General features: G+C 70.1%; 53 protein-coding genes, 7 tRNA genes and 1 pseudogene (1 of these 61 cut by a window edge). 15 read left to right on the forward strand and 46 right to left on the reverse strand.

Annotated features, from left to right (window positions below; all coding sequences use genetic code 11):
• Nucleotides 1-101 precede the first annotated feature (101 nt).
• The 5 genes from G6048_RS05430 to pgsA all read right to left on the reverse strand — a co-directional run bounded on the left by G6048_RS05430 (nt 102) and on the right by pgsA (nt 3946).
• Entirely contained in the window at nt 102-644 is a 543-nt protein-coding gene (locus tag G6048_RS05430; RefSeq protein WP_165338295.1) for a LemA family protein, read from the reverse strand.
• A gap of 70 nt (nt 645-714) precedes the next feature.
• Nucleotides 715-1002 (reverse strand): hypothetical protein, encoded by a 288-nt coding sequence (locus G6048_RS05435; RefSeq protein WP_165338296.1) that lies wholly within the window; start codon nt 1000-1002, stop codon nt 715-717.
• Between the two features lie 36 nt (nt 1003-1038).
• A complete protein-coding gene (locus G6048_RS05440) occupies nt 1039-2199 on the reverse strand; it encodes a glycosyltransferase family 4 protein (RefSeq protein ID WP_165338297.1) in 1161 nt (386 codons plus the stop codon).
• Nucleotides 2196-3119 (reverse strand): phosphatidylinositol mannoside acyltransferase, encoded by a 924-nt coding sequence (locus G6048_RS05445; RefSeq protein ID WP_165338298.1) that lies wholly within the window; start codon nt 3117-3119, stop codon nt 2196-2198. The genes G6048_RS05440 and G6048_RS05445 overlap by 4 nt, the downstream gene beginning before the upstream one ends.
• A complete protein-coding gene (pgsA, locus tag G6048_RS05450) occupies nt 3116-3946 on the reverse strand; it encodes a phosphatidylinositol phosphate synthase (protein WP_235989498.1) in 831 nt (276 codons plus the stop codon). Before pgsA ends, G6048_RS05445 begins: the two co-directional genes overlap by 4 nt.
• Nucleotides 3947-4141: 195 nt before the next feature.
• Here pgsA and G6048_RS05455 point away from each other — a divergent pair, with 195 nt between their 5' ends.
• Both G6048_RS05455 and G6048_RS05460 read left to right on the forward strand, forming a co-directional pair.
• A complete protein-coding gene (locus G6048_RS05455) occupies nt 4142-6340 on the forward strand; it encodes an elongation factor G-like protein EF-G2 (protein ID WP_165338299.1) in 2199 nt (732 codons plus the stop codon).
• Between the two features lie 170 nt (nt 6341-6510).
• Nucleotides 6511-8172 carry a cytochrome d ubiquinol oxidase subunit II gene (locus G6048_RS05460; protein ID WP_165338300.1) on the forward strand — a complete coding sequence of 554 codons (1662 nt, stop codon included), beginning with the start codon at nt 6511-6513 and terminating at the stop codon, nt 8170-8172.
• Nucleotides 8173-8237: 65 nt separating this feature from the next.
• Here the strand turns inward: G6048_RS05460 and G6048_RS05465 are convergent, their stop codons facing one another.
• From G6048_RS05465 to G6048_RS05480, 4 genes are all read right to left on the reverse strand, one after another.
• Complete coding sequence (locus G6048_RS05465) at nt 8238-8801, reverse strand: HIT family protein (RefSeq protein WP_165338301.1); 564 nt, start codon at nt 8799-8801, stop codon at nt 8238-8240.
• A gap of 76 nt (nt 8802-8877) precedes the next feature.
• Nucleotides 8878-10854: a threonine--tRNA ligase gene (gene thrS / locus G6048_RS05470; protein ID WP_165338302.1), complete on the reverse strand. Its 1977-nt coding sequence runs from the start codon at nt 10852-10854 to the stop codon at nt 8878-8880.
• 120 nt (nt 10855-10974) lie between these two features.
• Nucleotides 10975-12207, reverse strand: a complete 1233-nt coding sequence (locus G6048_RS05475; RefSeq protein ID WP_165338303.1) for a hypothetical protein — start codon at nt 12205-12207, stop codon at nt 10975-10977.
• Nucleotides 12204-12770 (reverse strand): DUF4365 domain-containing protein, encoded by a 567-nt coding sequence (locus G6048_RS05480; protein ID WP_165338304.1) that lies wholly within the window; start codon nt 12768-12770, stop codon nt 12204-12206. Before G6048_RS05480 ends, G6048_RS05475 begins: the two co-directional genes overlap by 4 nt.
• Before the next feature lie 178 nt (nt 12771-12948).
• Here G6048_RS05480 and G6048_RS05485 point away from each other — a divergent pair, with 178 nt between their 5' ends.
• A complete protein-coding gene (locus tag G6048_RS05485) occupies nt 12949-13674 on the forward strand; it encodes a 3'-5' exonuclease (RefSeq protein WP_165338305.1) in 726 nt (241 codons plus the stop codon).
• An 89-nt stretch (nt 13675-13763) separates the two neighbouring features.
• On the opposite strand, the gene G6048_RS05490 is transcribed toward G6048_RS05485, so the two are convergent.
• The 9 genes from G6048_RS05490 to G6048_RS05530 form a co-directional block, all read right to left on the reverse strand.
• Nucleotides 13764-13835 (reverse strand) — tRNA-Val (locus G6048_RS05490).
• 39 nt (nt 13836-13874) lie between these two features.
• On the reverse strand, nt 13875-14333 hold the full coding sequence (locus tag G6048_RS05495) for an SRPBCC family protein (RefSeq protein ID WP_165338306.1): 459 nt from the start codon (nt 14331-14333) through the stop codon (nt 13875-13877).
• Between the two features lie 102 nt (nt 14334-14435).
• Nucleotides 14436-17186, reverse strand: coding sequence for an exo-rhamnogalacturonan lyase family protein (locus tag G6048_RS05500; protein WP_165338307.1), 2751 nt, complete (start codon nt 17184-17186; stop codon nt 14436-14438).
• Between the two features lie 92 nt (nt 17187-17278).
• Complete coding sequence (locus tag G6048_RS05505) at nt 17279-17878, reverse strand: hypothetical protein (protein WP_165338308.1); 600 nt, start codon at nt 17876-17878, stop codon at nt 17279-17281.
• A gap of 10 nt (nt 17879-17888) precedes the next feature.
• Nucleotides 17889-18788 carry a carbohydrate ABC transporter permease gene (locus G6048_RS05510; RefSeq protein ID WP_165338309.1) on the reverse strand — a complete coding sequence of 300 codons (900 nt, stop codon included), beginning with the start codon at nt 18786-18788 and terminating at the stop codon, nt 17889-17891.
• Nucleotides 18785-19786 (reverse strand): carbohydrate ABC transporter permease, encoded by a 1002-nt coding sequence (locus G6048_RS05515; RefSeq protein ID WP_165338310.1) that lies wholly within the window; start codon nt 19784-19786, stop codon nt 18785-18787. Before G6048_RS05515 ends, G6048_RS05510 begins: the two co-directional genes overlap by 4 nt.
• On the reverse strand, nt 19786-21075 hold the full coding sequence (locus G6048_RS05520; RefSeq protein WP_165338311.1) for an ABC transporter substrate-binding protein: 1290 nt from the start codon (nt 21073-21075) through the stop codon (nt 19786-19788). The genes G6048_RS05515 and G6048_RS05520 overlap by 1 nt, the downstream gene beginning before the upstream one ends.
• Before the next feature lie 916 nt (nt 21076-21991).
• Nucleotides 21992-22063, reverse strand: a tRNA-Val gene (locus G6048_RS05525).
• Between the two features lie 68 nt (nt 22064-22131).
• Entirely contained in the window at nt 22132-22566 is a 435-nt protein-coding gene (locus G6048_RS05530) for a TIGR02611 family protein (protein WP_165338312.1), read from the reverse strand.
• Nucleotides 22567-22757: 191 nt separating this feature from the next.
• Here G6048_RS05530 and G6048_RS05535 point away from each other — a divergent pair, with 191 nt between their 5' ends.
• A complete protein-coding gene (locus G6048_RS05535) occupies nt 22758-23171 on the forward strand; it encodes an SsgA family sporulation/cell division regulator (protein WP_003959770.1) in 414 nt (137 codons plus the stop codon).
• Nucleotides 23172-23541: 370 nt separating this feature from the next.
• Complete coding sequence (locus tag G6048_RS05540; RefSeq protein WP_165338313.1) at nt 23542-24099, forward strand: CGNR zinc finger domain-containing protein; 558 nt, start codon at nt 23542-23544, stop codon at nt 24097-24099.
• Nucleotides 24100-24140: 41 nt separating this feature from the next.
• On the opposite strand, the gene G6048_RS05545 is transcribed toward G6048_RS05540, so the two are convergent.
• Together G6048_RS05545 and G6048_RS05550 are read right to left on the reverse strand one after the other, a co-directional pair.
• Nucleotides 24141-24293 carry a hypothetical protein gene (locus G6048_RS05545; protein WP_010988207.1) on the reverse strand — a complete coding sequence of 51 codons (153 nt, stop codon included), beginning with the start codon at nt 24291-24293 and terminating at the stop codon, nt 24141-24143.
• Between the two features lie 245 nt (nt 24294-24538).
• Nucleotides 24539-24994, reverse strand: a complete 456-nt coding sequence (locus G6048_RS05550; RefSeq protein WP_165338369.1) for a hypothetical protein — start codon at nt 24992-24994, stop codon at nt 24539-24541.
• Between the two features lie 219 nt (nt 24995-25213).
• On the opposite strand from G6048_RS05550, the gene G6048_RS05555 reads away from it, so the two are divergent.
• Nucleotides 25214-25738, forward strand: coding sequence for a DsbA family protein (locus tag G6048_RS05555; protein ID WP_206341213.1), 525 nt, complete (start codon nt 25214-25216; stop codon nt 25736-25738).
• A 28-nt stretch (nt 25739-25766) separates the two neighbouring features.
• On the opposite strand, the gene G6048_RS05560 is transcribed toward G6048_RS05555, so the two are convergent.
• The 3 genes from G6048_RS05560 to G6048_RS05570 all read right to left on the reverse strand — a co-directional run bounded on the left by G6048_RS05560 (nt 25767) and on the right by G6048_RS05570 (nt 28459).
• Nucleotides 25767-26516 (reverse strand): GNAT family N-acetyltransferase, encoded by a 750-nt coding sequence (locus G6048_RS05560; RefSeq protein WP_165338315.1) that lies wholly within the window; start codon nt 26514-26516, stop codon nt 25767-25769.
• 63 nt (nt 26517-26579) lie between these two features.
• Nucleotides 26580-27401, reverse strand: coding sequence for an aminotransferase class IV (locus G6048_RS05565; RefSeq protein ID WP_165338316.1), 822 nt, complete (start codon nt 27399-27401; stop codon nt 26580-26582).
• Nucleotides 27398-28459 (reverse strand): chorismate-binding protein, encoded by a 1062-nt coding sequence (locus G6048_RS05570; protein ID WP_165338317.1) that lies wholly within the window; start codon nt 28457-28459, stop codon nt 27398-27400. The genes G6048_RS05565 and G6048_RS05570 overlap by 4 nt, the downstream gene beginning before the upstream one ends.
• Nucleotides 28460-28615: 156 nt before the next feature.
• Between G6048_RS05570 and G6048_RS05575 the strand changes: the two genes are divergently transcribed.
• From G6048_RS05575 to G6048_RS05595, 5 genes are all read left to right on the forward strand, one after another.
• Nucleotides 28616-28688: transfer RNA gene (locus G6048_RS05575), tRNA-Gly, on the forward strand.
• Between the two features lie 37 nt (nt 28689-28725).
• Nucleotides 28726-28799, forward strand: a tRNA-Cys gene (locus G6048_RS05580).
• Between the two features lies 1 nt (nt 28800).
• Nucleotides 28801-28872: transfer RNA gene (locus tag G6048_RS05585), tRNA-Val, on the forward strand.
• Between the two features lie 22 nt (nt 28873-28894).
• Nucleotides 28895-28966 (forward strand) — tRNA-Val (locus G6048_RS05590).
• 29 nt (nt 28967-28995) lie between these two features.
• Nucleotides 28996-29070 (forward strand) — tRNA-Val (locus G6048_RS05595).
• A 65-nt stretch (nt 29071-29135) separates the two neighbouring features.
• Here the strand turns inward: G6048_RS05595 and G6048_RS05600 are convergent.
• From G6048_RS05600 to G6048_RS05615, 4 genes are all read right to left on the reverse strand, one after another.
• Nucleotides 29136-29432 carry a TFIIB-type zinc ribbon-containing protein gene (locus G6048_RS05600; protein WP_165338318.1) on the reverse strand — a complete coding sequence of 99 codons (297 nt, stop codon included), beginning with the start codon at nt 29430-29432 and terminating at the stop codon, nt 29136-29138.
• Between the two features lie 74 nt (nt 29433-29506).
• Nucleotides 29507-30454, reverse strand: coding sequence for a phosphotransferase (locus tag G6048_RS05605; RefSeq protein ID WP_165338319.1), 948 nt, complete (start codon nt 30452-30454; stop codon nt 29507-29509).
• A gap of 288 nt (nt 30455-30742) precedes the next feature.
• Nucleotides 30743-30952, reverse strand: a complete 210-nt coding sequence (locus tag G6048_RS05610) for a hypothetical protein (RefSeq protein ID WP_165338320.1) — start codon at nt 30950-30952, stop codon at nt 30743-30745.
• 244 nt (nt 30953-31196) lie between these two features.
• Entirely contained in the window at nt 31197-31472 is a 276-nt protein-coding gene (locus G6048_RS05615) for a hypothetical protein (protein ID WP_033324869.1), read from the reverse strand.
• A gap of 196 nt (nt 31473-31668) precedes the next feature.
• On the opposite strand from G6048_RS05615, the gene G6048_RS05620 reads away from it, so the two are divergent.
• Nucleotides 31669-32988, forward strand: a complete 1320-nt coding sequence (locus tag G6048_RS05620; protein WP_165338370.1) for a serine/threonine-protein kinase — start codon at nt 31669-31671, stop codon at nt 32986-32988.
• On the opposite strand, the gene G6048_RS05625 is transcribed toward G6048_RS05620, so the two are convergent.
• The 5 genes from G6048_RS05625 to G6048_RS05645 form a co-directional block, all read right to left on the reverse strand.
• Nucleotides 32979-33797 (reverse strand): TrmH family RNA methyltransferase, encoded by an 819-nt coding sequence (locus G6048_RS05625; protein ID WP_165338321.1) that lies wholly within the window; start codon nt 33795-33797, stop codon nt 32979-32981. The genes G6048_RS05620 and G6048_RS05625 overlap by 10 nt on opposite strands.
• Nucleotides 33798-33861: 64 nt before the next feature.
• Nucleotides 33862-35094: a uroporphyrinogen-III C-methyltransferase gene (cobA, locus tag G6048_RS05630; RefSeq protein WP_165338371.1), complete on the reverse strand. Its 1233-nt coding sequence runs from the start codon at nt 35092-35094 to the stop codon at nt 33862-33864.
• A gap of 231 nt (nt 35095-35325) precedes the next feature.
• Nucleotides 35326-38973 carry a nicotinate-nucleotide--dimethylbenzimidazole phosphoribosyltransferase gene (gene cobT, locus G6048_RS05635; RefSeq protein WP_165338322.1) on the reverse strand — a complete coding sequence of 1216 codons (3648 nt, stop codon included), beginning with the start codon at nt 38971-38973 and terminating at the stop codon, nt 35326-35328.
• 332 nt (nt 38974-39305) lie between these two features.
• Entirely contained in the window at nt 39306-40517 is a 1212-nt protein-coding gene (cbiE, locus tag G6048_RS05640; RefSeq protein ID WP_165338323.1) for a precorrin-6y C5,15-methyltransferase (decarboxylating) subunit CbiE, read from the reverse strand.
• A gap of 121 nt (nt 40518-40638) precedes the next feature.
• A complete protein-coding gene (locus G6048_RS05645) occupies nt 40639-41274 on the reverse strand; it encodes a GNAT family N-acetyltransferase (RefSeq protein WP_165338324.1) in 636 nt (211 codons plus the stop codon).
• A 257-nt stretch (nt 41275-41531) separates the two neighbouring features.
• Between G6048_RS05645 and G6048_RS05650 the strand changes: the two genes are divergently transcribed.
• Nucleotides 41532-41891, forward strand: a complete 360-nt coding sequence (locus tag G6048_RS05650) for a hypothetical protein (protein ID WP_165338325.1) — start codon at nt 41532-41534, stop codon at nt 41889-41891.
• On the forward strand, nt 41872-42330 hold the full coding sequence (locus G6048_RS05655; RefSeq protein ID WP_206341214.1) for a hypothetical protein: 459 nt from the start codon (nt 41872-41874) through the stop codon (nt 42328-42330). The genes G6048_RS05650 and G6048_RS05655 overlap by 20 nt, the downstream gene beginning before the upstream one ends.
• Here the strand turns inward: G6048_RS05655 and G6048_RS05660 are convergent.
• The 3 genes from G6048_RS05660 to G6048_RS05670 all read right to left on the reverse strand — a co-directional run bounded on the left by G6048_RS05660 (nt 42327) and on the right by G6048_RS05670 (nt 44683).
• Nucleotides 42327-42830, reverse strand: a complete 504-nt coding sequence (locus G6048_RS05660) for a GNAT family N-acetyltransferase (protein ID WP_165338326.1) — start codon at nt 42828-42830, stop codon at nt 42327-42329. The genes G6048_RS05655 and G6048_RS05660 overlap by 4 nt on opposite strands.
• A 58-nt stretch (nt 42831-42888) precedes the next feature.
• Nucleotides 42889-43425, reverse strand: a complete 537-nt coding sequence (locus G6048_RS05665) for a sigma-70 family RNA polymerase sigma factor (protein WP_235989495.1) — start codon at nt 43423-43425, stop codon at nt 42889-42891.
• A 100-nt stretch (nt 43426-43525) separates the two neighbouring features.
• A complete protein-coding gene (locus G6048_RS05670; protein ID WP_165338327.1) occupies nt 43526-44683 on the reverse strand; it encodes a glycerophosphodiester phosphodiesterase in 1158 nt (385 codons plus the stop codon).
• A gap of 311 nt (nt 44684-44994) precedes the next feature.
• Here G6048_RS05670 and G6048_RS05675 point away from each other — a divergent pair, with 311 nt between their 5' ends.
• A complete protein-coding gene (locus G6048_RS05675; RefSeq protein WP_165338328.1) occupies nt 44995-45684 on the forward strand; it encodes a lysophospholipid acyltransferase family protein in 690 nt (229 codons plus the stop codon).
• 16 nt (nt 45685-45700) lie between these two features.
• On the opposite strand, the gene G6048_RS05680 is transcribed toward G6048_RS05675, so the two are convergent.
• The 11 genes and pseudogenes from G6048_RS05680 to G6048_RS05730 form a co-directional block, all read right to left on the reverse strand.
• Nucleotides 45701-46960, reverse strand: coding sequence for a sensor histidine kinase (locus tag G6048_RS05680; RefSeq protein ID WP_165338329.1), 1260 nt, complete (start codon nt 46958-46960; stop codon nt 45701-45703).
• Nucleotides 46957-47646 (reverse strand): response regulator transcription factor, encoded by a 690-nt coding sequence (locus tag G6048_RS05685; protein WP_206341215.1) that lies wholly within the window; start codon nt 47644-47646, stop codon nt 46957-46959. The genes G6048_RS05680 and G6048_RS05685 overlap by 4 nt, the downstream gene beginning before the upstream one ends.
• A 19-nt stretch (nt 47647-47665) precedes the next feature.
• Nucleotides 47666-48817: a S1C family serine protease gene (locus G6048_RS05690; protein ID WP_328825680.1), complete on the reverse strand. Its 1152-nt coding sequence runs from the start codon at nt 48815-48817 to the stop codon at nt 47666-47668.
• Between the two features lie 277 nt (nt 48818-49094).
• The gene (locus G6048_RS05695) at nt 49095-50045 is read right to left on the reverse strand and encodes a VWA domain-containing protein (protein ID WP_165338330.1); all 951 of its coding nucleotides are present in this window, start codon (nt 50043-50045) and stop codon (nt 49095-49097) included.
• A gap of 58 nt (nt 50046-50103) precedes the next feature.
• Entirely contained in the window at nt 50104-51027 is a 924-nt protein-coding gene (locus G6048_RS05700) for a DUF58 domain-containing protein (RefSeq protein ID WP_165338331.1), read from the reverse strand.
• Complete coding sequence (locus tag G6048_RS05705; protein WP_165338332.1) at nt 51024-52115, reverse strand: AAA family ATPase; 1092 nt, start codon at nt 52113-52115, stop codon at nt 51024-51026. The genes G6048_RS05700 and G6048_RS05705 overlap by 4 nt, the downstream gene beginning before the upstream one ends.
• 7 nt (nt 52116-52122) lie before the next feature.
• Nucleotides 52123-52374: a hypothetical protein gene (locus tag G6048_RS05710; RefSeq protein WP_165338333.1), complete on the reverse strand. Its 252-nt coding sequence runs from the start codon at nt 52372-52374 to the stop codon at nt 52123-52125.
• A gap of 133 nt (nt 52375-52507) precedes the next feature.
• Nucleotides 52508-54046 (reverse strand): MFS transporter, encoded by a 1539-nt coding sequence (locus tag G6048_RS05715; RefSeq protein ID WP_165338334.1) that lies wholly within the window; start codon nt 54044-54046, stop codon nt 52508-52510.
• Entirely contained in the window at nt 54043-54591 is a 549-nt protein-coding gene (locus tag G6048_RS05720; protein WP_235989497.1) for a TetR/AcrR family transcriptional regulator, read from the reverse strand. The genes G6048_RS05715 and G6048_RS05720 overlap by 4 nt, the downstream gene beginning before the upstream one ends.
• 91 nt (nt 54592-54682) lie before the next feature.
• Nucleotides 54683-55654 carry an aldo/keto reductase gene (locus G6048_RS05725; protein ID WP_165338336.1) on the reverse strand — a complete coding sequence of 324 codons (972 nt, stop codon included), beginning with the start codon at nt 55652-55654 and terminating at the stop codon, nt 54683-54685.
• Between the two features lie 70 nt (nt 55655-55724).
• Nucleotides 55725-56101 (reverse strand): annotated as a pseudogene (locus tag G6048_RS05730) (RNA-guided endonuclease TnpB family protein); its annotated part runs 229 nt beyond the window's last position; the annotation flags it as partial.

The following is a 56101-nucleotide window of genomic DNA, read 5'->3' on the forward strand; positions in this document are numbered from 1 at the left end:
TCCCATACCGGGGCCAGCCCCCAGTGGGGTCCGGGGCTGGCCCCGGTATGGGACGGGTAAGGGCGGCGGGGGCGAACCCCAGGTCCCCAGCCCGCCCGCGCCTAGCCCGAGCGATCGGCCAAGGCCGTCGGCGGCTCGTCGTCCATTTCGAAGGCCAGCGGGAACGGCGCGTGCCCGGCCAGCCGGAACCAGCGGACCTTGCGATGGCGGCGCAGGGCGCGAGCGGCGCGTACGGCGTCGTTGTGGAAGCGGCGGGCCATCGGCACACGCCGTACCGCCTGGGCGAGTTCGACGGCGGCCGCCTCACCGCCGGGGGCCTCGCGTACCGCCTCGACCTGCTGTGCCTCCCCGAAGACGGCCCGCAGGGCCTGGCTGAGGTCGCTCTCGGCGACCTCCCGTTGCTCCTCCTCGGCCTGCCGCGCCGCGTGCGCCGCTTCGTAGAGCACGATCGAGGCGGCCGGATCGAGCACTCCGGAGGTGGCCAGTTCCTGTGCGACCGACGCACGCCTCAGGAGTTGCGCGTCGAGAGCGGCGCGCGCGGCGTCGATCCGGGCGTGCAGCCGGTCGAGTCGGCCCGCGGTCCAGCTCAAGTAGAGGCCGATCGCCACAAGGGCGACCACGATCCAGATCAGGGTGGAGGTCACGGGCGCACAGGCTACCCGTGCGTGACGAGGCCTCCGGCGCGGCCCGGGGCCGCACGCCGATCACCCTGGATCAGTCGAGTGCGGCGCCCGCCCCGACCACCGTGAAGCGCATGGTGATCGTGTCCTGGGGCACGGCCTCCACGAGGCAGCCCAGCCTCTCCCCGATCATCTCCGCCACCGCGTACAGCCGGATGCGCTCCTCCGGGGTGTGAGCCGGATACGTCGCCCATCCCTGACGGGCCACCTGCGCGCCGATCTCGGTGGCGAACACCGACCGGGCCCGCTGCTCCTCCTCGGCCGTCAGAGGCGTCCTGACGCCCTCCTGCGGCACCTCCCGCACGTTGCGCAGTTCCCGCACCAGACGCCCCTCTCAGTCCCGTCCTCAGGCCCGTTCTCAGTCCCGTGCCAGCCCGAACCGCGCCCGCAGCCCGCTGCGTTCATCGGCGGCGACCGCGGCGGCCCCGTCCGTGACCGTCTCGTACACGGAGAGGATGTCCGCCCCGACCGTCGACCAGTCGAAGCGCCGCACATGCGCGCTGCCCCGTTTACGCAGCTCCGCGCGGCGGCCGGAGTCGGCGAGCAGCCGTACCGCGGAGGCCGCCAGCGCGTCGGCGTCCTCGTTGGCGAACAGTTCGCCCGCCGCGCCCTGGTCGAGGACCTGCGCGAAGGCGTCGAGGTCGGAGGCGAGAACGGGCGCGCCCGCCGACATGGCCTCCACGAGGATGATCCCGAAGCTCTCCCCGCCGGTGTTGGGGGCGACGTACAGGTCGACGCTGCGCAGGAACCGCGCCTTGTCCTCGTCGCTGATCATGCCGAGGAACTCGACGCGCGCACGCAGCTCCTTGGGCAGCGACTCGACGGCCTCCTTCTCGTCACCGCGACCGGCCACCAGGAGACGCGTCCCCGGCCGTTCGGCGAGGATCTTCGGAAGGGCCTTCATGAGGACCGGCAGGCCCTTGCGGGGCTCGTCGATGCGGCCGATGAAGCCGATCGTCTCCCCCTGCCACTCGGCCTTGGGCTCGGCCTTCTTGAAGAAACCGACGTCGACGCCGTTCGGGATGACGACCGCGTCGCCGCCCAGGTGCTCGACGAGCGTGCGCCGCGCATACTCGCTCACGGCGATTCGCGCGCTGATCTTCTCGAGGGCCGCCTGGAGGATCGAGTACGCGGCGACCATCGCCCGGGAGCGCGGGTTGGACGTGTGGAAGGTCGCGACGATGGGACCCTGCGCTGCCCAGCAGGCCAGGAGGCCGAGTGACGGCGAGGCCGGCTCATGGATGTGGATCACGTCGAACGTGCCGTCGTGCAGCCAGCGCCTGACCCTCGCCGCCGACAGGAAGCCGAAGTTGAGCCGGGCCACCGACCCGTTGTACGGCACCGGAACCGCGCGGCCCGCCGACACGACGTACGGCGGCAGTGGGGTCTCGTCGTCCGCGGGGGCGAGTACGGACACCTCGTGCCCGAGGCGGATGAGGTGCTCGGCCAGATCGCGGATGTGGAACTGGACGCCGCCGGGGACGTCCCAGGAGTACGGGCAGACGATGCCGATCCTCACGGGCGCTCCCCGTCGGACGGCTCGGGGCGGGGTTCCAGGTCAGCGAGCCACAAGCGCTGGAGCATGTGCCAGTCCTCCGGATGGTCGGCGATACCCGTGGCGAAGGCGTCTGCCAGCGCCTGCGTCATGACAGACGTCTTCTCGGCCCGGGTACCTGTCTCGGGGACATCAACCGGAGGATGCACTCGGCCCTTCATCACGGGCGAGTCGTCGAACCAGAGCGTCACAGGCAGCAGCAGGGCGCCGGTCTGCTGGGCGAGCAGCGCCGGGCCGGCCGGCATCCGCGTCGTCTCGCCGAAGAACTTCACCTCTACTCCGGAGGCGGACAGATCACGGTCCGCGACCAGGCAGACCAGGCCGCCGTCGCGCAGCCGGCGTGCCAGTGTGCCGAACACGGACGCGTCGTGGGCGAGCACCTCCATGCCGAGGCCCTCGCGATAGGCGACGAAACGGTCGTACAGGGTCTCCGGTTTGAGCCGCTCGGCGACCGTGGTGAAAGGAGTCTCCAGTTTGGTGGTGACCCAGGCGCCGGCGAGGTCCCAGTTGCCCAGGTGCGGCAATGCGAGGACGACGCCCTTGCCGGCTGCGAGCCCGTCGGTCAGGTAGTGCAGGTCCTGGGCGGCGAAGCCGCTCGCGATGCGTTCCCGGCTCCAGGCGGGCAGCCTGAAGGACTCCATCCAGTAGCGCAGATACGAGCGCATGCCCGCCCTGGAGAGCTCGCCGAGCCGCTGGGGGGTCGCGTCGGGCACCACGCGCGCGTAGTTGGATTCCAGACGGCGTACACCCTTGCCGCGCCGCTTCCAAGCGATGTCGGCGATGGTCCTGCCGAGCCGTACGGCGACGGGCTCGGGGAGCTTCTTGACGGTGCTCCAGCCCAGGGCGTACGCGCCGTCCGTCAGCCGTCCGCGTACGCCGCTCACGACGTTGCCTCGCTGCTCTGTGAGCTGGTCTTCGAGCTGCTGCGCGAGCTGCCCTGTGGGGCGCTCTCCGAACCCTGTTCCCGGCCCTGCTCCGGGCCGTTGTCCTGGCCGTCCTGCTGGCCGGCTTCCTGCCCGTTGACGGCATCCGCCTCCGCCGACTCCCTGCGCACCGTGACGACCCGCTGGATCAGCGTGACGACACTGCCGGCGGCGACGATCCACAGGGCGATGGGCAGCAGCACATGGATGCCGGGTACCCCGAAGGTCTCGAAGCCCGCAAGACCGGCCGCGACGAGCGAGATCACCAGGCGCTCGGCCCGCTCGACGAGGCCGTTGACGGCGACGGGCAGGCCGATCGATTCGCCACGGGCCTTCGTGTACGAGACCACCTGGCCGCTGGCCAGGCAGAAGATCGAGACTGCGCACAGGACGTTGTCGTCGCCGCTGCCCGCGTACCAGAGCGCGAAGCCACCGAAGATCGCGCTGTCCGCGACCCGGTCGAGGGTCGAGTCCAGGAAGGCGCCCCAGCGGCTGGAGCGGCCCATCTGGCGGGCCATGTTGCCGTCGACGAGGTCCGAGAAGACGAACAGCGTGATGACGATCGTGCCCCAGAAGAACTCCCCCCTGGGGAAGAAGACCAGCGCGCCCGCGACCACTCCCGCCGTGCCGAGGAGCGTGACCGTGTCGGGGCTGACGCCGCGGCGGATCAGAAACGCGGCGAACGGTGTGAGAACACGCGTGAAGAAAGCACGCGCGTACTTGTTCAGCATGGCCTTCCCGAGGGTCGGTGTGGCCGCGCGGCCCCTGCTGGCCACCGGCTGGCCCATCGTAGCCACGCGCGCGTGTGGGCGACGGTCGGGCACCCGTGGCGCACGATCGCGTCTGTTGTATGGACGCGCCGTAACCTGAGTGGAAAGCTCGAAAGGACCGCGGGCGTCACCGGAGCCGCCACACCGCACGCGGCACGCGGGTCCGCATGTCCGCGCCCACACATGACCTCACCGTGCACGGGAGGCAAGGCCATGGGCGACAAGGCGAACGCACACCCCGGAGCCGCCGGCAGGGCTACGGCGGCCGACCACCCCGCGTCCGTACGGAATGTGGTGCTGGTCGGCCACTCCGGATCGGGCAAGACCACACTGGTAGAAGCTCTCGCCCTCACAGCAGGGGCGGTGAACAGGGCGGGCCGCGTGGAGGACGGCGGCACCGTCTCCGACTACGACGAGATCGAGCACCGGCAGCAACGGTCGGTACAGCTCTCCCTGGTTCCCGTCGAATGGGGCGGGTGCAAGATCAATGTTCTGGACACTCCCGGATACGCCGACTTCGTCGGGGAGTTGAGGGCCGGTCTGCGAGCGGCGGACGCGGCCCTTTTCGTCGTCTCGGCCTCGGACGGGGTGGACGGCTCGACCCGCATGGTGTGGGAGGAGTGCGCGGCGGTCGGTATGCCGCGGGCCATCGTGATCACCCACCTCGAAGCGGCCAGAGCCGATTTCGACGAGATGACGCGGACCTGCGCGGAGGCCTTCGGCGCCGACGACCCGGACGCCGTACTGCCCCTGTATCTGCCGCTCCACGGAGCGCCCGGCCCCGACGGGCATGCGCCCGTGACCGGCCTCATCGGGCTGCTCTCGCAGAAGCTGTTCGACTACTCCTCCGGAGAGCGCAAGGAGTCCGAACCGGGCCCCGACCAGCTGCCGCTCCTCGAGGAGGCCCGCAACCGGCTGATCGAGGGCATCATCTCCGAGAGCGAGGACGAGACCCTCATGGACCGCTATCTCGGCGGCGAGGAGATCGACTTCAAGACGCTCGTCCAGGACCTGGAGCGGGCCGTGGCGCGCGGAGTCTTCTTCCCGGTGCTGGCCGCCGCGCCCGCCGCCGACGGCGCCCGTCAGGGCCTGGGCACGGTCGAGCTGCTGGAGCTCATCACCGGCGGCTTCCCGACGCCACTGGAGCCCGAGGCACCCACGGTCACCACTCCGGACGGCAAACCGCGCGAGATCAAGGCCTGCGACCCGGACGGGCCGCTGGTCGCCGAGGTCGTGAAGACGGCGAGCGACCCCTATGTGGGCCGGATCTCCCTCGTACGAGTCTTCTCGGGCACCCTGCGGCCCGACCAGACGGTGCACGTCTCCGGGCACGGGCTCGCTGATCGCGGGCACGAGGACCACGACGTCGACGAACGCGTCGGCGCCCTGTCCGCGCCGTTCGGCAAACAGCAGCGCACCCTCTCGCACGCCATCGCGGGCGATATGGCGTGTGTGGCCAAGCTGAACCGCGCCGAGACCGGCGACACGCTCTCGGCCAAGGACGACCCGCTGCTCATGAAGCCGTGGGAGATGCCCGACCCGCTGCTGCCGCTGGCGATCCACGCGCACAGCAAGGCGGACGAGGACAAGCTCTCGCAGGGCCTGAGCCGGCTGGTCGCCGAGGACCCCACGATGCGCCTGGAACAGAACCAGGACACCCACCAAGTGGTCCTGTGGTGCCTCGGCGAGGCCCACGCGGACGTCGCCCTGGAACGGCTGCGCAGCCGGTACGGCGTCCAGGTCGATGTCGTAGCGCACAAGGTCTCCCTACGGGAGACGTTCGCCGCCAAGTCGGCCGGGCGCGGCCGGCATGTGAAGCAGTCCGGCGGACACGGGCAGTACGCGATCTGCGAGATCGAGGTCGAACCGCTGCCCGGCGGCTCCGGCATCGAGTTCGTCGACAAGGTCGTCGGGGGCGCGGTGCCGAGGCAGTTCATCCCGTCCGTCGAGAAGGGCGTACGCGCCCAGGCCGATAAGGGTGTGGCCGCGGGCTATCCGCTCATCGACGTACGGGTCACGCTGCTCGACGGCAAGGCGCACTCGGTGGACTCCTCCGACGCCGCGTTCCAGACCGCCGGCGCGCTCGCCCTGCGCGAGGCCGCCGCCGACGCGAAGATCCATCTCCTGGAGCCGGTCGCCGAGGTGTCTGTCCTGGTCGGCGACGACTACGTGGGCGCCGTGATGAGCGATCTTTCGGGGCGGCGCGGCCGCGTCGTCGGCACCGAGCAGGCGGGCGGCGGGCGGACGCTCGTTCGAGCCGAGGTCCCCGAGATCGAGATCGACCGGTACGCGGTCGACCTGCGCTCCCTCTCGCACGGCACCGCGCGGTTCAGCCGGCGTTACGCGCGCCACGAGCCGATGCCGGCGCACATTGCGGAGAAGATCCGCGAACAGGCCCAGGACTCCCCCTAGTTGATCTCCCGTAGGGTCGGCGGACAGCTTGGGCTGTCCGCCGACGATTGTCAGTGCCGGGGGCTACTCTGAGAACCTGATCAAGACTATTGACCTGTTCAACAGGTGTGCGGAGTACGGAAGTCGGGAAAAGCCGCAGCAGCGGAGCATGGCGGCGATGGGGGCGGTCAGTGGCGGACGAGGGATTCGATTTCAGGCCCGGGGCACAGATCCCGCTTCAGGGTGCCGCGGGACAGACGGCGGCGACGTTCGCCCTGGCCTCGGCGGCGTACCGCGACGACCCCGTCGACAAGATCCTCGAAGCCAACAGCGAATGGCACAAGTCGACCGTCAAGCCGGGCCGCAAGTGGGCGACGATCTGCAAGCCGAACCTGGGCGAGGCGTTCGCCCGTGCCGTGCAGCTGAGGATGCTGGGCGGTGCGCGCAAGCCGCTCATCCAGTCGTTCGGCACGGAGCCGCAGGTCGTCGTCGAGCACTGCCTGGCGGCGAACCGCATCCGCAAGGAGCGGGACAGCTGGCTCACCGCCGTGATGGTGCTGACCGGCCTGATCTTCCTGCCCGGTCTGGTCGTCTGGCTGCTGGTCTTCCAGATCCGCCGGACGATCGACAAAACCACCGACAAGCGTGCCTCCGCCCTCGCCACCGCCCTCCTGATCGGCGTGGCCGCCCTCGCCGTGATCTTCCTGATCCGGATGCCGTTCACCGGCTTCTGGGCCTGGTACGCGCGCGCGGCGGTCGTCGCCCCCGTCCTCGGCTGGTTCTGGGCGAGGCAGATCTGCGAGCGTACGGCGCAGGACATGCGCGAGCGCTGGGCCAGTCTGCTGGCCGGCGGCGGCGTCGGCGCCAAGATCCCCGAGGCCGTGCCCGGCAGCCCCGGTGAGACCGCCGCCGAGCGGCTGCGCCAAGGGCTGGCCCGGCTCACCGCCGAGCAGCAGTCCAACTCCGTGTTCTACGCGGGCCCCAAGGGCATACTCGGCATGGGTACGCGCTGGGGCAGCTGGCATCTCGCCGAGGATCTGGTACCGAAAGACGCCGACAAGGAGATCCACCCCTTCCGCAGCTGGGACGTCATACGCTCGATCCACGACCAACTGCGCATGCTGGAGCGCGGGCCGCTCAACACCGGCGGTTTTCCCAAGCCTTCGATACGGCACTGGGTGGTCACGCCGATCGGTGAGGGCGCCAAGGAGGTGTCCCGGCCGGGGGGTACGGACGTGGACGCGTATCAGATCAAGAACCACGCCATCCAGGACATCTGCAACAAGCAGCAGTTCGGCAGCGGTGACCGGCACTACCTCGGGGTCCAATGGACGCTCTGGGACGGCCAGTTGATCATCACGATGCTGATCACCGTGACCGTGCTGCACGAGACCTTGCGGATCGAGGTCACCGGTCATGCCCTGGGGCCCGTGCACTCCCTGTTCACCTCGAAGCCCGAGGCCAAGACGAAGGAGGTCGCCAAGACGGTCAAGTTCTGGGAGACGACGGAGCGGAAGCTGCCGCTGGTCGCGACCGACGAGGTGGTACGGCTCGCAGTGCGCGCCCCCTTCACCTGGTATCCGCCGATCCTGGACTGGCTGGGCGGCAAGCTGGTCCTCCCCGAGCCCTTCGGCCTGCGCCACGCCTGGGCGGCCAAGCCATGGCGCCACCGCTTCATGGCCGACGACGCCCTGCGCGCCGCGACGCCGATCCTCCGCGTGGTCCACGCCGCGGCCATCCGCGTCCTGGACGAGAACGGCGTGAACACCGAAAAGTTCGGCACCCGCTCGGCCTTCCTGAGCACCCAGGTCCAGGACGCGGCGCCCAGCAAAGCAGACGTCTACGACGCGTAGGCCTCCGGCGGTTCAGCGGGAAAGGGGTGCCCGGAGGCAAGGGAGCCCTATAACCCTGGGCGCGGTCAGGCCGCCGCGGGCCACGCCTCCGCGAGCATCTTCCTGGTGTCCGCCAGGAGTTGAGGCAAGATCCTGGTGTGCCCGACAACGGGCATGAAGTTCGTGTCGCCACCCCACCGAGGCACAACATGCTGGTGGAGATGCGCGGCGATCCCCGCACCCGCCACCCCACCCTGGTTCATACCGATATTGAACCCATGCGCCCCCGAAGCGGAGCGCAACGCAGTCATCGCCTGCTTCGTCAGCTCCGCAAGCTCCGCGGTCTCCTCAGCGGTCAGCTCGGTGTAGTCCGCGACGTGACGATAGGGCACGACCATCAGGTGGCCACCGTTGTACGGGTACAGGTTGAGCACCGCGTAGACCTGCTCACCCCGCTTGATGACGAGCCCGTCCTCGTCGGACTTGGCCGGGATCGAGCAGAACGGGCAGCCGTCGTCGGCACCAGGGCCGCTGGGCTTGTTCTCACCCTGGATGTACGCCATCCGATGGGGCGTCCACAAGCGCTGGAACGCGTCCTGCGTCCCCACCCCGATCTGCTGCTCCGGCTCACTGGTCATGTGGTGCAGCATATGGCTTCACACACCATGCACGGCAAAGGCCCCCGGGAATCCCGGGGGCCCGAAACCCCGCGTCGGTGGGGCGCAATCACACCTGCACTCGGCGCTCCACAACATCAACAAGCTTCGCGAGCGCTTCGTCCCGCGGAATGCCGTTCTCCTGCGAGCCGTCGCGATAGCGGAACGACACAGTGTCCGCGTTCATGTCATCGTCACCCACGATGATCATGAACGGAACCTTCTGCTTCTGTGCCGTCCTGATCTTCTTCTGCATGCGATCCGAGGACGAGTCGACCTCGACCCGCAGCCCCTTCTGCTTAGCCTCGGCGGCGAACTTCTCCAGGTACTCGACGTGCGCGTCACCCACCGGGATACCGACCGCCTGCACCGGAGCCAGCCACGCCGGGAACGCACCGGCGTAGTGCTCCAGCAGCACCGCGAAGAACCGCTCGATCGAGCCGAACAACGCACGGTGGATCATGACCGGACGCTGCTTGGAACCGTCGGGCGAGGTGTACTCCAGCTCGAAGCGCTCCGGCAGGTTGAAGTCGAGCTGGATCGTCGACATCTGCCAGGTCCGGCCGATGGCATCGCGCGCCTGGACGGAGATCTTCGGCCCGTAGAAGGCGGCGCCACCCGGGTCCGGGACCAGCGGCAGTCCCTGCTTCTCAGCCACCTCCCGCAGCGTCTCGGTCGCCTCCTCCCAGGCTTCGTCCGAGCCGACGAACTTCTCAGGATCCTTGGTCGACAGCTCCAGGTAGAAGTCGGTCAGACCGTAGTCCCGCAGCAGCTCGAGGACGAAGGTGAGCAGCTTGTCGAGCTCCTCGGACATCTGCTCGCGCGTGCAGTAGATGTGCGCGTCGTCCTGGGTGAAGCCACGTGCCCGGGTCAGACCGTGCACGACGCCCGACTTCTCGTACCGGTACACCGTCCCGAACTCGAAGAGCCTGAGCGGCAGTTCACGATACGACCGCCCGCGCGCGTCGAAGATCAGGTTGTGCATCGGGCAGTTCATGGGCTTGAGGTAGTAGTCCACGCCCTCGTCGAGCTGCATGGGCGGGTACATACCGTCCGCGTACCAGTCCAGGTGCCCCGAGGTCTCGAAGAGCTTCCCCTTCGTCGCGTGCGGGGTGTAGACGAACTCGTAGCCCGCCTCCTCGTGGCGGCGCCGCGAGTAGTCCTCCATCACCCGACGGATGATGCCGCCCTTGGGGTGGAACACGGCGAGGCCGGAGCCGATCTGCTCGGGGATCGAGAAAAGGTCCAGCTCGGAGCCCAGCTTCCGGTGATCACGCTTCTCGGCCTCGGCGAGGAACTCGAGGTGCGCCTTCAGCTCGTCCTTGGACGGCCAGGCGGTGCCGTAGATGCGCTGGAGCATCGGGTTTTTCTCGCTGCCACGCCAGTACGCGGCGGCGTTGCGCATCAGCTTGAACGCCGGAATGTTCCGCGTGGTCGGCAGGTGCGGACCCCGGCAGAGGTCCTTCCAGCACAGGTCGCCGGTCTTGGCGTCGATGTTGTCGTAGATGGTCAGCTCACCCGCGCCCACCTCGACGTCCGCGCCGTCGTCCGAAGACGCCGAACCCTTCAGCCCGATGAGCTCCAGCTTGTACGGCTCCGAAGCCAGCTCCGTACGCGCTGCCTCATCCGTCACCACACGCCGCGAGAAACGCTGACCGCGCTTCTGGATCTCCTGCATCTTCTTCTCGATGGCCTTGAGATCCTCGGGCGTGAACGGCTTCTCGACGTCGAAGTCGTAGTAGAAGCCGTCCTTGACCGGCGGGCCGATGCCCAGCTTGGCCTCGGGGAAGAGCTCCTGCACGGCCTGCGCCATGACGTGCGCGGTGGAGTGGCGCAGGATGTTGAGCCCGTCCTCGGAGGAGATCTCGACGCCCTCGACGGCCTCGCCGTCCCGCACCTCGTACGCGAGGTCCTTCAGCTCGCCCTCCACCCGCGCGGCGATGATCGTGCGCTCCCCGGCGAAGAGTTCGGCGGCCGTAGTGCCCGTCGTCACCACGCGCTCTTCCCGCTCGGAATCGCGTTGGATGATCACACGGACGTCTGACACCGGTCTCTCCTGACTGAAGGGGGCGTGCGCGTCTTGTCCTGCGTACGCAATAGAAGGGATCGTACCGAGCCCGGGGCACCCCTCGCGAAAAGGTCGCCCCTCCCCCGGTCTCCGTCCCGCTCAGTCCCCGCCGCACGTCTCCTCGAAGAAGGCCGTGATCTCCGCGGTCTCCTGCAGCGACTTCATCAGCTGGTCCCGTTCAGCCTCGTCCACCTGCACGGGCGCGATCCCGGAAGCGCCGGTCAGCCGCCGGAAGCCGCCCCGGCTCTCCAGCCGCCCGTGCACCCGTACCGGCAGCCCCAGCAGATGGGCATGGCCCGCGATCCGGTACGCCTCCTCGTCGAGCGTCATCCGTACGTGCGGTATCTCGGCGCCCGCGATGACCCGCAGCCGAACCGTGCCGTCACCGCGCGGCGCCGACCTGCGCATCCGTACCACCGTGCCCGTGATCCGCACCGCCACGGACGGCTCCTCGCGCAGATAGCGGGCGCCGGCCTCGCGCAGGACGGGCAGGTCGCCGGGTGAGAACTCGACGGGCTCGGCGGGTGTCGCGCAGCCCTCGGGGACTCCGGCGGCGGGCGCCCATTCGACGGCGATCCTGGCGCCCTCGGTGCCCTTCACGAGGGTCACGAGGGCTTCCGTGAGCTCATGGCTGACGCCCGCCTCGACGGCGCTGTCGAAGGCGTCCATGCCGCCGGTGGCGCGTTGGTAGTCGATGGCCTCGCGGGCCGCGTACACCGCCTGGTGGAGCCGGACGGCGAGCGGCCTGCCCGTGGCGACCGGCACTAAGGCAGTCAGTTGCCGGCCGTCGGGCCCGGCCGAGACGAGCACGTTCCCCAGGGACGCGGCGGCGGGCCTGCGGTGGCGGGCGCCGTAGTAGCCCGCACGCGCGCATACGGCGAGGGCGCCCGCGAGGAGCATCTGGCGTGCTGCCAGGCGCAGTTGCTCCTCGACGGTCCAGGGCGTGGCGCCGACGGGTCCGGTGGGCACATCGCGTTGCCAGCGGATCTCGTCGCTGGGCACGGCGAGGCCGATCAGGACGTCGCGAGCGGAGGGCGAGCCGCTGCGTGACAGCGCGAGGAGGGCCTCGCCGAGGAGGTCGTCGCTGTCGGGGAAGGCCCGGTTCTCCGGCACGAGCAGGCTGGTGCCGGCCCCGCCGGGCCCGGGCGGGGTCCAGCGGCCGTACCGTCCGGCGGCTCCGCCGCGGCGCTGCCAGCCGTGCCGGTGCAGCAGCGCGCTGAGGACGGCGGGGTCGACCTGGTCGGGCCTGGGCGGCCGGTCCCACTGGCCGGGCGGTTCGACCGGGTGGGGCCTGGCTGGTCGTGCCGGTTCGTCGGTCGGGCGGTGCGTCACGGTCTGCCTCCCGTTCCGACTCGCGTCATGATCTCGCAGAGCGCCCGGTCATCGAAGATGCGCGAGGTCGGTATCCGCACGGTGGTCCTGCGCCGGCCGGTGATCCGGTGTCCGGCGAGATTGGTCCAGTAGCAGCAGTGCCGCAGATCGAGCCGGTCGTGGCTGGCGCGCAGCCAGTCGTCCTGGGCTCTGGGCACCAGCATCACGACCAGTATTTTGTGCACCGAGACCGGGCTGCGGGCGAGCTTCTCCAGGTGGGCGTTGTCGAGCGTGAAGGAGAAGGCCGGGCCCGGGGGGTTCGGCGGGATCTGGTACGTGCACTTGAGCTGCACCTTGATGGTGACTTCGTCGTCGACCGTGTGCCCGGGCGCGCTGTGGCTGACGTGCCAGTCGATGCCGTTGTCCGGAAAGGGCTGGGACAGGGAACAGCCCGCGGCCGCCGCGACCGCGTGCAGATAGCCGACCTGCAGTGTCTCCATGCAGGCGGTGGTGGCGAGTGTGCCGCGATGCGGTGGTGTCCGCTGAGGCAGCAGCCCGCCCTGTTCGGGCTGCGCGATGGCCATCTCCAACAGCCTTCCGAAACCGGTGAATACCCGCGACGGGCCGCTGAACTGCAAAGACCCGTATCTCTGTTGTCTCCTTCCGGCGTACGGCGCAAACAGCCCGGGTATCACCGAATCGGACAGGGGAGGGCGTGGACGGTCCGTCAACTGCCGAGGGTGAACGAGGAGTTGCGCGCGTATGACGTGCTGGTACGAGGGACCACTGGCCGCGTTCGACACCGAGACGACGGGTGTGAACGTGGAGACCGACCGGATCGTGTCGGCCGCCGTCGTCGTCCAGGACGCTCCCGGAGGCCGGCCGCGGGTGAGCCGCTGGCTGGTCAATCCGGGCGTTCCGGTGCCCGAAGGGGCAACGGCGGTCCACGGTCTGACAGAGGATCACCTGCAGCGCAACGGCCGCTGGCCGTCGCCGGTGATGGACGAGATAGTGAGGGAGCTGGCAGAGCAGAGCGCGGCGGGTCGCCCGCTCGTGGTGATGAACGCGCCGTTCGATCTGACGCTGCTCGACCGGGAGTTGCGCCGGCATCGGGCGTCGTCGCTGGACCACTGGTTCGAAACCGTGCCGCTGCGCGTGCTCGATCCCCGGGTCCTCGACAAACACCTGGACCGCTACCGCAAGGGCCGCCGTACGCTGACGGACCTGTGCGCGCACTACGGCGTGGAGCTGGCGGACGCCCATGACGCGGCGGCCGACGCACTGGCCGCGATGGATGTCGTACGGGCGGTGGGGCGCCGTTTCGCGGCCCGCCTGGAGCGGCTCTCGCCGGCCGAACTGCACACGCTGCAGGCGGTGTGGCACGCGGCGCAGGCCCGCGGCCTGGAGGCGTGGTTCGCGCGCAGCGGCACGGAGGAGGCGGTCGACCCGGCGTGGCCGCTGCGTCCGGAGCTCCCGGCGGCGGCGTAAGCGCTGGAAACTGGCCTGACGCAGGTCCGGGCACAAGGCCCTGACATGCGAAAAACCGGTCCGTCTGTGACGGACCGGCTGTCTCCGGGTGGGCGATACTGGGTTCGAACCAGTGACCTCTTCGGTGTGAACGAAGCGCTCTCCCACTGAGCTAATCGCCCGGGAACGCACTGAACCATACAGGTCGAGCGGGGTTCCCATCAAACGGGTTCATGGTGCGCGCGCAGGTACGCGGCCAGCCCGCGCCGCCCCGCCCGCATCATCAGCGCGTGGTTGGCGCGGAACGCCGGCCGCCCCGGCACGGCGAGGCGCCGCAGCAGGGGCTTGGTCACATGGACCTCCTGGTCGTAGCGGGCGCGCGTGCCTGAGCCCTCGGACGTGAGCGTCCAGCGTGCCCAGCCGTCCACGTCGCCCGTCATCGCGATCTCCAGGACCCCGGCTGCCCGGTCGCGGCGCACCTCCCGCGCCGTGAACACCAGGTCGTACGGGAGCAGCGAGCGGATCCGGATGATCCCGCTGCGGTCGTCGATCCGCGTCACCTCACGCACCTGCGGCCACCACCGGTCGTAGTTCTCAGCATCGGCCAGCACTTCATAGACGTCGTCGGCCGGGGCGGCGAGTACCCAAAGGCTGCGGAAGCGGTAGTACGTCCAGTCCATGGCCCGAGTCTGCCCACGAACCCGGTGGTTGCCTCCCGCACTCGCCGGTCGTTGCGCGCGGCGAGTGCGGGAGGGGCTGGGGGTGGTGGTGCTAGGCGACGGTCATGACGGGATCTTGTCGCCGACGAGGGCCAGGTTCTGGATCGCCGCCAGCCCGTACAGCGCCGTCGCGTTGGTGGACACCCACGCCGCCTCGCTGCCGGGCACGAGGGCCGTCGGGCCCTCGATCTTCTTGGTGGACCAGTCGGTGGACTCCTTGTAGTCCCACGTGTCACGGCTGTTGTAGAACTGCTGCCACGCGCGCGCGGCCAGCTTGTCGTCCTTCAACTGCACGGCGGCGTACGCGTCCTGCCGCGCATGGCCCTGGAAGAGCAGCAGGGAGCCGAAGTCGGAGCCGTAACGGGCCTTCTGCTCGGCCTTCGTCGCGTTGAAGTAGCGGCAGTAATCGAGCCACGCCTCCTTGAACTTCGGCATGTCGATCTGGTCGATGAGCTCGGCGTTCAGCTCGACCAGGCCGAACATCGCCGACAGGTGCGAGACGCTGACCTTGGCCTCCTTGTCGATGGCGAACTTCCCGGTGTCCAGGTCGTACAGCGCGTTGCCCTGGACGAAGCCATTGGGCTGGGCGGCGATGGTCTCCATCGTGGACAGGACGCGCGCCTTGGCCTTCTCCCACTTGGGGCCGCGCCGCTCCCACTCGGTGAGCCATGCGGAGACCAGGCCGCTCCAGTCCGTACCGAAGCCGATGGACAGGGCGTTCCTGTCCGGCTCGTACGGCTCGGTGCGGATCTTGCGGATGGGGTCGAGGACGAGGAAGGTCTCGTCGGAGTCGACGTTGGCGTGCATGAGGTCGCCGACGCGTTCGTCCGCGGTGAGGAAGTAGTAGTAGCGGCGGTAGGTGGTGTTGGCGATGCGCTGCTGCTTGGCGCTGTCCGCGTAGTGCTGGACGCCGTGGCGGGTGCCGAGGCCCGCCCACTCGCCTAGGTGGTAGACGTCGACCTCGCCGGTGTGGCGGGTCATCGCCTCGGCGAAGCGGAAGATGTCGGCGCGGCCGGAGCGCATGTACGCGAACCAGAGCCACAGGTCGGGCGAGAGCTCGGAGTTGTCCCAGGCGTAGCCGCCTACGTCGTAAGACCACTGGTGGCGGCTCGGGTCGTAGCTGTGCATGATGTCGCCGTAGTCCCAGAAGCCGTACCAACGGCGCATCTCCACCTGGTCCTTGTAGTAGGTGAAGAGGAAGTCGAGGTGGTCCTCGATCTTCGCCTTGGCGGCGATGGATCGGTCCGGCTCGGCGAACAGCTTGCCGAAGACGCCTGCCTTGATGAGCTGCTTGGGCGGGGCGGCGAGTTGCGGGGGCGTCCGTACCGCCTCCACCTGCTTGGCCATCGCCTCGGCACTCGGGGTGGACTCGTGGGCCCAGAAAAGGAGTTCGCTGGTGCGGGCGATGCCGTAGGGGGTGCCGAAGCCGGGCTCGTAGTCCTCGTAGGTGATGTTGAGGCCTTCGAGCTGTTCGGGGTACGTGTCCTGGCCCATGCCGTCGTGGTAGAAGCGCAGGTCCATGGGCTGCGCCTCGGGCGACCAGAGCCAGAGGGTGACCTCGGCCTCGTCGGTCTGGGCGTTGCGGACGTCGAGCTGGGCGGGGAACTTCTCCCAGAAGTCCCGCAGCCCGAAGGCGAATCCACCGCTCGCGCCGCCGACATACCCGAAGCCGCTCGCCCGACGGCCGCCGCCCGCGGGGATCCAGCCGTGGCCCTTCTTGGTGCGCTTGCGGACGCCGAAGCCGTCGGCCGAGAGCTGCGAGAGGGTGTAGTCGCCCCACTCGGGGATGTACTGGAGGCGCGTGGTCACCCGCTGGTCCCACGTCGACGGGTCGGGCAGCTTCTTGCCCTCGAACTGGGCCGTCCGCACGGCCGCCCCCGGGTCGCGCCGCAGCCCGGTGATGCCCTTGACCGCCTCGCGCAGCAGACCGGTGCCCTCGCCGCCGATGCGGATGTGCCGGTCGTACGCGGCGTCCCGCATCGGCACCTTGAAGCGCACACCGATGCCGCGGATGAAGTCGCCGCTCGCCTTGCCGGGTTCCTGCTTCCCGTCGAACGTGATCGTGTGCACCATGCGGAACGACTCGGCGCCCGCGTAGAAGTAGAGCCGGACCGAGAACGGCAGCCAACTCCGGCCGCCCTTACGGTGCTTACCGTCGATGCGGACTACGGCACGTACCGGCCCGTCCTGCTCGACCTCCACCTCGCCGATGACGCTCTCGAACCGCTCGTACTTCTCCGCGCCCTGGTCGCCGTCCTCGATCTCGGGCTGGCGCAGCAGTACGAGCCGGCCGTCCTTGGCGATCTCGGTGGAGCCGCGGGTGACGGACTTGACGAGCGTGGAGCCGCTCTTGCCGATCTTCGCGGTGATGACGCCGGTCGATATGTCGATGGTGCCGCCGCTCTTGTCGACGGTGACCTTCTTCTCGGGGGCCGCGGCCGCACCGGCGGCGAGCGTCAGCTTCCCGGCGCCGACTCCGGCCCCGACCGCATGCGCGGTCCACTTCAGCGAGCCGTCCGGCCAGTAGCCGATGGGCCAGGACTGGACCGGCACCTCCTTGCCGTCGGCGTCCTTCAGCGCGAACGTCTGGTCCTTCTCGTACGCGCCCTTCGGCCAGGGCACGCCCACGGTGGAGCCGGGAGCGGCGCCGAGGCCGCCCTTCTCCAGCCAGTCCAGGGTCACCGGGTCGGCGTCGCCCGGCTCGGCTCTAGGTGCGGCGTGCGCGCCCTGGGTGCCCAAGGCCCAGCTGAACTGAGCGGCGGCACCGGCGACTGCGGCGGCCTTGAGGAGGGACCTGCGGGGGATGGAAGCCATGAGATGCAGCCTTTCCTTTCCGTGCGGGGAAGTCAGGGGCATGACAGAGGGAGGTACGACGCCGGCGCCGACCTTGCTTGAGGTGCGGCCGGTCAGCGGCGCCGGTCGCGCGCCTCCACGGCGAGGGCCGCCGCCGCGACGGCCCCCAGGACGGGGATCGCCAGCGGCGCGACGAACCAGGCGGAGTAGGCCACCATGACCAGTCCGCCGACGAGCAGAAAGGACCCGGCAGGGTCGAGTACAGTGCGGCGTCCGGCGGCCCCGAGCAGCGCCCGCCACGACGCCCCGGGCTCCCAGGCGGCCGCCGCCCGCATCCCGGCGACGACCAGTCCGAACAGGGCGAACAGCCCGACGGCGCCGACGAACGGCCCGCCGGGGATCCCGGCCCGTACGGCCTGCACATCCACCCAGACCGCGAAGGCCGCGACCCAGCCGGCGACGCCGACGAGCCACCCGCGGCGCACGGCCGCCCGGAAGTCGGCGACGAACTCCCGCCAGCCGCCGCCCTGATGCTCCGTACGCCGTCGCAGATGCCGCGCTCCGGCAGCGAACGCGGCAGGGTAGGTGACCAGGGGCAGCGAGGCCACCGCGATCCATACGCCCGTCAGCAGACACTCGGCGAAGAGCGCGAACCGCTCGGCGAAGACGGACTCCCGTGGCGCACCGCGTGTCTTGGCAGATGCCTGGCTCATCCTGCGCACCTCAGCCCTTCAGACCCGACGTCGCCATGCCGTCGATCAAGTAGCGCTGGAAGGCCATGAAGAACGCGAGCACCGGCAGCAGGGCGACCAGCGACATGGCGATCATGCCGCCGTAGTTCGCAAGGCCTTCCTGGTCGACGAACATCTTCAGGCCGAGCGAGACCGTGTACTTGTCGGGCTCGTTGAGGTAGATCAGCGGACCCATGAAGTCGTTCCAGGAGTTGATGAAAGTGAAGATCGCGCTGGTGATCAGTGCCGGGCGGCACAGCGGGAGCACGATCGACCAGTAGATGCGCAGGTGGCCGCAGCCGTCGAGGCGGGCCGCCTCGTCGAGTTCCTTGGGCAGGTTGCGCATGAACTGCACCATCAGGAAGACGAAGAACGCCTCGATGGCGAGGTACTTGCCGAGCAGGAGCGGGGTGTATGTGTTGATCATGTTCATGTTGCGGAACAGCACGTACTGCGGGATGAGCAGCACGTGGTACGGCAGCAGGAGCGTGCCGATCATCAGCGTGAACATCAGGTTGCGGCCCGCGAACTTGATCTTCGCGAAGGCGTACGCCGTCAGCGAGCACGAGATCACGATCCCGATCACCGAACCGACCGCGAGGAAAAGCGAGTTGAGGAAGAACGTGGAGATCGAGATGTCCGCGATGCCCTCGGTGAGGCCGGTGTAATTGGAGATGATCGGGGAGCCGGGGAAAAGGTCCAGGCTGCCGACGATGTCTTCGCTCTTCTTGAAGGATCCGCCGATGACCCAGATCACCGGGTAGAGGATGACCGCGAGGATCGCCAGGGACCCGATGTGCCAGGCGAGGGAACCGGGAAGCCTGCGCCGGAAGTTGCCCGCCTTCGTCGACTGCCCCTGAGTCGGCGTGATCTCTGTGACCTGCGCGCTCATGAGGCGCCCTCCTCGTAGTGCACCCAGCGCTTCTGGGACCAGAACAGCACCGCCGTCACCAGGGCGACCGCGACCAGCAGCATCCAGGCCATGGCGGAGGCCAGGCCCATCCGGCTGTTCTCGAAGCCCTGGACGTAGAGGTAGCAGGTGTAGACCATCGAACCGTCCGCGGGACCACAGGCGTTGCCTCCGGCTCCGCCGCCGACGATGTACGCCGAGCTGAAGATCTGGAAGGAGTGGATGGTCTCCAGAAGGACGTTGAAGAAGAGGACCGGGGAAATCATCGGCAGCGTGATGTTCCAGAACCGCCGCAGCTTGCCCGCTCCGTCGACCTCGGCCGCTTCGTACAACTCCTGTGGGACCTGCTTGAGGCCGGCCAGGAAGATGACCATGGGGGCGCCGAACTGCCACACGGTGAGCGCCACCAGACTGTAGATGATCAGGTCTGGGTCGCCGGTCCAGCCGCCGACGTTCACGCCGAAGATCTTCTGCGTACGGTCGACGATCGCGTCGTCCGAGAAGATCGCCTTCCAGACGATGGCGATGGAGACACTCGCCCCGATCAACGACGGCGCGTAGAACGCGGCCCGGTAGAAGGCCTGTCCGCGCCGCTTCTGGGCCAGGAGCAGGGCCACACCGAGGGCGAGGAGCAGCTTGAGCGGCGTACCGACGATGACGTACCAGATCGTCACCTGCACCGAGTGACGCCAGCGCGGGTCGCCGAACATCTCGGAGAAGTTGTCGAGGCCGATCCACTTCGGCGAGTCGAACAGGTTGTAGTCGGTGAACGCGAAATAGAGCGAGGCGACCATCGGGCCCGCTGTGAGCAGCAGGAATCCGGCGATCCAGGGGGACATGAAGAGATAGCCGGCCAGGTTCTCCCGGCGGCCCCGCCGTTTGAGTTCGGTGGGGCGCGGGGATTTCACCGGACCGTGCCGCGGCTCGGAGTCCTTGGACAGGCCCTCCATCGCAGGGGCGTGTGTCACGGTGGTTCCCATCAGCTGCTGAGAGCCGTCTTCGACTCGGTGAAGAACTGCTTGACGGCGTCGTCCACCGACCGCTTGCCCAGGCCGAGTTCCTCACCGAGGCGCAGGAATGCTGCCTCGCAGACGTCCGCGCCGCTCGGGTGCGGGGTGATGGGCTCCAGGACGCCCGCCTCGACGAGGGATTCCTCGTAGGCGGCTATCTCCTTGTTGACCGGGTCGGTCGGCTTGAAGGCGTCGTACTGGGCCTGCGTCGCGGGCACACCGCGGTCGTAGCCCATGATCTTGGCGACCTCCGGGTCGTGCACCATGAAGTCGATGAACTGGGCGACTTCCTTGGGGTGCTGGGTGCGCTTGGAGGCGCTGAGCATGAGAGAGCCGAGGTACTGGCCGGTCTTCTTGCCGTCCGTGGTCGGGATGGGCGCCAGGCCGTATTCGCTCTTGCCCTCGGAGGTGTAGCGGACGGTGAAGTTGTCCCAGGTGAACTCACCGCCCGAGAGCTCGGCGGCGACCGCCGACTTGGGCTTGATCTGGGCGATCTTCTTCTGGTTGGCGTAGATGCCGTCGTCGACTGCCTTCTTGGCCTTGGTCCACCATTCCTTCAGGTCAGCTTCCGTGAACCCGAGCCCATCCTCCGTGAAGAACGCCTTCCCGTTCTGGCGGAGGTAGAGGTCATAGAGGTACATGACGTTGTACGGGCCGGTGTCACCGGCACGCCCCGCCTTGTCGCGGATCTTCTTCATCGCCGCGTCGAAGTCATCCCAGGTCCAGCCCTGCTCCGGCGTCACGCCGGCCTTGGTGTAGACGGGCTTGTCGATGACCAGGGCCATCGAGTTGGAGCCGACCGGAACACCGAGCAGCTTGCCGTCGATCTCGCCGAATTTCTCCAGGCCGGCGCGGAAACCGTCCATGGAGAGGTTGCCCGCCTTGACCTGCTCGCTGAGATCGAGCAGCACATTCTTCGCGTCGTATTTGCGCAGGAATCCGATGGCGTTCTGGAAGACATCGGGCGGATTTCCGCCGGAAGCCTGGGTATTGAACTTCTTCCAGAAGTCCGGGTAAACCTGGAAGTCCGTTTTCACCTTGATCTTCGGGTACTTCTTTTCGAAGAGCTTGACGGTCTCGTTGATCCGCTTGGCTCGGTCTTCAGCGCCCCACCACGCGTAACGGATCGTCACCGTCCCGTCTCCGGAGCCGCTGCCGCCCCCACAGGCCGTCGCCGTGGCCCCCAGCCCCAGCGCGGCCAGCGAGGCTCCCCCCGCCTTAAGGATCGTTCGCCTCTCAACATTTCTGTCCTGCTGCATGATCGAGCCTCCCCGCGACGATGCGTCCGCCCCATGAATCGTTTCAAGTAAGCGCTTGCCGCCACAAGTTACGGAGGCCCTCCGGGCGCGTCAATGACCCGGACAGGAATTGATGTGACCGGGGGCGCTCGCGTGACTGCGTGAACGGGGCTGAGGGAGCAGGGGCGTTGGGCGACGGTGCAGGTGGGGTGGGTGGAGTCGACCGGTCGAACGGCGGGCGACTTGCGGAAGTTGGGGTCCATGGGGAGGGATGTTCTGGGCGCGGTCGGCGAGTTGACGGGTCGTCGAGAAGGGGCGAGGAGGATGCCGGGGCAGGCGGCCGCGCGTGGGCGAGCAGGCACTCGGTGCACTGGCGGACGGGTCTGCGCAGCCGCATTGGGCCGGCTGTCCGTGGGACGGGGAGCCCGTACGCCACGGCCGGGGCCGATGCGTCGGTCCGGGCCGCACAGCAGGCCCTGGCGGCGACGAGGGCCAACGCGAGCCACATCGTGGGCTCCGGGCGATGGAGCCCACGGCGCACGCCCAAGTGCTGCTCGGGCGGATCAAGGGCGGGAGCCGTAGGGCCTGGTCAGGGGCTTGCGGGACGGCGTGACCGGGGATCGTTCGCCGAGTTCGCCGCCACATCGCCGCCTCGGGCGACGTCAGGACCGTACGAGCTGGGCTGTGACTGCTGAGCACTCCGCTGGAAATGCCACTCGCAGCCGCGGGTCCGTATGGATGCCGGTCACTCCCCCAGGCTCGGCTTCGCTAAAGCGGGTGACCCCATGAGCGGGGTCCCTCCCGGCATCCGGAAGAACGTACGCAGCTGCGCGAGCCCCCGCCGCGTCCTGCGCTGCCCAGCGCGGCGAAGCGGCGCAAAAACGGCGAGGGCGACCCGGTCCGCGCCTTCCGCAGACATGGGTCGCCCTCGCATTCGTGGGCGATACTGGGATCGAACCAGTGACCTCTTCGGTGTGAACGAAGCGCTCTCCCGCTGAGCTAATCGCCCGGACGTAGGAAAACATTACCCCATGTCAAGGGGTGCTTCCGACCGCCCGACGAGCACGCGGAGCGCCGCTACTCCTTGATCTTCCACGGCATCGCGAAGCCGAACCGATAGAGGTAGATCCCGGCCAGCACTCCGACGATGACCAGACCGATCGTCGTCAGGATGATGTTGCGTCTGCGCACCTTGGGATCGAGCGCACGCTGTGTCGCTTCGGTGACCTTGCGCTTCGTCCAGCGGAGCACCAGCTGCGCCCACACGAACTCGGTGGCCCAGATCGCCATGCCGGCGAAGATCACCAGCCAGCCCGGCCCGGGCAGCGGCAGCATGATCACGCCGGCCACCACGACCGCGAGGCCCACCACGAACACGCCCACCTGCCAGCTCAGGTGCAGCATGCGTCGCGCCTTGATGAATTCCGGCGCACGGGAACCAAGCGCCGGCTCGCCCTTCGTCTCATCGGCCGCCACGACGGCCTCCCCCGTTTCGTCACTCCCCGTATTCATACGGCCAAACCCTACCGGACAGAATCCAGTCACTGGAATGGTCGTAGTCGACGAACGCGCACTCGGCCGGATGAGCTACCTAAAGACACCCAAAACACTCAGAGGGGTTTACAACGGCACCGTAGGTGGCATGTCGATTTCGCCGACGTGCGAATCCCCGAGCGCACACTGAGCGAAAGGCCCTGGCGCTTATGAACACCACGGTCAGCTGCGAGCTGCACCTGCGCCTCGTTGTGTCGAGCGAGTCCTCACTGCCTGTTCCCGCAGGACTGCGGTATGACACGGCCGATCCCTACGCCGTGCACGCCACCTTCCACACCGGAGCCGAGGAAACCGTCGAGTGGGTGTTCGCCCGCGATCTCCTCGCCGAGGGACTGCACCGGCCCACCGGCACGGGCGACGTCCGTGTCTGGCCGTCCCGCAGTCACGGTCAGGGCGTCGTCTGCATCGCCCTGAGCTCCCCGGAGGGCGAGGCTCTGCTCGAGGCCCCGGCGCGGGCCCTGGAGTCGTTCCTGAAGCGGACGGACGCCGCCGTCCCCCCGGGCACGGAGCACCGCCATTTCGATCTCGACACGGAGCTCTCGCACATCCTGGCCGAGAGCTAGGACGAGGTTCCGCACAAGCCGCCCGGCGCCGTCCACTCGGGGAGACGGCACGGGCCCATACAGCTCCATACGGTATACATCGACGCCGTCGCCGCGGATTCCGCGGAGGCGGCGTCTACGCACGTGCGCCGAGGCATGGGCCAGCCGTGCATACATTGCGTACTGCAAGTGCGCCTCAACGCTTGAGTGCCCCCGGGCCGCGATCAAACGTACGCTCGACACCAGACACGGCACCGACATCGCGGGTTTCCGTCGGCTCCGCCCATCCGGACGCTCGGCGTGGACGGCGCCGGATTCCCCGTCTCACGGAGCCGCTAGCATCGGCCAGCATCGGCGGGCGCCCGCCCGACCCCAGGCCAGGGAGCGAAACGTGCTGATCACCCACGACACCCGGTGCGCCCTCGACATCGTGGTCGATCTGGTGAACACCGCACCGGAGGACGACACGGCGGACGGGCTCGCGAGCGTCGCGGATCTGGACACGTTCGTACACAAGCACGACATCAGCGAAGTCGGGTCACTGTCCGAGCTGGATCTCGCGGCCGTACGGAAGATCCGCGGCCGGTTCTGCGGGATCTTCGCGGCACCCGATGCTCGGGCCTCCGCCGTGCTGATCAACGAGCTGGTCGCCGCGGCCGGCACCACGCCACGGCTCACCGATCACGACGGCTACGACTGGCATGTGCACTACTTCGCACCCGGTGCGTCCGTCGCGGATCACCTCGCCGCCGACTGCGGGATGGCGCTGGCGTTCTTCGTGGTGGCCGGTGAACAGGACAGATTGCGACGCTGCGAGGCGCCCGACTGCCGGCACGCCTTCGTGGACCTCTCCCGCAACCGCTCCCGCCGCTACTGCGACAGCCGGACCTGCGGAAACCGTCTGCATGTGGCCGCCTACCGCGCTCGGCGCAAGGAGGCGGCGGGCTGACGGAGTCCTCGGCGGGTGACGCCAGGGACTCCGCGTACGGCTCAGAGCAGCAGCAGATCGTGCAGCGAAGCCATGAGCAGCAGACAGCCGATCACCGCAAGGAAGATCATCAGCGGTGGCTGGGAAAGTGCGAAGAGACAACCTCGCCGCTCCTCTGGAGGCGCAGCGGTGTCGCTCTGTGTTGTGTCCAGCATCTCGCGGGCGATGATGACGCAGCCGAGACCCTCGACGCGATCAACACGCCCGAAAAATGGGGGAGTTAGGCGAAATCCGTGATGTGACGGTCCAGTATCTGGGATAGACCTCTCCGGCGTGTCCGGGATGGACGGCTCCGGCACGAATTCCGGAGCGGATCGCTCCCCTGACCGCCTGGCTCAACGCGGCCCGCTGCGTCGGCTCACTGTGTCGTTTCAGAGCGGCATATGCCGTGCTCACGACGTCATATGCCGTGCTTCTTCAGGATGGCTTCGATGTCGCTGAAGTCGTCCCCCGACTCGGCGGCGCGAGGCTTGGCCTTGCTCTTTGACTCGGGACGGGTCGCCGGGCTCTTCGCCGGGCCCAGCGAGGGCGCGGAGGCCGAGGGCGCCACCGCCTCGCGCTGCGCGGCCCGGGCCGCTCTGCGCTCCTTGCGGGTCCCGCCGCCGCGCCGCTCGACGGCCCGCGTGGTGGTGAACAGCAGCCACGAGGCGCCGAGCACGCCGAAGCCCGCCCAGGCCACCGGGCTGAATGCGGTGTCGGCCACCCATTCGACGGCCCCGGTCATCACCAGGCCGAGGGGCACCAACGAGTACGCGATCAGGCGAGCCGCCGCGAGGAAACGCTTGCGGTATGCGGTGACCGCGGCGATACCCAGGCCGGCCGCGGAGACGGCGGAACAGACGGTCTCGGCAATCATCCGGTCCTCCAGGGCAGGGCTCACTCGGTCATGGTCGCTTCGTCCCTTCCATCCTGCACCGCACCGTGCCCGGTATGCCATGGTCGGGGCAGACCTCAGGGACATCTCCGGGTCGGGTCCTCCTCAGGGCCCGGTCCCTCCGTACCCGCGAGAGGGCCCCGTAGAGGCTCCCCGGCAGCGGTTTGGGCTCCCTCGGCCGCGGCTGGGAGACTGGTGGGCATGAGCGACTCCTCCCCCGCGCACCCCACCGTCCCCGTCCTGGACGTCTGGTGCGAACTCCAGTGCCCCGACTGCCGTAGCGCCCTCGACGACCTGCGCGCGCTGCGCGCCCGCTACGGCGACCGGCTGGAGCTGCGGCTGCGGCACTTCCCGCTGGAGAAGCACAAGCACGCGTTCGCGGCCGCGCAGGCTGCCGAGGAGGCCGCGGAACAGGGCCAGGCCTGGCCGTACATCGAGGCGGTGCTGGGCCGGGTCGAGGAGCTGAACCGTAAGGGCGAACCCTTCCTGGTCGAGGTGGCCCGTGAACTCGGTCTGGACGCCGGGGAGTTCGACACCGCGCTGATCGACGGCCGGCACATCCTGATCGTCGACGCCGACCAGGCCGAGGGCAAGGCCATCGGCGTGACCGGCACGCCGACATACGTCATCGATGGCGAGCGCCTCGACGGCGGCAAGAGCCAGGAGGGGCTGCGCGAGCGCATCGAGGAGATCGTGGACCGGCTGCTGACCGGACAGCGGGCCTGAGCCCGAGGGCAGCTTCCCGTACGGCTCTCTACAGCAGGTCTTTGCTCAGCAGATACGTGATCGTCTCGTAGCCGAGTGACTCACAGAGCCGCTCGGCCGGGGTGTTCCCCGCGGGGACGTTGATCCGGATCCCGTTCCGTCCGGCGGCGATCGCGTGTGCCTCCGCCAGCAGCAACAACGTACGGCCGTGTCCTCTGCGCCGGTACCGTTCGTCGGTCTCCACGTCGAGGACGTACGCCGTTCCGTCGCGAGCCCCCAGCCGCAGCGTGCCCACCGGCGTCCCCTCATGTTCCAGGACGCTGAACGCCATGTCCTCGATGGCGAGCCCGGCCGGCGGTGAAGTGGCGTGCTCCTGGCCGGACTTGGCGCGCGCCTCGGCCTCCGTCATCGGCCGGCCCCGGCTGCCGGCGGGCAGTACGGGAGGAGTGCCGCCGAGCCGCTTCTCCATGGTGCGCTCGCGCGGCAGGTAACCGAGCGCCGTGGCCAGCCGCAGCGCGGCCTCGGCGGCACCGGGCACCGATACCTCGATCCGCCGGCAGCCCCAGCCGCGCGCCACCTCCTCGGCGGCGAGCGCGGCCACGGTGCCGCGCCCCCGCCGACGGTCCGGCTCGTCGATCCCCAGTTCCCGGATCTGTGCGACGGACGGCCCGGAGAGGGGGTGGGTCGCGAGGTGTATCGCACCGACGGGACGGCTGTTCACGCACACCTTGTAGTGGCGTGACAGTGCCCCGTCGGCTTCGCGCTGAAGCGGCTCGGCCGGCCGCAGGGTGGTGGTCATCAGGGATGTTGTACCCACCGTGGATTACTGGTGTCACCGAATAGGTGCGACTGCGTCTGGCCCCTACGGATCGAGGTCGTCGCCCGCCCGCTCGTCGAAGACCCGCATGGCCTTGGCCGTCACCGGCCCGGGCGCGCCCGGGAGTTCGCGCGCGTCGACCCGGTGCACGGCCTGTACGTCGCGCAGGGTCGACGTGAGGAAGATCTCCTCCGCCCGCTCCAGAACGTCCAGCGGCAGTTCGGTCTCCTTGGCGCCGGTCCACGCGACGGTGAGCGCACGCGTGATGCCCGCGAGGCAGCCGGAGGCGATCGGCGGGGTGTGGATCTCGCCGTCGAGGACCACGAAGACATTGGACCCGGTGCCCTCGCACAGCTGCCCCACGGTGTTCGCGAACAGCGCCTCGGTCGCGCCCTGTTCGCGAGCGCGGGCGAGGGCGACGACGTTCTCCGCGTACGACGTGGTCTTGAGGCCGGTGAGCGCGCCGCGCTCGTTGCGGGTCCACGGCACGGTGATCACGGCGGTGGAGTCGGCGCGCCGGCTGGTCTCGCCCAGCGCGACGACGAGGGTCGGCCCGTGTTCGCCGCGGTCGGAGCCGAGCGGCGACAGGCCTCCGGTGTACGTGATCCGCAGGCGGCCCAGCGGCATCGGGTTGGCGTCCAGGACGGCGGCACAGGCCCGGCGCACCTCGTCGAGGTCGGGCTCGGGCAGTCCGAGGCCGTGCGCCGAGCGGACCAGCCGGTCGAGGTGGCGGGTGAGCGCGAACGGCCGGCCGTCGACCGCCTTGACGGTCTCGAAGACGCCGTCGCCCACGGTCAGTCCGTGGTCGAGGACGGAGACACGGGCCGACTCGATGTCCCGCAGCCCACCGTCGAGCCAGAGCTTCACGTGAGAGTCCCTTCACTTGCGTCGTACGCCCCCGACGCTACAGCCAGCAGTCGGGCGGCTTTCAGTTCCGTCTCACGCCACTCGAGCTCGGGGTCGGACCCCCAGGTGATGCCCGCGCCGGAGCCGAAGCACAGCACCGCCGCGTCCCTTCCCTGCTCGGCGGACCGGTCCATCCAGAACGTACGGATGCCGACGGCCAGTTCCCCGGTCCCGCGGTCGGCGTCCACCCAGCCGATGCCGCCGCAGTACGGGCCGCGGGGCGCCGTCTCCAGGGCCTCGATGATCCGCAGGGCGCTGGACTTGGGGGCGCCCGTGACGGAACCGGGCGGAAACGTCGCCTCCAGCAGCTCCGGCCAGCCGGCGTCATCGCGCAGTTCGCCGCGCACGGTCGAGACGAGGTGGACGAGGCCCGGGTGCTTCTCGACGACGCACAGGTCGGGCACGGTCACCGAGCCGGTGGCGCAGACGCGCCCGATGTCGTTGCGGACCAGGTCCACGATCATCACGTTCTCGGCGTAGTCCTTCTCCAGGAGGTCAGTCTCGGTGCGTCCGGTGCCCTTGATCGGGCCCGACTCGACGATCCGCCCGTCGCGGCGCAGAAAGAGTTCGGGAGACGCGGTGGCGACTTCGACGCCGTGGTCGCGGAGGCGGATCGTTCCGGCATACGGGGCCGGGTTGCCGCGCGCGAGCAGCGCGGTGAGCGCGTCCACGTCGGCGTCCGGCGCGATGGGCGCGGACAGAACCCGGCAGAGGTTCGCCTGGTAGACCTCGCCGGCCGCTATGTGCTCGCGGATACGGCGTACGCCCGCCGTGTACGCGGCGCGGTCGAGCGACGACGTCCAGTCGTCCATCGCGGGGCCCCGCCACTCCCCCGGCACGGGCGCGGGCACCGGCTCATGGCGTACGTCCCGGAAGCGGGCGCACACCAGGCGCCCCTCGAAGTCCGCCGTGACGGCCCAGAAGCCACTCGAGTCCAGGGCCGCGGGGTCACTCGTGACGTCGCGGAGGCCGGTCGCGACGAGGCCGCCGAAACGGGCGAGAGCTGGGAGGTCGTGCACAGGTGCGAGTCTATGGCGGGCGCCGGGCGGGTGACCCGGCCGCGTCTCCCGGCGGGCGCACCGCAGCACGCTGCATAAACGCGTTTTTGTACTGGCCCGGGAATCCGCTAGAGTTCAACACGTCACCGACTCGCGCGAGCGGGGCGGGAAAGACAAGCGGACGTAGCTCAGTTGGTAGAGCGCAACCTTGCCAAGGTTGAGGTCGCCAGTTCGAACCTGGTCGTCCGCTCGCAGGAAGTGGGGGATCTTCCCGAACCCCCGCCCCTGGTGGAGTGGCCGAGAGGCGAGGCAACGGCCTGCAAAGCCGTCTACACGGGTTCAAATCCCGTCTCCACCTCCAAGGACGATTAGCTCAGCGGGAGAGCGCTTCCCTGACACGGAAGAGGTCACTGGTTCAATCCCAGTATCGTCCACTGGTCCGGTTCACCGGGTCCCGCGCGATTAGCTCAGCGGGAGAGCGCTTCCCTGACACGGAAGAGGTCACTGGTTCAATCCCAGTATCGCGCACGCACTACGCACCACCAGCAGGTCTCACTGCGCGATTAGCTCAGCGGGAGAGCGCTTCCCTGACACGGAAGAGGTCACTGGTTCAATCCCAGTATCGCGCACCAGCCGAAGCCCCCGGCCGTCTCGTACGGCCGGGGGCTTCGTCGTGCGGGGCGCTCCTCGGATGTCGTCAGGAGGAGAAGAGCATGTGGCCGAAGCTCTTCTTGTGGCGCTTGTGACCGTAGTGACCCCCATGGCCGCCGTGTGGGGCGCCCCAGGCGGGTGCGGGAGCTGACGGGTAGGCCTGCGGGGCCGCCGGAGCGGCCGGGGGCGGCGGCGCGGGCTGCTGCCACTGGGACTCCAGGCGGGTCAGCGACTCCAGCTCGCCGTAGTCGAGAAAGATCCCGCGGCAGCCGCTGCACTGCTCGATCTGGACGCCATTGCGGTTGTACGTGTGCATCGGCGCACGGCACTTCGGACACTGCATGGTCGGCTCAACTCCTCGCCGGTCGGTACTGCTTCGCCAGGACAGACACTGCCCGGCTTCGGTTCGGTTGCACCTTACGTCGGGAAACCGGGCGCCAACTCCGGCGGGTGCGCTGCCATTCGGTCACAGGCGTCGATCACGGCCAGCTGCACCTCGTCGAGCGCACGGCCGGCCGCCATCGCCTTCGCGATCGCCAGGGCGCCCGTCTGGACGGTGAGGGCGCGGGCCGGGACGTCCAGGGCCGGCCAGGGGTCGGTGTCCGCGGGGAGGGCGGGGCCCTCGGCCTTCTGGTACGCCGTCAGGAAGCGGGTCCACTCCTCGGGCGGGAGGAGCCCGCAGGCGAACCAGGCGGCGGGGCGGGCCAGATCCCACGCGGGCTCGCCCAGTCCGAGGTCGTCGATGTCGATCAGCAGCCAGGCGCCGCCCGGGTCGCGGACGAGTTGGCCCAGGTGCAGATCACCGTGGCACAGCGCCTGCGCGTGCTCCATCGGGGCCTCGTTCCTCGCCCAGGCGGGAAGGACGGACCAGGCACGCAGAACCGGTCCGGCCGCGGGATGCGGGCCCGCCGCGCGAAGCCGCGCGACGGCTCTGGCCGCCTTCGCCGGACCCCGCATCGGCGGGAGCCCGGACGGGAGTACGGCTTCGGGCGTCCGGTGGAGGCGGGCGAGGAGGGTGGCGGCTTCCTCCCAGGGGGCGGCTTCGGGAGTTTCGGGGTCCACGGGGGTGCCGTACGGCCAGAACGTGACCAGTCGGCCGTGCAGTTCGGCAGCGCTCGAGACGAGCGGCGCCAGGAGGACGCCGTCCAGGGCCGGGTGCGCGGCGACGGCCACACGTGCCGCGAGTTCGCCGACGTCGGTTCCGGGAGCGTGCGCCTTCGCCACAGTGTCCGCATGCCGCACGACGGTGCCATCGGCCCGATCGGCCAGCACAGAGGTATCCGTACCGCATGCGCAAGCCCCCGCCCCGGGGTGCACCGCGGCACGCACCTTCGCGGTAAGGCCGGGCAGCACGTCTACGGTCACTCGAATCCCCCTGAGGTCGTACGGCGCCGGCTCATCCCCGCAAGCCGGGGCGACCTTGTGAGCGTACGCAGCCAACAAACGGCCCTCGAACCGCAACCATCAATTGAGCAACCACAACGGCCCGCACCCGGTCCGCGAGAACGGTGCCGGCATAGGCACAAAAGAGCGCGCCCGCGCAGCTCCCCAGCTGCGCGGGCGTCTCTGTGCCGTCCGCCGCACCCCCGTCCCCACGGGGTTTCATGGCCGGATGTCCCCGCCCGGACCGCTCTTCCGGGCCTGGGGCGCCGCTCAGCGCCCCAGCATCACGCCCACGGACGACGCTTGTGTGACCACTGCTTCCCAGCCGCCGAAGACGACCACGAGCACGGTCGCCAGGGGGAGGACCATGGCCGTCGCCACCAAGGGGTGGCGCTGGCCGGACCGGCGGGTACCGAACGTGGCGCTGTGCGCCCTGCGTCCCCGCGTGCGGATCATCGTCCGCGATGCCGTGTCCGCCATGGTCCCTCTCCTGACCTTCTGTTGATGAAGCTCTTGCAGTTGATGAGGCTCTTGTTGCTGGTTGATCTCCTGCTGTCTGACAGCGGCGGGTGACTGACCTCGGGGGACGAGTGCTGCACCCGCCGCTTGACTTCAAATCTAGGTGGGCGGGGCCCGTGGGGCGTCATGCCGTCGTATCGATTGCCGGGCCTCCCGGAGGATGACCGATGACCTGCGGAGTACTCCCCTGGGTGGAGACGAGGTCCTAGGTCTCGGGGTCTTCCCGGAGGGGACGTCCGGTCTGCCCGGTCTGCTCCGAGCTGTCCTCCCTGGGCACGGGCTGTTCGACCAGGGCCAGCACCCTGTTCGCCATGAAGCGGGCCGTGCGGACCACCCCTCCGCTGCGGGTGACTTCGCTCACTTCCACGACTCCTCTGCGGACCGCCGTCTCCACCCGGCGCCCCGCGCGGCTCGCCACCACCTCGTATGTACGCGTCGTGTCCCCGGCGTCCACGACTATCTCCACTCGATCACCCTTCACGGGCCCAATCCCCCTTCTGCGACCGATGGTTGGGGATCCCGGCAGCCCAAAGCCGCTGATTTCGCCCGTCCCCTGACCACCTTTCAAGTCTCCCACCCGGCACTGACAATCGGCCGGGCCGCGAGGGCGCGGCCTCTGCGCACGCCCGGCCACGGAAACGTAAGCTGTGCCACGTCAAATAGACCGGGCAGCGGGGATGAACATGGCGATGATGCGCCTGAGGCGCGAGGACCCGCGTGTCGTCGGCTCGTTCAAGATCCACCGACGGCTCGGTGCGGGTGGGATGGGCGTTGTCTATCTGGGCTCCGACCGGCGTGGCCAGCGAGTCGCACTGAAGGTGATCCGGCCGGATCTGGCGGAGGACCAGGAGTTCAGGTCGCGGTTCGCGCGCGAGGTGTCGGCGGCGCGGCGGATCCGGGGCGGGTGTACGGCCCGGCTCGTCGCCGCGGATCTGGAGGCGGACCGTCCGTGGTTCGCGACGCAGTACGTCCCCGGGCCCTCGTTGCACGACAAGGTCGCCGAGGAGGGGCCGCTCACCGCGGCCGAGATCGCGGCCGTCGGCGCCGCCCTCTCCGAGGGGCTCGTCGCGGTGCACGAGGCCGGTGTCGTGCACCGGGATCTCAAGCCGTCGAACATCCTGCTCTCCCCGAAGGGGCCGCGCATCATCGACTTCGGCATCGCCTGGGCGACGGGTGCGAGCACGCTCACGCACGTCGGTACGGCGGTGGGGTCGCCCGGTTTCCTCGCGCCGGAGCAGGTGCGGGGTGCCGCCGTCACGCCGGCCACGGATGTGTTCGCGCTCGGGGCCACGCTGGCGTACGCGTCGACTTCGGACTCGCCCTTCGGGCACGGCAGTTCCGAAGTGATGCTCTACAGGGTGGTGCACGAGGAGGCGCAGCTGAAGGGCGTGCCGGACGCGCTGGCCCCTCTCGTACGGGCGTGTCTGGCGAAGGATCCGGAGGAGCGGCCCAGCACGCTTCAACTGTCGTTGCGGCTCAAGGAGATCGCGGCCCGTGAGGCTCAGGGGCTGAGCTCCGCCCGGCCGCCCGCGCCGCGTGTGAGCGAGGCCGAGCGGCCGACGGGGCGGCTCACCGAGCACCACCCGGACCCGCGCACCCAGCGGCGTACGCAGGGCGCTCCCCCGCCGCCGCGGAACGGTACGCCGTCGCGGTCCGGGGCGCGGCCGGTGCCGTCGCGGGGCAACTCGACGCGGTCCGGCTCAGGCGGTCGGCCCGTGGGTCCGCGCAGTGGGGCGGGGCGTCCGGGGCCGCGGACCACCGGGGCCGGGCGGCGGCCCGCCAATCCGCGGTTGCTGCGGCAGCGGCTCTTCGTGTTCGTCGTGGTGACACTGCTGGTGGCGCTCGGGATCGCGGCGGCGCAGGGCTGCCAGGGGCCGGAGCGCGGGCTCGGCGGTGAGCAGCGGCAACAGGAGCCCGTACAGCCGGAGTTCACCACGCCGGACGGCATGATGGCCGAGCGGTACGAGTCGACGCTCGAGATGCGGCCTCAGGGCTGAGGACGGCCCGTCGCGACCGCGTAGAAGGCCACCGCCGCCGCTGCGCCCACGTTCAGCGAGTCCACACCGTGGGCCATCGGGATGCGGACCCATTCATCCGCGGCCACCAGGGCCTGGGTGGACAGGCCGTCGCCCTCCGCGCCCAGCATCAGGGCGACCCGGTCCATCCGGTGCGGGGCCACCTCGTCGAGGCTCTTGGCCTTCTCGTCCGGAGTGAGCGCGAGGAGGGCGAAACCCGCCTCGCGGACCGTCTCCAGGCCTTTGGGCCAGGTGTCGAGACGGGCGTACGGGACGGAGAAGACCGCGCCCATGGAGACCTTCACGCTGCGGCGGTAGAGCGGGTCCGCGCAGTCCGGTGAGAGGAGGACCGCGTCCATGCCGAGGGCGGCGGCGGAGCGGAAGATCGCGCCGATGTTGGTGTGGTCGTTGACCGACTCCATGACGACCACTCTGCGCGCCGTCTGGAGCAGGTCGTCGGGGGTCGGCAGCGGCTTGCGCTGCATGGAGGCGAGGGCTCCGCGGTGTACGTGGTAGCCGGTGACCTGCTCGGCGAGTTCGGGGCTCACCGCGTACACCGGGGCGGGGAGTTCGTCGATGACGTCGCGCATGACGTCGACCCACTTGGCGGAGAGCAGCATCGAGCGCATCTCGTAACCGGCGTCCTTGGCCCGTCTGATGACCTTCTCGCCCTCGGCGATGAACAGGCCCTCGGCGGGCTCGCGCTTGCGGCGCAGCTCGACGTCGGTCAGGCCCGTGTAGTCGCGCAGGCGCGGGTCGTCGGGTTCCTCAACGGTGATGAGATCGGCCACAGAGTGATACTGCCTTGTCCCGGGTGCGGTGCCAACGGCTCGGACAGAGTTGGGTTACCACGGGTTACGCGGAGGGCTTCGGGCCTACGTTCACCACGTCGCCGATGACGATGACCGCCGGGGGCTTCACGTCCTGGGCGCGTACGGTCTCGGCCACCGTTTCGAGCGTCGCGTCGACCCGGCGCTGGGCGGCCGTCGTGCCCTCCTGGATCAGAGCGACGGGCGTGTCCGGGGACTTGCCGTGCGCGATGAGCGTCTCGGCGACCTTCGGAATCGTACTGACGCCCATGAGGATCACCAGCGTGCCGGTCAGCCGGGCCACGGACGGCCAGTCGACCAGGGAGCGCTCGTCGTCGGGCGCGATGTGACCGCTGACCACGGTGAACTCATGGGCGACGCCCCGGTGGGTGACCGGGATGCCCGCCGCGCCCGGAACCGAGATCGAGCTGGAGATGCCGGGCACGACCGTGCAGGGGATGCCGGCCTCGGCCAGCGCCTGGACCTCCTCCATTCCGCGCCCGTAGACGAAGGGGTCGCCGCCCTTGAGCCGTACGACCGACTTACCCTGCTTTGCGTGCTCGATCAGCGCGTTGTTGATGGCCTCCTGGGCCATGAAGCGCCCGTACGGCAGCTTCGCCGCGTCGATCACCTCGACGCTCGACGGGAGCTCCGCGAGCAGGTCGCGTGGGCCCAGGTGGTCGGTGATGACCACGTCGGCCTCGGCGAGAAGGCGGCGGCCGCGCACCGTGATCAGGTCCGGGTCGCCGGGGCCGCCGCCGACCAGGGCGACTCCGGGGGTGCGGGTGCGGTGGTGCGGGGCCACGAGGGTCCCGTCGTGGAGGCCCTCGACCACCGCGTCGCGGATGGCGGCGGTGTGGCGGGGGTCGCGGCCGCGGGCGTTCGTGGTGAGGACGGCTACGGTGACGCCTTCGCTGTGACCCGTCGCGGGGGTCCAGGCGGTGGCCGCGTCGGCGTCGTCGGAGCGGACGCACCAGACGCGGTTCGCCTCTGCCTCGGCTGAGGCTCTTGTGTTCGCTTCGTGGTCGCTGGTGGCGATCAGGGCGTACCAGGCCTGGGCCAGGTCGCCCTCCTCGTAAGGGCGCCGGTGCCAGGTGAGCTCGCCTGCTTCTGCCATTGCCTCTACGGAGGGGGTGGCTTCGGGGGATACGAGGTGGATGTCCGCGCCTGCTGCGATCAGGGCCGGGAGGCGGCGTTGGGCTACCTGGCCGGCGCCCAGGACTACTACTCGGCGGCCGGTGAGGCGGAGGCCTACGGGGTAGGCGGGGTGTTCGGCCATGGAGGTGCGGCCCTTCTTGCGGGACATTGCGGGTGGGGTCCTGCGGCTTTGGAGGACCCCTGACGTGCGGATTTTACGGTGCGGGTGGGTGCAGGTGCGTGGGTAGGTGCGGGTACGTTGTGGGCTGTGCCCACCCTCCCCCAGTCTCGGCTTCGCTCGACCGGGGGGACCCCCATCGCCCCAGCGGAACGACTGCCCACAGCCCGCGTGCGGGCCCACAGACGGGCGCGGCTACTTCTCCGTCACCCCTGCTGAGTCGAAGGTTGCTACCTCGTGCATTGCTCTTGCTGCGCTTTGGACCATAGGGAGGGCCAGTAGGGCTCCTGTGCCTTCGCCCAGGCGGAGGTCCAGGTCTACCAGGGGGCGTAGGCCGAGTTTGTTGAGGGCGGCTACGTGGCCCGGTTCGGCGCTGCGGTGGCCTGCGATGCAGGCTGCCAGGACCTCGGGGGCGATGGCTCGGGCCACCAGGGCGGCGGCGCCGGCGCTGACGCCATCCAGGATCACCGGCGTACGCAGGGACGCGCCGCCCAGCAACAGGCCGACCATCGCGGCGTGTTCGAGGCCGCCGAACGCGGCGAGGACGCCGATGGGGTCGGCGGGGTCCGGCTGGTGGAGTTGGATGGCTCGGCGTACGACTTCGGTCTTGCGGGCCAGCGTCTCGTCGTTGATGCCGGTGCCGCGGCCGGTGACCTCGGAGGGGTCGGCGTCCGTGAAGACCGCGATCAGGGCGGCGGACGCGGTGGTGTTCGCGATGCCCATCTCGCCCGTGACCAGGGCCTTGTTGCCCGCGGCCACCAGATCGCGGGCCGTGTCGATGCCCACCTCGATCGCCTGCTTGACCTCTTCGCGGGTCAGCGCCGGTCCGGTCGTCATGTCGGCGGTGCCGGCCCGGACCTTGCGGGGCAGCAGGCCCGGGGTCGCGGGCAGGTCGGAGGCGACGCCCACGTCGACGACGCAGACCTCGGTGCCGACCTGGCCGGCGAAGGCGTTGACCACCGCTCCCCCGCCGAGGATGTTGGCCACCATCTGGCCGGTGACCTCCTGGGGCCACGGAGTGACGCCCTGGGCGTGCACTCCGTGGTCGCCGGCGAAGATCGCGACGGCGGCGGGTTCCGGGATCGGGGGCGGGCACATCCGGGACAGGCCGCTCAGCTGAGCGGAGATGATCTCCAGCATGCCGAGGGCGCCCGCGGGCTTCGTCATGCGCTTCTGGCGTTCCCAGGCCTCACCGAGTGCTTTGGCGTCCAGCGGGCGGATGTTGGAGACGGTCTCGGCGAGCAGGTCGTGCGGCTCCGCGCCGGGCAGGGCGCGGCGGCCGTACGTCTCCTCGTGCACGACCCAGGACAGCGGGCGGCGCTTGGACCACCCGGCCTGCAGCAGCTCGGGCTCCTCCGGGAACTCGTCGACGTATCCGACGCAGAGGTACGCCACGACCTCCAGGTGCTCGGGCAGGCCGAGGGTGCGGACCATCTCGCGCTCGTCGAAGAAGCTGACCCAGCCGACACCGAGGCCCTCGGCGCGGGCGGCCAGCCACAGGTTCTCGACGGCGAGTGCGGAGGAGTACGGAGCCATCTGCGGCTGTGTGTGGCGGCCCAGGGTGTGCCGTCCGCCGCGGGTGGGGTCGGCGGTGACGACGATGTTCACCGGGGTGTCGAGGATCGCCTCGATCTTCAGTTCCTTGAACTGCTTCGCACGGCCCTTCGGCAGCGACTTCGCGTACGCGTCGCGCTGGCGCTGGGCCAGTTCGTGCATGGTGCGGCGCGTCTCGGCCGAGCGGATGACGACGAAGTCCCAGGGCTGCGAGTGGCCGACGGAAGGTGCCGTGTGGGCCGCCTCCAGGACGCGGAGCAGGACGTCGTGCGGGATGGGGTCGCTGCGGAAGCCGTTGCGGATGTCGCGGCGCTCGCGCATGACGCGCAGGACGGCCTCGCGCTCGGCGTCGTCGTAGCCCGGGGCGGCGGGGGTGATGGACTCGCGTACGTCCGCTGCGTTCGCTACGAGGGCCGGGCTCTCCTCCTGCCCGCTCTGCTCGGCCTGCCCTGCCTCATCGGCCTGCTCAGCCTCATTGGCCTGGTCGGCGGCGGCCAGGAGGTCCAGGTCCTCCGCCTGCTGGGCAGCTACGGGCTGCTGCTGCTCCTTCGCCTCAGCATCCTCAGTGGCCTCAACGGTGGGTTCAGGTACGGGAGTTGCCTCGGGCTCGGCGGCAGCCGCTTCGACCTGCTCGGCGTGTTCGGCCTGTTCGGCCTCGCCGGGAGCCGGGAGCGTGACCGTGGGGTGCTCAGGGGCCGAGGGCTCGGCGGTCTCCATGGCCGCGGGTGCGGCCTCCTCCTCCGCGGCCGGGGCTGCCTCCGCGGGGTGTTCCGCCTCCGGGAGCGACGGGACGCTCATGCCGTGCGGGGGTGTCGGGGCGAGGTGAGGCGTCGTCGGGATGGTGCCGTCGACCGGCACGAACTGGCCGACGGGCTGCTCGGGTTGGGCTTGCGCGATCCCCTGTACCGGTACGTCGGCGTCGGCGGACGTGGCGTGCCGCGGATCGGCGGGGCCCGGGGCCGGGGCGTCCGACTGGGCCGGGATGTCGGGCTGGGCCGGGGCCTCCGCCGGATCCACGAACTCCGCGGCTTCCTCGGTGACCACGGGCTGTGCCGCCTCGTCCGCGCGGGTGACCGGGGCCTCCGGCTCGGCTTCCGTGAACTGCTGGGCGTGATCCGGTAGTTGCGGTTCGGCGGCGTGCGGGGACAGTTGGGGATCGGGCGTCTGCGGGAAGTACGAGACCGCCGGTGCGGGCTGGAAGTGCGTGGCGTCAGCGTGTTCGGGCGTGTGCGGCGCCTGCGTTGGAGCCTGAAGGTGCGCGGGGTCCTCGTGTTGAGCGGGGCCCTCGTACTGTGCGGGTTCCGTCACTTGGGCCGCCTCAGCCGAGAAGTGGGCAGCCTCCGAAGTGGGCGCCTGCGGGAACTGCCCGGCCTCCGCGCTCTGCGCAGCCGAGGCCGCGAACTCCTCTGCGGCGTCTGCGATTTCGGCTTGACCCTGGATCTCGGACGCAGCCGGTACGGACTCGGTCACCGGCACGCCGTCGGAACCCTGCACGGCCTCGGAACCGGCGGCCGCCTCGGAACCGTGCGCGGCATCGGGACCAGCGGCCCCGTCACCAACCGCCTCCTCCACCACCTGCGGAGTCGCGGACTCCCCGGCCTCCTGGCCGACCTGAGGAACCTCACCGACCCCCACACCCTCGGAGCCCTGCCCCGCCCCGTCGACCTCCGCACCACGGACGACCGTTTCTGCAGCGCCCACCTCAGGGCCGGCCTGGGCCTGGACTCCCCAAGGCGCCGCCCCCTGCAAGGCAAACTCGTCACGCGGAACGTCGCGGTGCTCGGGAGCCGCCACGGCGGCCCCTGATTGCCGTACGGACACGGTGCCTGCCGGAGCACCAGCCGGACCGCGGTCCGCCAGCGAACGCACCGGGCTCCCGGCACTGTCCGGTGTCGGCGGACCGAGGTGCAGCGGACGCCGGGCCGCGGGCGGCTGCGGCGCGGGTGCGGGCGCGGACTCGCGCTCGGCGACAGGCTCAGAAACTGACTCAGCTGCAGGCTCGGGCTCAGGCAGCCGGACCCCTCCCAGGTCGACCGATCCGCTGTCCCGGCCCGACATCTCATGGGGCCCGGGCTCGTGCACCACCTCGGCTACGGGAGCCGGTGGCGGCGGAGGGACCTCGTTGCCCCAGGCGCCCTGGGCGCCCGGCAGCAGCAACAGGTCCTCGTGGTCCTCGGCGGGGGTCTCGGAGAGGTAGGGGTACGCACCCGGCGCCTGGGCGCCTGGCTGCTCCACCATGCCTGCGCTCTCCGGCAATTCCTCGCCCGGGACCTGGCCGGTGTCGGTCATGCGTACCCCTCGCTCGGTTTGTGCTCTACGACCTGCTCGTCCGGAGCGGCGCGGCGACCGCCCGCAGTGAAGAACGACCGTCTGTGCCGGGCGGCACGAACGGCCAGTCGACAAAGCCATTAACAGGCATTGTCGCTGTCGGCCGGTCACCCTGGCAGCGTGATCCACCACGGCACCACTGTGGACTGCGCCACGTTGCGCGCCCTCCAGCACCGCCGTACCACGCGGACCCCAATTCGGGCCCGTTTTCCGGACATTGACCGACGATATTTCGGACAAGCCGACGCAGTACAACGGTCGGCCAGCCTACCGCGAGCGGTACGACAACAGGATCACGGGTTGCGAACGGGCAGTCTGCCGGTGAGTAGGAAAGCAACGCTGCGTTCCTTCTCCGTCCAGGCCCGCGTGTCCAGTTCGACGGACTGCAGCAGCGCGCACTCGACCTGATAGCCATGCTCCGTCAGGTCCCTGCCGATGAGTTCGGCCGCGTCGCGTGTCGCGGCGTGCGTGACGATCCGCTGGGGGCGCCGGTCGGCGACGGCGGACACCACCGCGGCACCTCCGCCCCCGACGCGTACGACATCGGGTTCGGGCAGGTTCTCCAGGATGTGCGGCGCGGTGCCGTGCACGATCTGGAGCGGTACGCCGAAGCGGCGGGCGGCGTCCATGGTGCGGGCGCAGGCGTCCCGGTCGCGGTCCACGGCGATGACCCCGGCGCCGCAGCGCGCGGCCTCGGTGGCGAAGGCGCCGCTGCCGGAGCCGATGTCCCATACGAGGTCGCCCACGCGCGGCCCCAGATGGGCGAGTTGAGCGGCGCGCAGCGGCTCGTTCTCGCCCTCGCCGACCGCGCCGCCGTACTTCTCGGCGGGCAGGGCCCAGCCGCGCGGGCCCGCGCCCGGGTCACGTCCGGCGATCCAGCCGCCGTGCCCGGCCGGGGCGACGGGTCCGCCCATGACGATGACCACGTTCGGGTCGCGCCAGGTGTGGTCGGCGGCCTTGTCGGAAGTGAGGATCGTGACCTGTTCGCGGTCGGTGCCGAGTTCCTCGCAGATGACGAAGGTGCGGTGAACTCCCTCGAGGAGCAGGCCGAGTTCGGCCGGTCCGGCGCCGGGCGAGGTGAGGACGGCGACCTTGGTGTGGGCGCGGCACACGTTCACCGCGCGGCGCAGGGTGCGGCGGTGGGCGACGACCACCTGGGCGTCGTCCCAGGGCATTCCGGCTCGGGCGAAGGCGGCGGCGACCGAGGAGACGGCGGGCACCACTTCGACCTCGAGGCCGAACTCGGGGGCGCGCAGGGTGCGTACGACTCCGAAGAAGCCCGGGTCGCCGTCGGCGAGGACCACGGCGGTGCCGCGGTGTCCGGCGATACGGCGGGCGGCGAGGGCGACGCTGCCGAGCCTGATGCGTTCGGCGGCCGGCGGTACTTCGGGCAGCGCCAGATGGTGGGCCGCGCCGGCCACCAGAGTGGCGGCACCGAGTGCGGAGCGCGCCGCGTCGGTCAGTGGCGAGCCGTCCCAGCCGATCACCGTGACCCGGTCGGCCATCGTCGTCAGTCTCCTGAAGTCTTCGCAGGTCGTCGAAAGTGGGGGAGTGTGCGGAGCCCCGTGAGCGTACCTGGTGACTTGTGGTGATGTGGGCGGGGGTCGCGGCGATCGCCCCCTTGGTTCAGTTCCAGTCGGAGTACGTGAAACCGCCGGAGTCGTCGGACTGCTCGCCGACCCCGTCGAGGTCTTCGGGGAGGAGGCTCCACACGATGTAGTCCGTACGCAGGTCGGCCCAGCCGCCGTCCTCCGTGCGGGTCCTGGCTATACAGGCGCCGCGCAGGACGCCCTCGCTGATACAGCCGATCTTCTGGGCGACCTGCTGGGAGGCGGTGTTGTCGGCCGCCGTACGCAGCTCCAGGCGCTCGAACTTCTGGTCGCGCAGCAGCCACTGGGCGGTGGCGAGCGCGGCTTCGGAGGCGTAGCCCTCGCCGCGGGCCCAGGGCGCGATGATGTACGACATCTCCGTGGCGCGTACGTGCCAGTTGGCCTTGCTCAGCTGGATGACGCCGACCAGGCGCTGGGTGAGGAACTCGGTGACGGCGAGGTCGAGACCCCGGCCCTCGGTGCGCTCGGTGGGCGCGGACTCGCTGACCCAGGTGCGGGCGGCGTCCTCGGTGAAGGGCTGTGCCACCGATGTCCAGGCTCCGACCAGCTCGTCGTTCATCATCTCGGTGAGGGCGGGAACATCGTCGTCCTCAAGAGGGCGCAGCACCAACCGATCCGTGCTGAGGGAGACGTCGGGGAAGGTGTTCGTCATGCGCCACTCCGTAACCTTCAGGGACCATCGGGCCTGCTGAACTGCCCAGCATGCAGCATCGGAGCACCCAACCGCACCACGGGGCGGTCAGGAGCACGGGCCGGGGCGCGGGAGCCACGTCTTTTGGCCAAGGGGTCCTTGCACCATGAGCGTCCGATCAGGGCGCGTGGTCTGGTGCCGTGCAACGCGGCGAGGTGCGGTGCCAGGCCGCGCGCCCCGGACGGGCATAGTGCAAGGGCCCCTTATAGGGTCTGAGCATGCTTGATGCCCTGACGTGGGCGACCGCCGTCGCCGCGCTCGTGCTCGCCGCGTGGTGCGGCTGGGCCGCCTATCGCGACCAGCCGACGAAGGACTGGCACTTCATCGGTATGGCGGTGGTGTCACTGCTCGCCCTGGTGCAGTTGGTGGTCGGGATCGTCCAGTTGGCGCGCGGTGAGAAGCCGGAGCAGGGCACGACGATCTTCGTGTCGTATCTGATCGGGGCCTTCGCCTGTATCCCGGCGGCGGGCTTCATGTCACTTGCGGAGCGCACCCGTTGGGGTTCGGTGACGGTCGCGGCCGGCGGTGTGGTGCTCGCCGTGCTGCAGGTGCGGCTCTATGACATCTGGGGAGGTTGAGGTGCCTGTGGCCGAGGAGAAGCCGGCGCGGACGCGGCTCATCGGCGGTCCGGGCATGCTGCTGGTCTGGTTGTACGGAGTGATGGTCGTCGGCGCCGTCTCGCGCTCCGTCGTGCAGATCGCGACGGAGTTCGACAAGGCGCCGCTCGCCTACTCGCTGTCCGCGGTCGCGGGCCTCGTGTACGGCTTCATCACGTACTCCCTGGTCCGCGGCGGCGAAACGGCCCGCAAGGCGGCGCTGGTGTGCTGCGCCGCCGAGCTCGTGGGCGTACTGACCGTGGGCACCTGGACCCTCGTGGACCCGTCCGCCTTCCCGGACGCCACGGTGTGGTCGGACTACGGCATGGGGTACTTGTTCATCCCGGTGCTGCTCCCGGTGACGGCGATGTTCTGGCTGCGCAAGGCGCGTACCGAGGTGCCTGCCGGGGAGCAGGGCTAGGCGCTGGCGACGAACGCGCCTGCCGCCACCGGCTTGGCCAGCGTCACCAGCGTGAGCCGCTCGTGGACGCGGCGCCTGGCCACGGCCTCGTAGCCGTGCCGCCGGTACAGCTGGAGGTTGTGCTCGCTGCGGTGCCCGGTGAACAGCTGGAAGTTCTTGACCGCGCCACCCTCGGAGAGCTTCGCCTCGATGGCGTCGAGCAGCCGTCCGCCCAGGCCGTGCCGCTGCATACGCGGGTGAACGATCAGCTTGTCGATGCGCGCCGTCCCGTCCGCGTCGACGGAGCCGCGCACCGAGGCCACCACCTCGTCGCCGAGCCGGGCCACCAGGACCGTGCCGCTCGCCAGCTCCGCCTTGAGGGAGGCGAGGGTCTGGGTGAGGGGCTCGATGCTGTAGTCGCCGTACAGCTCGGCCTCACTCTGGTAGCAGAGGAACTGCAGTTTGAGGATCTGTTCGGCGTCCTGCTCGGTCGCCCCCGAGATGGTCACGCTCATGCCCATGTGTGCATGCCTCCCGCTCACCTGTTCCGCCGGTTGTCCCTCACTCCTATCCCCGCGCTCACCAGGGCGCAACCTCCCCCGTGAGCATTCGACGCAGACATCCCAGGCATCTGGAACGTTCCGGGCCAAGACTGCCCTGTGAGATACCCAACTCCCCCGCGATCTCCCGGTATGTCAGGTCTTGCGGGGACAACAGCGCGGCCATCAGACGCGGACAGCGACCGGGGAGCCGGCGTACGGCGGAGTGCAGGGCGCGACGCCGGGCCGCGGTGAGTGCGAGTTGCTCCGGGCCGGATCCGCTGTCGTCGGCGGGCTCGGTGACGTACGGCAGCTCGATGCTCGCGGTGCGCCGGGTGCGGCGGGCCTCGGTACGGACGGCGACGCGCAGCCAGTCGGCGGGGTCGGCGGGCGGGCCGTCCGCGTCGAGGCGCTCCAAGAACCGCAGCCAGACGGCCTGTTCCAGGTCGCCGGGCTCGGCCCCGGAGGCATGGGCCTCCGCGGACACCTCGGCGGCGAGCAGCGGGCTCAGCTCGGCGACCATGCCCATGGCGGACCTGGCGGACCTATACGTGGCCGCCATATCCGGGGCAGACATGTCATGCGTCATATGCGGAACGACGAGGTCGCCCCGGGAGAGGTTGCCCGGAGCGACCGTTTATCACCCCAACTGGTGCATCGACGCTCGGCAGTTGACCTCAGCCGTTGACGAAGTCCTCGCGGGCGAGGAGTCCGGTGTCCGGGTTGTCGGTGAAGACGCCGTCGATGCCGGTCTCGAAGTAGACCTGGAAGGCGCCGAAGACGTCGCCGTAGGCGTTCGGGTCGGTGCCCTTCCTGAAGTCGGCGGGCAGGAAGGTGTTCTCGTTGCGCATCGTGTACGGGTGCAGGATCAGGCCCGCGGCATGCGCGTCCTTGACGAGGGTGGTCGGCTTGGTGAGCTTGCCGCTCGCGTCCTTCGGGATGATCAGGTCGAGGGTCGGGCCGAGGCCCTGCGCGTACGAGGCGATCCACTTCAGGCCCTCGGGCTTGACGAGGTCGGCGACGGTGCGCGGGTCGCCGGCCTGCACAAAGTCCCAGGGGCGGCTGTTCGCGGAGGACAGCAGCACGACGAGCGGGTTGCCGACCAGCTTGTTCAGCCGCTGGATGCTGCTGGGCTCGAAGGACTGGAGGAACACGGGCGAGTTCTTCTTGTGCTTGCCGTACTTGCGCAGCAGCTTGGCGAGCCTCTCCTCCAGACCGAGGCCAAGGCCACGGAAGTAGGTGGGGTGCTTGGTCTCGACATGCAGCCACACCTCCTTGCCGCGCTTACGGCTCTCCCGCTCGGCCCAGCGCAGGACCTCCTCGAAGGTGGGGACGTCCCAGCGGCCGTCGTACAGCGTGTTGTGCGGGCGGTTGCCCGGGATGCGCTCCTTGGCGCGCAGCGTCTTGAGCTCGGCGAGTGTGAAGTCCTCGGTGAACCAGCCCGTGAAGGACGCGCCGTCGACGCTCTTCGTCGTCTTGCGGCCGGCGAACTCGGGGCGGTCCGCGACATCGGTGGTGCCGGTGATGTCGTTCTCGTGGCGGCACACGAGGTGGCCGTCCTTGGTCGGGACGAGGTCCTGCTCGATGACGTGCGCGCCCATGTCGAGGGCCAGTTGGTACGCGCCCAGGGTGTGCTCCGGCCGGTAGCCGCTGGCGCCGCGATGCCCGATGATCGTCGGCACCGGCAGGCTCTTGTACCCGCCGCCGTGCCGTTCGGCGGCTGCGGCCGTGCCGGGCAGCCCGAGAGCCGCTCCGCCCGCGCCCAGCACCGCGGCCCCGAGCAGCACCCGCCGTCTCGTGCCCCGCCCCTGCTCGTCCGACCCCTGCGTCCCCATGTGCGCTCCTCCCATAGCTGCCCTGCACCTGCCAAATCCGGACGATCGTAGGTGCCCTTGGGTGACGGATGGGAGACCTGGGACGGAATACACGGATGATGCTGAGTGTCGTATGAGGTGCGGGAGTCAGGGGAACCCGGGCTCGATGGCTGCGGCATTTGTCACACATCTCGTACAGGTGTCGGGCGTGCAACAGCGCGCCACCCCAGGTAAACAAGTAGCGACACTGCGTATCCACTCCGTGAACCCGGTGTGCAACACCCCGGGTGGCGCGAGTATCGTCCTCACCTGCAGAGACTCTTCACTTCCCCTTGACACCGGAGGGCCCGTTGTCCCGCTTTGCGTTCATCAAGGCAGTGCTCGGACCGATCATGCGCCTGATGTTCCGCGCACGAGTGGAAGGCGCGGAGAACATCCCGGGCTCCGGACCGGTCATCCTGGCCGGCAACCATCTGACGTTCATCGATTCGATCGTGCTGCCGCTGGTCTGCGACCGGCAGGTCTTCTTCATCGGCAAGGACGAGTACGTGACCGGGAAAGGGCTGAAGGGCCGCGTCATGGCCTGGTTCTTCACCGGCGTCGGCATGATCCCGGTGGACCGGGACGGCGCCAACGGCGGGGTCGCGGCGCTGATGACCGGCCGTCGGGTCCTGGAGGAGGGCCGGATCTTCGGCATCTACCCGGAGGGCACGCGCTCCCCCGACGGGCGCCTGTACCGAGGTCGTACGGGTATCGCGCGGCTGACGCTGATGACCGGTGCGCCGGTCGTTCCGTTCGCGATGATCGGCACGGACAAGCTGCAGCCGGGGGGCGCCGGGATTCCGCGGCCTGGCCGCGTCACGGTTCGCTTCGGGGAAGCGATGGAGTTCTCGCGGTACGAGGGGATGGACCGTGACCGGTATGTGCTGCGGGCGGTCACCGATTCGGTGATGGCTGAGGTCATGCGTCTGTCGGGTCAGGAGTACGTCGACATGTACGCCACCAAGGCAAAAGCGGCGTAAGTCACTTACGACCGCGTCAGACGGCGGGCTGCTCCTCGGGCGGCCCGCCGTCCACGTGCTCGGCGCCCGGTGCCGGGAACCACAGGACGAAGGTTGAGCCCTCTCCCATTCGGGAGAAGAGACGGACCTGGCCGCCGTGGGACTCCACGATCTGGCGGACGATGGCGAGGCCCAGGCCCGCGTGGCGGTCTCGGCCGCCGCCGTTGCTCCTCGCTCGCCAGAAGCGGTCGAAGACACGGGCCTGGTCGTCGTCCAAGATGCCGGGGCCCTCGTCCTGTACGGATGTCCAGAGCCAGCCCTCCGAGCGGCCCGCCGAGACGGTGATGCGGGTGCCGGGTGGAGCGAGTCGTACGGCGTTGGAAAGCAGGTTGCCCATGGCCCGGCGCAGCGCGTCGTGGTCGCCGATGACTGTCAGGCCTGTGGCGAGGCTGCGGTACAGGACGAGACCGCGCTCGGTGGCCAGCGGCGCGAACTCCTCGCAGGCCTCGCCGGCCGCCGCCGCCAGGTCCACGTCGGCGTCGGCGAGCGCGGGCGCGGTACGGCGGGCCGTGGCCAGCAGGTCCTCGACCAGCCGGGTCATACGGGTCGTCGCGCGGTCCACACTGCGGGCGGCGGCCCTGCGTTCCGCTTCGTCGGACTCCTCGGTGGTCAGCACCGCGTCCAGGTTGGCGCGGATGATGGCGAGCGGGCTGCGCAGTTCGTGCGAGGCGTCGTCGATGAGCTGGCGCTGGGCCTGGAAGGCCTCGTCGAGCCGGTCGAGCATGGAGTCGATGGTGTTGGCGAGGTCGCGCAGTTCGTCCTTCGGCCCGTCGAGCCGGATGCGCTGCGAGAGGTCGGTGGCCTGGATGTCGGCGGCCGTACGGGAGATGGCCCGTACGGGACGCAGCACGCGGCCGGAGAGGATCCAGCCGATGGCGAGGCTGGTGACGGCGAGGCCGCCGAGTACGACGAAGGAGGAGCTGCGGAGGTTGTCCAGGGTCGCGTAGTTGACGGCGGCCTCGACCTCCTTGAGCTTCACGGCGTCGACCTCGCCCCAGTAGACGCCGTTCACGTACTTCTTCGCCCGGAACTGATCGCTGACCGGGTGCGCCTCGCCGCTGCGCTCGACGACGAAGTACGTCGCGCCGAGGACGAGGGCGGTGAGGACGAACAGCAGGCCGGAGTAGAGGACGGTGAGCCGGAAGCGGATGGTGTGGGTGAAGGCGGGCAGGCGCAGCTTCGCCCGTACGAGCCGGAGTGGGGCGATCAGCCGGCCCCGGCGGCGGGGGCCGGTCATCCCGCGTCCTCCCTGAGCCCGTTGTCCTCCTTGAGGCGGTAGCCCTGCCGGATCACCGTCTCGATGAGGGGCTCCTCTTCTCCGGTGATCTTCCGGCGCAGGGAGCCGACCGTGACCCGCACGGTGTTGGTGAACGGGTCGGCGTTCTCGTCCCAGACGTGTTCGAGCAGTTCCTCGGCCGGTACGACGCGGCCTGGACGGGTCATCAGATAGTGCAGGACGCCGAATTCCTTGGGGGTGAGGTGGAGTGGGCGGTCCCCGCGGAAGGCCTCGAAGCGGGCGGTGTCCAGGCGGAGTTCGCCGACCTCGACGACCGAGGTGCCGCCGTCCTCGCGGCGCAGCAGGGCGCGGATACGGGCGAGGAGTTCGGGCAGCGCGAAGGGTTTGACCAGGTAGTCGTCGGCGCCCTCGTCGAGGCCGCGGACGCGGTCGGCGAGCCGGTCGCGGGCGGTGAGCATCAGGATGCGCGGGCCGCCCTGGGTCGCCCGTACCGCCCGGCACACCGCGAACCCGTCGCCGTCCGGCAGATTGAGGTCCAGCAGGACGAGGTCGTAGTCGTTCACGGCCAGCTTCTCCGTGGCCGTGTCGACGTCCGGGGCGACGTCGACGGCGTACCCGGCCCTGACGAGGCCGACCTTGAGCGCGACGACCAGGTCTTCTTCGTCCTCGACCACCAGAAGCCTCATGGTGTTCCACCCCTTGCCGCTAGCTTCCGTCGATGATCGCCTGCGCGGCTTCCCTGGCGTCGGCGACCGGGATCGCGAACCCGATGCCTATGGAACCACCGCGTTGCTGGTCCAACGTCGCGATGGCCGTATTGATGCCGATGACGCGGCCGCGGGCGTCTACGAGGGGTCCCCCGGAGTTTCCGGGGTTGATCGACGCGTCGGTCTGCAGGGCGGGGCGTCGCCCGCCGCCCTCGCCGAGCTGTACGGAGCGGTCGAGGGCGCTGACGATGCCGGAGGTGACGGTTCCGCTCAGGCCGAGCGGGGAGCCGATGGCGAGGACGGTGTCGCCGACGCCGGGCCGGGCGCCGGTGGCCAGATGGGCGGCGCGCAGACCGCGTGCCGTCTCGGGTTCGAGGACGGCCACGTCGTTGGCGCGATCGTCACCGAGTACGTCCGCACGAAGCCGCCGGCCGTCCTGCAGCTCGATCGACACCTCCGAACTGCCCGCCACCACATGCGCGTTGGTGAGGATCCGGCCACGCTCGTCGAACACGAACCCCGAGCCCTGCCCGTCGTCCGTCTGGATCGACACCACACTGGGCAGCACCCGCGCGGCGACGGCTTCGAGCCCACCGACGTCCTGCGCGGCGGCGGGCGCGTCGGAGTCCGACTCGCCGAAGCCCCCGGCGGCGTACCCGGCAGCCCCACCCGCGAGCACGGCGGCGAGGACGGCCGCGACGACCGGCCGGGGCTTACGGGGCGCCCGCGGGGCCGGTGGCTGCGGGCCGGCGTACGGCGACGCATACGCCTCCGGCGTCCGGTCGGCATGCGGTGCCGGCCCGAAGGCCGGCGGCGGCCGCCCCGGCACGAACGCGGGCCCGCGGGGCTCGCCGAGGCCGACGTGCGGGGGTTGGGCGGGCCCACTCGAGGACGGGCCGCCGCCCTGGGCGCCCGGCTCCATACCGCTGTCCGGCTCGTGCGAAGGCGCGACCCGGTCCGCGTCGCCGACGTCGGCACGATCGAACGGGTCGCTGCGCGCGGCGGCCAGACCGGGGTACCCGCCGTCGGCCTCCGGCCTCGACCAGCCGTCGTCAGCTCCGCCGTCACCGTACGGATGATCGCGACCGTCGGGCCCAGCGCCCGGAGGGGCCGCGGGTTCCGGGTGGCCGGTGTATCGGTTGTCGGACACGAAAAGCTCCTCCTAGGTCACCGCGGACCCCTGTAGGGGCACACAGGGCTGTTTCAAGTTGCGGCTCGACCAGCGCCCCTTCCGGGTTACGAAGCTGCGGCACATGCGGCTCCTCCCCACCACGGGCGCGACCAGCGCCCCGTAAGGCTCGCGGGGGTGCAACACACGTGGCTCCGCCGCAGGGCTCGACCAGCGCCCGTAAGGGGCGCGGGGAACGGCGCGACCAGCCACAACGCACCCGCACCTCCCAACCGCCCTCCAGCGAAACGCCGCCGCCTCACGGCAACCTCGAGAACCAAAGCAACGAAGTAGCTGCGGCGGCCAAGGCCGCAAGCAGCCCCGCCGCGACGAACCACTGCCAGATCTCGCGTTCCTCCGTGCGATGCCCCACGGAGCTGCCGATGTCCTCGTACACCGCCTGGAGTTCTTCTCCGGTCGCGGCCTCGTGGAAGTCGCCTCCGGTGCTGGAGGCGAGGCTCTCCAGAGCGGGCCCGTCCACAGGGACGGGGATGCTGTCGCCCGAGGGCAGCTCAATGGTGCCCCCTTCCGTGCCGTACGCGATCGTCGAGACGGGGATCCGGTCGCCGGCCGCCTCCTGGGCCGCCTCTTCGATGGAGCGGCCCGTGGTGTTGGAGCCGTCCGACAGGAGCACGATGTGCGCGGGCGGCGGGCGCCGCTCGGCCTCCCGGTCGAGCATGCGGACGGCGTCGCGCGAGGCGACGACGGCCTCGCCGATCGCCGTGCCCTCGCCGGTGGCGAGCCGTTCGATGGCGGTGCGCAGCGCGGCCCGGTCGGTGGTCGGCGGCACCGCCACGCTGGCGCTGCCGCTGAAGGGGACGAGCCCGGCGTTGAAGCGCTCGGGCAGCCGGTCGACGAAGGCGAGGGCGGCTTGCTGGGCCGCCTCGAAGCGGGTCGGCTCAACATCCGTGGCCTCCATGGAGGCCGAGACGTCGAAGGCGACGACGATCGTGGCCCGTTCGCGCGGCACCTGCACCTCAGTGGTGGGCCGGGCGAAGCCGACGATCAGCAGGCCGACCATGGCGCAGAAGGCGGCCGCGGGGACATGCCGGCGCCAGCCGGGCTGCCTGGGCGCGACCTTGTCCAGCAGATCGAGGTTGGTGAACCGGACGGCGTACCGGCCGCGTCGGCGCTGCACCACCAGATACACGGCGATCAGCGCGAGCAGCGGCACCAGGAGCAGCAGCCAGCCGGGGGAACGCAGACTCATGGCAGCTCCCGGAGGACGGATGCGGACGGCGGTGACGTGGCGCTCACCCGCCGGGCGTTCACGCGGCACCGCCTCCGGCCCTGCGCCGCTGGGCCGCGACATGGCGTACGACATCCCGCACCCAGTCGCGATCCGTACGCAGCCGCAGATGGGCCGCGCCGGACCGGCGTATGGAGGCCTTGATCAACGCCCGCTGTTCCTGCGCCGCCGCGGCGTACCGCTCACGCAACCGCCGTGCGTTGGTGGGGATTTCCCGCTTGCGGCCGGTCTCGGGGTCGACGACGGTGAGCAACCCGACGTCGGGCAGCTCCAGTTCGCGGGGGTCGACCGTCTCGACCGCGAGCAGCTGGTGGCGGTGGGCGATGGTGCGCAACGGCTGCTCCCAGCCCGTCTCCAGGAAGTCGGAGACGACGGCGACGAGTCCCCGCCCCGGCAGGGTGCGCAGCGCGTACAGGGCGTCGGCGAGGCTCTGGCCGGCGACGGGCGGGCCGGGTGCCACGCGGGGCCGGTCCAGGGCGGCGCGCAGGACTCTGAGGAGGTGGGCGCGGCCGGTGCGCGGTGGGATCCGCCGGATGCCGTCGGGGCCGGTGATCTGGGCGCCGATCCGGTTTCCGGCCCGCTCGGTGAGGAAGGCGACGGCCGCGGCGGCGCCGACGGCCAGGTCGCGCTTCTCCATCTGAGCGGTGCCGAAGTCCATGCTCGCGGAGGCGTCGAGGACGATCCAGGTGGTCAGTTCGCGGTCGGCGAGGGTGAGCCGGACGTGCGGGACGGTGGTGCGCGCGGTGGCGCTCCAGTCCATCCGGCGTACGTCGTCCCCGATGACGTACGGACGGGTCTCGGACACCTCGCTGCCGGGACCGGGCACAAGCCCTGTGTGATCGCCCTGGAGGAGGCCGTCGGGGCGGCGGGTGAAGAGCAGCTCCAGGTGTTTCAGGGCTTGTTCGGGGGTTAGTTCGCGCAGGCTCGGGGTGCTGCCGCTCATGCCACATACTCCTGAGGGTCGGGCCCGAGGTCGTGGCGCGGACTGACCCGCGGCTGCTCCACCGCGGCCAGTACCTCGTCGACGATCTCGGCTCCGCCGACACCGTCGGCGAGCGCGTCGAAGGACAGCACCAGCCGGTGCGCGATGACCTCGTGAGCCAGATCGTGTACGTCCTCGGGAAGGACGTAGCCGCGGCCGCGCAGCAGGGCGAGCGCGCGGGCGGCGGCGACCAGGCCGAGGGTGGCGCGAGGTCCCGCGCCGTGCGCCAGCCGGCCGTCGCGGCCCGCGAGTTCGCGGGTCGAGACGATCAGCCGTACCGCGTACTCGGCGATCGCGTGGTGCACGAACACCTCATCGGCGGCGCGCTGGAGCGCGATCAGCCGCTCCGGGGTGAGGACGGGGCGTGCCCGGGGCGGGTCGACACTCATCCGGTAGAGGATCGCCAGCTCTTCGGACTCGCTCGGGGCGGCGATCTCCACCTTGAGCAGGAAGCGGTCGCGCTGGGCTTCGGGGAGTTGGTAGACGCCCTCGGACTCGATGGGATTCTGGGTGGCGAGTACGAGGAACGGCTCGGGTACGGGGATGGTCGTGCCGCCGATGGAAACCTGGTGCTCGCCCATCACTTCGAGGAGCGCGGACTGCACCTTGGCGGGGGCGCGGTTGATCTCGTCGGCGAGGACGAAGTTCGCGACGACGGGGCCGGGTTCGACGGTGAAGGTCTCGCTGGACTGCCGGTAGATCCGGGTGCCGGAGATGTCGGACGGTACGAGGTCCGGGGTGAACTGGAGCCTCGCGAACTTTCCGCCCGCGACCTCGGCCAGGGTCTTCGCGGCGAGCGTCTTGGCAACACCGGGCACGCCCTGCAGCAGGCAGTGCCCACGGGCCAGGACCGCGGTGAACATCCGCTCCACCATGCGGTCCTGGCCGACGATCACCCGCTTGACCTCGAAGAGCGCCTCTTCGAGAAGCTTGCCTTCGCGGCCCTCGAAGCCTTCGCGGTCAAGGCTTTCGCGGCCGTCAAGGCTTGCGCGGCCTTGACGGCTCGCGCGGTCCTCGTGGCCTCCGGGGGACGGGGATGCGGCGGTCATGCGGCGGTCACAGTGCTTCGGCGGGATCGCCCGTGGACTCGGACGGGCTGCTGCCGCCGGTCCCGTCCTTCTCGGGGCAGTCCTCGCGGTCGTAGAGGCTGGTTCCGCTGTTCGACGTGCCTTCCTCGACGACGAACTCGACCTTGTCGCGCGTCGGTTCGTCGCCGTCGGCGGCGATGGCGACGCCGCCTCCGGCCAGGCCCGCGGCGGCCAGCACGGTGACGGCGACGACAACTGTCTTACGGGTACGACGTGTCATGGTCGGTGGCTCCTTCAGCCGTATGGGACGACATCGGGTACGTGACCAAGACCATCAGGTGAAGGCGAAAGCGGGCTTAAAGGAACCCCTGAGCTGGGGATTTGAGCCGTACGCCCACACCGGGCACGAAGGGCTACGGGTGCTCCGCCCCGCTCTCCAGCCGCTGCCCGCGCAGCAGGAACCATGCCGCCACCGCCGCGCCCAGCAGCACCACCGCGCCCGCGCCCGCGGCGAGCGTGAGCCCGTCGACGAAGGCCGCGCGGGCGGCGTCCAGCAGCGCCTGAGCGTTGGGCAGACCGGCCGTGGCCTCCACCGCGCCGCCCAGGGACTCGTGTGCCGCGGCGGCCACCTCCGGGGGCGTACCGGCCGGAGCCGTGAATCCGCCGTAGACACCGGTGACGATGGAGCCGAGCAGCGCGATGCCGAGGGCAGCGCCGAGTTCGTACGCCGTCTCGGAGACCGCGGACGCCGCGCCCGCCTGCTCCTTGGGCACGCTGGAGAGGATCACGTCGGCGGTCACGGTGAACGAGAAGCCCGCGCCGACGCCGACGACCAGCAGCGCACCGCCGAGAAGCGGGTAGCCGGTGGACTGGTCCAGCAGCGTGAGCGTGGCCAGCGCGAGGCCGACCGCGGCGAGCCCGCCCGCGACGACGGCACGGACCGAGTACCGGCGCGCCACCGTGCCAGCGATCAGGCCGGCCACCACCGCTCCCACCGCGGCGGGCAGTTCGGCGAGACCCGCCATCAACGGCCGCATGCCCTGGACGAGTTGCAGATACTGCGAGAGGAAGAAGACCAGTCCGGACAGACCGAGAATGGTCAGCAGATCGGCGAGCACGGCCGCCGAGAAGCCACGATTGCGGAACAGCCGCATGTCCAACAGCGGTGATTTCAGGGTGAGTTGACGTCGCACGAAGCCGAAGAGCGCGACCCCACCGAGTAGTCCCGCGGCAGCCGCCTGCCCGCTCCCCCCGTGCGCGGCGGTCTCCTTGATCCCGTACACGATGCCGACCATGCCGACGAGGGACAGGAAGACGCTGATCAGGTCCCAGGGACCGGGCTCGGGGTTGCGGGACTCGGGCAGCAGCTTCATGCCGACGAGGACGAGGACCGCCATCACGGGGAGGTTGATGAGGAAGACAGAACCCCACCAGAAGTGCTCCAGCAGGAAACCGCCGGCGATCGGTCCGATCGCCATGCCCGCGGATGCGGTCGCGCCCCAGATGCCGACGGCGAGACTGCGTTCACGCGGGTCGTGGAAGAGGTTACGGATGAGGGCGAGCGTGGCGGGCATCAGGGTCGCACCCGCGACACCGAGCAGCGCCCTCGCCACGATCAGCAACTCAGGAGTGCTCGCATAGGCGTTGAGCACGGAGACAAGACCGAACGCGACCGAGCCGATGAGCAGCAGCTTCTTACGGCCGATACGGTCGCCGAGGCTGCCCATCGAGACGAGCAGACCGGCGATCACGAACGAGTAGACGTCACCGATCCACAGCAACTGCGTTCCGGACGGCTTCAGGTCCTCGCTGATGTACGGGGTGGCGAGCCCCAGCACGGTCGCGTCGACGGCCACGAGCAGCACGGCGAGGACGAGCACGGCCAGCGCGAGCCAGCGCCCGGGGCGCTTCTCCACCTCCGTCGCCGCCGTCCACTGGTGCGTGCTCGTCATGATTCCCTCCGGAGTGCGCCGCCGAGCAACAGCTCGACGATCATGTGGTGAAAGTCCTTGGCGGCGACCTTGCCGTTCAGGACCACCCAGGCGCCGGACGCGACCAGTCCGAACAGCGCCTCGGTGAGCCAGGCCGGGGTGAGGTCGATACGGAACTCGCCGCTCTCCTGGCCACGCCGGAACAGGGCGGAGATCCGGGCGTCGAGCCGCTCCCAGCCCTCGTTCTGCTGCTCGCCCTCGAAGAGCTGGTTCTCCGTGTAGAGGAACGAGAGCAGTCCGGCGGCGGGCTCGATCTCACGCACGAGACGGCGTACGGCCTCGCTCGCGGGCCCCTCGTCGAGCCGCGCCGCGTCCAGCGCGGCCTCGCACTCCTCGATGCCGAGAGCTTCGAGGGCCCGTACGAGCGCGTCCCGTCCCGCGAACTGGCGGTGCAGGGTGGCCCTGCTGATCCCGGCCGCCTTGGCGACCTCATCCATGGTGGCGGTGGCCTTGCGAGTGAGCAGCGCGGCGGCACTGCGGAGTACGTGTGCGCGGTCGACAGCCATGAGACGACCATAACCCATGTGAGACATCAATGTCTCATTCAAGGCGTACGTGGCTCATCCGCGCCTGTGTTTCGGCAGGATCAGCGGGTGCTCAGTGCCAGGGCAGCTGCCCGCGCCGCTCCCAGTACGCGTGCGGCTCCTCGGCGAGTGCGGCCAGCCGGGCCACCTGTTCGTCGTCGAGGTCGACCACCGCGGCGTGCAGGTTCGAGACGAGCTGGTTGACGGTGGCCGCGCCGGAGAGGACGACGCCGGCCCAGGGCTGGCGCAGGACGAGGGCGAGGGCCACCGCGTCGGGGCCGAGTTCCGCCGACTCGGCGATCGCGCGTACGACTTCGGGTGCGTGCGCACCGGCAAGGCGGCCGTTGGCCATGGCCTCCTTGACGAGCACGGTGAGTCCGGCGTCGTGGGCCTCGGCGAGGGCGGGTGCGGCGGAGGTCTCCAGGGCGTTGTAGGTGGCCTGGACGGTGCGGAACAGGGGCTCGCCGTCGACGGTCACGGCGAGCGCGGTCCGGATGGCGTCGGCCTGGGCCGGTCCGCTGGTGGAGAAGCCGATCGTGATCCCCTGGGCGGCGGCTTCCGCCAGCTTGGCGTGCAGTTCCTTGTCCGTGAGGGCCGGGCTGTCCGGGGTCACCGAGTGGATCTGGTAGAGGTCGAGCCGGTCGCCGAGCAGGGCGGCGGTCTCGGCGCGCTGACGCTCGTAGGTGGCGGTGCTGTGGTCCTTGACCTCGTGCTTCTCGGCGTCCGTGCGCCAGTCCGCGGTGTAGGTGTAGCCCCACTTGCTGCCGATGACTACATCGTCGACGTCGGGGCGGGTGCGGAGCCAGTCGGCGAGGAACTCCTCGGAGCGGCCGTAGGAGCGGGCCGCGTCGAAGTAGCGGACGCCTTGGGCGTAGGCGGCGTTGAGGAGTTCGCGGGATCGCTCGCGTAGGGCCTCGACGCTTCGTGCCTCCGGCAGGTCTTGGTCGCGGCCCAGGTTGATGTAGCCGGGGCGGGCTACCGCGGCGAGGCCCAGGCCGATGTGGCAGGTGGGGGTGGTGGCGGTCGCGAGGCGGGCGAAGGGCATCGGGGGCTCCGTTCGGTCGGCTCCGGCGGTGCCGGTGCGGCTGCTTGACCAACTTGACGTGCTCCCTGGCCTAAAGTCCAGGGATTCCGTCCCGGGTCGTCTGACCCTTCCGGGGGCTTCCTGCTTCACCGCGCTGCGCAGGCACGGGTGCCCGTCTTGCCGGCGCTCCACAGGCGTTTAGCGTCTCCGCCCGTCCGGCGGCGACGATGCGGCGTCCTTCGAAGAGGACGTTGCGGGCTGCGTTGTGGTCGCGGTCGTGCACGGTGCCACAGGCCCCGCACGCCCACTCCCGGACGTGCAGGGGTTTGGGGCCGTCCCTAAATCCGCAGGCCGAGCAGACCTGAGAGGACGGGAAAGCGCGGTCTACCTTGGCGAAGGTGCGGCCGTGCAGAGCCGCCTTGTATTCCAGCATGCCGACGAACGCGGACCATCCCGCGTCGTGCACGG

This window comes from Streptomyces ureilyticus (genome assembly GCF_011045025.1).
GTDB lineage: Bacteria > Actinomycetota > Actinomycetes > Streptomycetales > Streptomycetaceae > Streptomyces > Streptomyces ureilyticus.

Bases quoted from the DNA above. Each gene is read 5' to 3' on its own strand.
- G6048_RS05710 (WP_165338333.1), bottom strand. From the start codon at position 52,374: ATGACACGTCGTACCCGTAAGACAGTTGTCGTCGCCGTCACCGTGCTG.
- G6048_RS05705 (WP_165338332.1), bottom strand. From the start codon at position 52,115: ATGACCGCCGCATCCCCGTCCCCCGGAGGCCACGAGGACCGCGCGAGC.
- G6048_RS05500 (WP_165338307.1), bottom strand. From the start codon at position 17,186: ATGGCTTCCATCCCCCGCAGGTCCCTCCTCAAGGCCGCCGCAGTCGCC.
- G6048_RS05550 (WP_165338369.1), bottom strand. From the start codon at position 24,994: ATGATTGCCGAGACCGTCTGTTCCGCCGTCTCCGCGGCCGGCCTGGGT.
- G6048_RS05655 (WP_206341214.1), top strand. From the start codon at position 41,872: ATGACATCTGGGGAGGTTGAGGTGCCTGTGGCCGAGGAGAAGCCGGCG.
- G6048_RS05535 (WP_003959770.1), top strand. From the start codon at position 22,758: ATGAACACCACGGTCAGCTGCGAGCTGCACCTGCGCCTCGTTGTGTCG.
- G6048_RS05665 (WP_235989495.1), bottom strand. From the start codon at position 43,425: ATGTCTGCCCCGGATATGGCGGCCACGTATAGGTCCGCCAGGTCCGCC.
- pgsA (WP_235989498.1), bottom strand. From the start codon at position 3,946: ATGGGCCAGCCGGTGGCCAGCAGGGGCCGCGCGGCCACACCGACCCTC.
- G6048_RS05685 (WP_206341215.1), bottom strand. From the start codon at position 47,646: ATGAGGCTTCTGGTGGTCGAGGACGAAGAAGACCTGGTCGTCGCGCTC.
- G6048_RS05670 (WP_165338327.1), bottom strand. From the start codon at position 44,683: ATGGGGACGCAGGGGTCGGACGAGCAGGGGCGGGGCACGAGACGGCGG.
- G6048_RS05495 (WP_165338306.1), bottom strand. From the start codon at position 14,333: ATGGACTGGACGTACTACCGCTTCCGCAGCCTTTGGGTACTCGCCGCC.
- cobT (WP_165338322.1), bottom strand. From the start codon at position 38,973: ATGACCGACACCGGCCAGGTCCCGGGCGAGGAATTGCCGGAGAGCGCA.
- G6048_RS05650 (WP_165338325.1), top strand. From the start codon at position 41,532: ATGCTTGATGCCCTGACGTGGGCGACCGCCGTCGCCGCGCTCGTGCTC.
- G6048_RS05560 (WP_165338315.1), bottom strand. From the start codon at position 26,516: ATGACCACCACCCTGCGGCCGGCCGAGCCGCTTCAGCGCGAAGCCGAC.
- G6048_RS05600 (WP_165338318.1), bottom strand. From the start codon at position 29,432: ATGCAGTGTCCGAAGTGCCGTGCGCCGATGCACACGTACAACCGCAAT.
- G6048_RS05555 (WP_206341213.1), top strand. From the start codon at position 25,214: ATGAGCGACTCCTCCCCCGCGCACCCCACCGTCCCCGTCCTGGACGTC.
- G6048_RS05720 (WP_235989497.1), bottom strand. From the start codon at position 54,591: ATGGCTGTCGACCGCGCACACGTACTCCGCAGTGCCGCCGCGCTGCTC.
- G6048_RS05515 (WP_165338310.1), bottom strand. From the start codon at position 19,786: ATGGGAACCACCGTGACACACGCCCCTGCGATGGAGGGCCTGTCCAAG.
- G6048_RS05485 (WP_165338305.1), top strand. From the start codon at position 12,949: ATGACGTGCTGGTACGAGGGACCACTGGCCGCGTTCGACACCGAGACG.
- G6048_RS05520 (WP_165338311.1), bottom strand. From the start codon at position 21,075: ATGCAGCAGGACAGAAATGTTGAGAGGCGAACGATCCTTAAGGCGGGG.
- G6048_RS05465 (WP_165338301.1), bottom strand. From the start codon at position 8,801: ATGCTGCACCACATGACCAGTGAGCCGGAGCAGCAGATCGGGGTGGGG.
- G6048_RS05455 (WP_165338299.1), top strand. From the start codon at position 4,142: ATGGGCGACAAGGCGAACGCACACCCCGGAGCCGCCGGCAGGGCTACG.
- G6048_RS05530 (WP_165338312.1), bottom strand. From the start codon at position 22,566: ATGAATACGGGGAGTGACGAAACGGGGGAGGCCGTCGTGGCGGCCGAT.
- G6048_RS05660 (WP_165338326.1), bottom strand. From the start codon at position 42,830: ATGGGCATGAGCGTGACCATCTCGGGGGCGACCGAGCAGGACGCCGAA.
- cbiE (WP_165338323.1), bottom strand. From the start codon at position 40,517: ATGGCCGACCGGGTCACGGTGATCGGCTGGGACGGCTCGCCACTGACC.
- G6048_RS05715 (WP_165338334.1), bottom strand. From the start codon at position 54,046: ATGACGAGCACGCACCAGTGGACGGCGGCGACGGAGGTGGAGAAGCGC.
- G6048_RS05620 (WP_165338370.1), top strand. From the start codon at position 31,669: ATGAACATGGCGATGATGCGCCTGAGGCGCGAGGACCCGCGTGTCGTC.
- G6048_RS05610 (WP_165338320.1), bottom strand. From the start codon at position 30,952: ATGGCGGACACGGCATCGCGGACGATGATCCGCACGCGGGGACGCAGG.
- G6048_RS05725 (WP_165338336.1), bottom strand. From the start codon at position 55,654: ATGCCCTTCGCCCGCCTCGCGACCGCCACCACCCCCACCTGCCACATC.
- G6048_RS05510 (WP_165338309.1), bottom strand. From the start codon at position 18,788: ATGAGCGCGCAGGTCACAGAGATCACGCCGACTCAGGGGCAGTCGACG.
- G6048_RS05700 (WP_165338331.1), bottom strand. From the start codon at position 51,027: ATGAGCGGCAGCACCCCGAGCCTGCGCGAACTAACCCCCGAACAAGCC.
- G6048_RS05505 (WP_165338308.1), bottom strand. From the start codon at position 17,878: ATGAGCCAGGCATCTGCCAAGACACGCGGTGCGCCACGGGAGTCCGTC.
- cobA (WP_165338371.1), bottom strand. From the start codon at position 35,094: ATGGCCGAACACCCCGCCTACCCCGTAGGCCTCCGCCTCACCGGCCGC.
- G6048_RS05545 (WP_010988207.1), bottom strand. From the start codon at position 24,293: ATGCTGGACACAACACAGAGCGACACCGCTGCGCCTCCAGAGGAGCGG.
- G6048_RS05680 (WP_165338329.1), bottom strand. From the start codon at position 46,960: ATGACCGGCCCCCGCCGCCGGGGCCGGCTGATCGCCCCACTCCGGCTC.
- G6048_RS05480 (WP_165338304.1), bottom strand. From the start codon at position 12,770: ATGGCCATCGCGCAGCCCGAACAGGGCGGGCTGCTGCCTCAGCGGACA.
- G6048_RS05695 (WP_165338330.1), bottom strand. From the start codon at position 50,045: ATGAGTCTGCGTTCCCCCGGCTGGCTGCTGCTCCTGGTGCCGCTGCTC.
- G6048_RS05645 (WP_165338324.1), bottom strand. From the start codon at position 41,274: ATGACGAACACCTTCCCCGACGTCTCCCTCAGCACGGATCGGTTGGTG.